This window comes from Streptomyces sp. BV286, from assembly GCF_019090165.1.
Lineage (GTDB): Bacteria > Actinomycetota > Actinomycetes > Streptomycetales > Streptomycetaceae > Streptomyces.
On the sequence record NZ_JAHRIB010000059.1, the window covers coordinates 1 to 57,671 of the forward strand.

The window sequence follows — 57,671 nt, forward strand, 5'->3', positions numbered from 1 at the left end:
GGCCGGGTCGTCCTCGGTGCGCCGCAGCTCCGTGACCGGCGCCCCCGTGACGATCTCGCCGCCCCGGGCGCGCACCGACTCGGCGACGGCGAGCGGCAGCTGCCCGATGCCGCCCTCGATGCCCATGAAGACCGGGCCCGTCTGCTGGCTGCGCGCCGCCTTCGCCTGGATCTCGCGGACCGCCTCCGTGAGCGAGGTGTGCGTGCGGGCCGCCTCGAAGAGCTGGGGGACGGCCGAGCGCATCGAGATGCGGTACGCGTCGCCCGCGTAGACCCCGCCGAGCAGGGGCTCGATGAGGCGGTCGACGACCTCGCGGCCGAGGCGCTCCGCGACGAACTCCCCCACCGCCACGTCGTCACCGACCTCGGTGCGCGGCAGGTCGCGGTCGCGCTCGATCCTGCGCAGGCCCTCGTCGGAGAGGACTCCGGAGAGGGCGGCCGCGTCCCCGGGGACGCCCATGACATGGCCCTTGGGCATGGGCCGCAGGGCCCCGCGCGTCCAGAGGGAGGCGCTCGCCGTCGCCGGTGTCCTGAGCCGGTCCGCGAGGCCCACCTCGCGGGCGAGCGCCACCGCCTCGGGCCGTCGCGCGAGCATCGACTCGGCGCCGAGGTCGACGCGGGCGCCCGCGATCCGGCCCGGCAGCAGCTTTCCGCCGAGCCGGTCCGAGGCTTCCAGGACGGTCACACGCGCCCCGCCTTCCAGCAGCCGGTGGGCGGCGGCCAGACCGGCGATGCCACCCCCGACGACGACGACGTGACCCGTGCCCGTACGTGTGTCTGCGTGCATGTCCCCAACTGTCCCAGACCGCGCCGACAGTCCCGCGGGCCCCGGTGCCGGCCGGGGGTGTCCATGCCGAGTCCGGACCGTGACCGCTTCGGAACCGGATCCGTCCAACGTCTCGCGGGGCTCCGGCGTCGAAGGAACGTAAGTCATCACGACACCCTCGGGGGAGCAGACATGCAGACGCGTGGCAGTGGTACGACCGGGCGCCGGTCGGCACGACCTGTCCGGATCCTTTCGGGGCTGTTGCTCGCCGGCGCCCTCGCGCTCACGGGGTGCACGGGCGCAGCCGACAGCGACGACGGTGGGAAGTCGGCAGCGGGCGCCGACGCCGCCGCGCCGAACGAGGCGCAGGCGGAGGCGGGCGCTGGCGCCGCCGACAGCGCCGCGAGCAGCGGCAAGGGTGACCAGGCTGCCGCGCCGACGCGGCTCACCACCCACGTCATCCACACCGCGACCCTGACCGTGCAGGTCAAGGATGTGCCGAAGTCCCTCGCCGAGGCCCGCACCGTGGTCGAGAACGCGGGAGGCATGGTCGGCAACGAGACCACCGACCGCGACTCCAAGGGCCGCGAGCGCTCCCGGGTCGTCCTGCGGGTCCCGGCGGAGGAGTACGAGGCGGTGCGCAAGGAGCTGGAGGGCTCGGGCAGGCTCGTCGACCTCAAGGCGAAGGCGCAGGACGTCACGGAGCAGGTCGTCGACGTGGAGAGCCGCGTCAAGACGCAGCGTGCCAGCGTGGCGCGGATCCGCGAGCTGATGGACCGGGCGACCAAGCTGAGCGATGTGGTCACCCTCGAGGGCGAGTTGAGCAGCCGTCAGGCCGACCTGGAGTCGCTGCTGGCTCAGCAGGCCTCACTGAAGGACCGTACGAGTCTGGCCACGATCACGCTGTCGTTGTCGGAGACCCCGGTGAAGAAGGCCGCCGAGGACGACGATCCCGGTTTCGCGGACGCGCTCGGGGGCGGCTGGGACGCGTTCGTCACCATGTTCCGCTGGATCGGGCTGGCGCTGGGCGCGGTGCTGCCCTTCCTGGTGGGCGCGGCGCTGCTGCTGTTCCTCTGGGTGCGTTTCCTGCGCGGCCGGACGCCGGGCCGCCCGGTCGCGGCGACCCCGGGTGCGGGCACCGGCACGGGTTCCCTGCCGGTCGCGCCGCCCGTCCGCCCGGAGCACGACGACAAGGACTGAGCGAGCCTCGGCGGGACCGAAATGCGGGGCCGCCGTAGCGTGTTCGCATGAGCATGAGTCGCGCGAGCCGCACGAAGGAACGTCTGGTGGTCGTCGGAGGGGACGCGGCGGGCATGTCCGCCGCGTCCCAGGCACGCCGTCTGAAGGGCCCTGAGGAGCTGGAGATCGTCGCCTTCGAGCGGGGCAACTTCAGCTCCTTCTCGGCGTGCGGCATCCCTTACTGGGTGGGCGGTGACGTCTCGGACCGGGACCAGCTGATCGCCAGGTCGCCGCAGGAGCACCGGGCCCGCGAGATCGACCTTCGGATGCGTACGGAGGTCACGGAACTCGACGTCGAGGGCGGCCGCGTACGCTCCCGGGACCTGGAGTCCGGGGCCGAGGTGTGGACGGCGTACGACAAGCTCGTGATCGCGACGGGCGCCCGCCCGGTGCGGCCGCCGCTGCCCGGCATCGACGCCCCCGGGGTGCACGGGGTGCAGACCCTCGACGACGGGCAGGCCCTCATCGACACGCTGTCCCGTACGGCGGGCCGCCGCGCGGTCGTGATCGGCGCGGGCTACATCGGTGTGGAGATGGCCGAGGCGCTGATCAAGCGCGGATACGGGGTGACGGTCGTCAACCGTGGCCGGGAGCCCATGTCCACGCTCGACCCGGACATGGGGCGTCTGGTGCACGAGGCCATGGAGGGCCTCGGCATCACGATGGTGAACGACGCCGAGGTCACCAAGATCCTGACCGGTGAGGACGGGCGGGTCCGCGCGGTCGCCACGGAGGACGCCGAGTACCCGGCGGACGTGGTGGTCCTCGGCATCGGCGTCCGCCCGGAGACCACGCTCGCCGAGGCCGCGGGGCTGCCGCTCGGCGACCATGACGGGCTGCTGACGGACCTGGCGATGCGGGTGCGCGGCCACGAGAACATCTGGGCGGGCGGGGACTGCGTCGAGGTCCTCGACCTGGTCTCGGGCCGCGAACGCCACATCGCGCTGGGCACCCACGCCAACAAGCACGGCCAGGTCATCGGCTCGAACGCCGGCGGGGGCTATGCCACGTTCCCCGGTGTCGTCGGCACGGCGGTGAGCAAGGTCTGCGAGCTGGAGATCGCCCGTACCGGCCTGCGCGAGAAGGACGCGCACCGGGCGGGCCTGCGGTTCGAGTCGGTCACCATCGAGTCGACGAGCCGCGCGGGCTACTACCCGAACGCCGACCTCATGACGGTGAAGATGCTCGCCGAACTCCGCACCGGCCGCCTCCTCGGCGTCCAGATCGTCGGCGGCGAGGGCGCCGGCAAACGCGTCGACATCGCCGCGGTGGCCCTCACGGCAGGCATGACGGTGGAACGAATGACGTCCCTGGACCTCGGCTACGCCCCACCGTTCTCCCCGGTCTGGGACCCCATCCTGGTAGCGGCCCGCAAGGCAACAGCAGCGGTGAGAAGCACCACGTAACCCACAGATCCCCCGCAACCACCACCCCCCTTCAGGGGCGCGAGGAACTGCGCAACAAGCCCCCACCGGCGGTCAGCCAAATCCCAGCCCGACAGCGCCCCTCCCTCAGGGGCGCGGGGAACTGCGCAACAAGCCCCCACCGGCGGTGAGCCGAACGTCGGCCCGACACCCCGGTCAGCCGGAGGGGGCCACCCCTCAGGCCCCCTGTGCCGCCCCGTTGCCGTTGATCTTCTCTATCGCCTGCCGCGCCTGCTCCCCCGGCGACCGCTGCAGCGAAGAGACCGCCGACACCGCGGGCGGCGGCATCGCCGCGGCGGCGGCCTGCGGGCGCGCGTGCGACCCGGCCTGCCGACTCCGCAGCCGATGGCTCGCGGCCTCGTCCAACGACACGGGCCGCTGCATGCTCGCGGCCAGCCGGCCGGCCTCCTGGCCGAGCGCGGCCACGTCCTCCCACGACAGCCGGAGTACGACGGCGAGCTCCGCCTCGCCGTCCGGCGTGGCGATCAACGGCTGAGTGACTCGGTCGTTCATGACCTGTTCCTCACGTATTGCTGGGATCACGGGCGGTTGCCGAAACATACGCACGCATCCGCGCCCCCGTTCAGAGTCCTCGAACGGGGGCAGGATTTCCCCGTGGTCATCCCTGTTCATGACGTGAACCCGGCACGCCGCACGCCGTATGTGACGTACGCGCTCATCGCCGCCAACTTCGTGGTCTTCCTGGCCACTCCGGGGGTGGCGAGCTCACTCACCGGCGAGAGCGGTCTGGCCCAGCTGTGCCATCTGCAGGCGTTCCTGGACCACTGGGCGGCCGTGCCGCAGGAGCTGATCCACGGCCGGACCCCGCCGACGGTCCCCACCGGCGACGTCGGCGTGGGCCCGGGCGGCCCGGGCTGCGTCGTCGGCCCGCCCGGCTACGACAAGTCGCCCCAGCTGTCGGTCCTCACGGCGATGTTCCTGCACGGCGGCTGGGTGCACCTGCTCGGCAACATGCTCTTCCTGCTGATCTTCGGGAACAACATCGAGGACCGTCTCGGCCACATCCGCTACACGCTGTTCTACGTGGCCTGCGGTTACGCGGCGGCCTACGGCTTCGCCCTCGTGAACGCCGACTCGGCCGACCCGCTGATCGGCGCGTCGGGCGCGATCGCCGGTGTGCTGGGCGCCTATCTGGTGCTCTATCCGAAGGCCAGGGTCTGGGTCCTGGTCCCGTTCCTGATCTTCCTGCCCCTGCGTCTGCCCGCCTGGATCGTGCTGGGCTTCTGGTTCGCCCTCCAGGCGGTGTACTCGTCCGGCGGCGGCGTCTCGGCGGCCGGCACCGTCGCGTACGTCGCCCACGTGGTGGGCTTCCTGGCGGGCATGCTCCTCGCCTGGCCGCTGCGCCGGGGCACGCCGCCCCCACCCGAACCCCGGGGCCTGCTGTGGGGCAGACGGGCCCGCCCCCGCTGGTGAGCCGGTCCCGCCCCGTCACGGGCGCGGGAAGCCGCATGGCAAGCCCTCACCGGCACCAGCCCGCGGCCCGCGGGCCCGAGCAGGCCGCCCGCCGCAGACTGCCCGCCGCGGACGGCATCCGCGAAGCGTCAGCGCCCCGTGCGCGTGTGGACGTACTCCACGAGCCGCGTCAGCGCGTCCGGATCCATCGACGGCAGCACACCGTGCCCGAGGTTGAACACATGCCCTTCCAGCCCCGCGGCGGCGTCGAGAACCTCCTGCGCCTTCTCCTCGACGACCTCGGTCGGGGCGAAGAGGACAGCGGGGTCGAGGTTGCCCTGGAGCGCCCGGCCGGGGCCGACCCGCCGCGTGGCCTCGTCGAGCGGCACCCGCCAGTCGACGCCGACGACATCGGCACCCGCCTCGCCCATGAGCCCGAGCAGCTCGCCCGTGCCGACACCGAAGTGGATGCGCGGGACGCCGTATCCCTCGACGGCCTCGAAGACCTTCGTGGAGGCGGGCATCACGGAACGCCGGTAGTCGGCGGGAGCGAGGGCGCCCACCCACGAGTCGAAGAGCTGGACGGCGGAGGCGCCCGCCTCGATCTGCACCTTCAGGAAGGCAGCCGTGATGTCGGCGAGCCGGTCGAGCAGGTCGGCCCACAGCTGCGGGTCGCCGTACATGAGCGACTTGGTGTGCTCGTGGTTGCGGGACGGGCCGCCCTCCACGAGGTAGCTGGCAAGGGTGAACGGGGCGCCCGCGAAACCGATGAGGGGCGTCGGACCGAGCTCACGGGTGAGCAGCCCGATCGCCTCGGTGACGTACGAGACGTCGTCGGGCGTCAGGTCGCGCAGCTGGGCGAGGTCGGCACGGGTGCGGATCGGCTTCTCGACGACAGGGCCCACGCCGGGCTTGATGTCCAGGTCGATGCCGATGGCCTTCAGGGGCACGACGATGTCGCTGAAGTAGATCGCCGCGTCCACGTCGTGCCGCCGGACCGGCTGGAGGGTGATCTCGGCGACCAGCTCGGGCCGCATGCAGGACTCCAGCATGGGGATGCCCTCGCGCACCTTCAGGTACTCGGGCAGTGAGCGCCCGGCCTGCCGCATGAACCACACGGGCGTGTGCGGCACGGGTTCACGCCTGCACGCCTTGAGGAAGGCGGAGTCGTATGTCGCGGTCGGCTGCTGGCCCTTGGGGCGGTCAATGGCGCTCACGACGAAAAGTCTCGCACGGCCCGGGGGCGCCGGAAGCCCGGGCCGGGCGGGTGGACGTCCCGGCCCGGGTCACCGCGAACCGGCGCGTTCGGGGGCGTTTTCGGCAACACGATCCGGACAGTGGTCCGGCGCACGGGTGTCTCTCCCTGCGCAGAGGCTCCGTTCCCCTTAATCTTCCCCGCATGGCTGCGGCTCAGGGACGACTGTCGGACGGCGCTGGCGGAATGGACGACTCGAAGGAGGGGGAGCGGGATGCGACGGAAGCGGCTCCGCTTCCTTTTCGAGCCGCCGTCGATGCGCTGAGGGCCGCGCGGTTGCGGCCGCAGATCGAGATCGACCCGACGAAGGCCCCGCGGCGTCTCGCGCCGTTCGCGTACGCGCTGGAGGCCACGGTCGTCGACGGTGACGAGGATCTGGCGGACGGCCGCCTCATCCTGCTCCACGACCCGGCGGGGCACGACGCCTGGCAGGGCTCGTTCCGTCTGGTGACGCTGGTCCGTGCGGAACTGGAGCCGGAGATGGCCGCCGACCCGCTGCTTCCCGAGGTCTGCTGGTCCTGGCTGACGGGCGCCCTCCAGTCCCGCGGCCTCTCGTACGGCGAGCCCAGCGGCACGGTCACCCGGGCCGGCTCCCACTACTTCGGCGGTCTCGCGGACCGCCCCTCGGCGTCGCAGATCGAGATCCGCGCCTCCTGGACCCCCCGCGAAGGACTGGGCGGCGTCCCCGACACGGCCTCCCACCTGGCCTCCTGGTGCGACCTCCTCGCCCAGATCGCCGGCCTCCCCCCGGCCTCCCCCGGCGATGCCTCGATCGTCACCCTCCCCCAGCGCCGGGGCCCCCAGCCCCGCTGACCCACCCCACCAGGCCCTCCCACACCGCACAGGACTCCCCGCCGCGGCCCGTCTTCGGGCCGCGGCGGGGTTTCTCTGTCGAGGCCACGGCTTCCACATCCCGGGACCGCCCCGCCAGGGGCGCGGGGAACTGCGCGCCCAGCCACATCCCACCCGCGGGCGCCCTCCGACCCCTGCCCGCACCCCCTGCCCGCGCCTCTCAGGGGCACGGGGAACTGCGCGGCCGGCCACACACGACCCGCGCCCCACACGTCCCGGCCCGCCCCCGGGGCACCGGGCCCTGCCCGAACACGCTCTGACCCTTTATCGATACGACCACTTTCAGCCCCGTAACGAAGCGGAGCGAACTCGTTTCGATCTTCGGATGATCGATCGCCCGTCCGAATTGCACGAGTTATTACTCACCAAATCGTGATCATTCTCTAAAGGCGGACGTGTTTGATGCCGAAGACCTCTGTGACCTTGAAAGCACGGTTCGTCCCGGCTTCATCCCCACAGCCGGTCCCCCGTCCCGCACCCCAGGAGGCCTGGTGTCCGTTCTCCTCGAGCAGCCCGCAAGCCTGGTCGCCTACCGCCCGAACAAGCCCACCGCGATGGTGGTCGTGGCCGACCCCCGCGTGCGCTCCACCGTGACCCGCCACCTGTGGGCGCTCGGTGTTCGCGACGTGATCGAGGCCTCGTCCGTCGCGGAGGCTCGTCCCCGCATCGGCAACCCCCGCGACATCTGTGTCGCAGACGTCCATCTCCCCGACGGCTCCGGCCTCACCCTCCTGTCCGAAACCCGGGCCGCCGGCTGGCCGAACGGCCTGGCCCTGTCCGCCGCCGACGACATCGGCGCCGTACGCAACGCCCTCGCGGGCGGCGTCAAGGGCTACGTCGTCACCGGCACCCGTACGAACGTCGGGCTTCCCACCCGGCCGGGCGTCGCCCCCATCGGCTCGGCCGCCGCCCGTATGCACCGCCGCCCCCCGGGTTCCCCGAACCACCCGGGCGGCTACCGCGAGCTGTCCGGCCGTGAGGTCGAGGTGCTCCGGCTGGTGGCGGAGGGCCAGTCGAACAAGGCCATCGGCGTCTCGATGGGCCTGTCCGCGCTGACCGTCAAGAGCCACCTCGCCCGCATCGCCCGCAAGCTCGGCACGGGCGACCGCGCCGGCATGGTGGCGGTGGCCCTGCGCACGGGAATCATCCACTGACCGCCCACGGAACCCTCCCCTTCACACGAATTCACACGAACCAGGACGCGCCGCTGATTCAGGATTCACTGACCTGACTGGTTTACGACCCTCTGACGCCCGTCGACGGAACGTTCCGTCGACGGGTGTCGTGCATACACAGATACCCTTGACAGGTGACCGACGCCCAAGAGACCGCAGCAGACAGTTCACTGCGAACCACCGGAGGCGCTCCTCCGGACGACGTCGAACCGGCGCCGATCCCCTTGCTGGAGCCCCGCGACGGAATTCCGCCGGTGATCACCGACGAGGACGCGCTCGCCGGGGTGATCGCCGCGTTCGCTGCCGGCAGCGGCCCCGTCGCCGTGGACGCCGAGCGGGCGTCCGGCTACCGCTACGGCCAGCGCGCGTATCTGGTGCAGCTGCGCCGCGAGGGCGCGGGCACCGCGCTGATCGACCCCGTCGCCTGCCCCGACCTGTCGGGCCTCGGCGAGGCCCTCTCCGGTGTGGAGTGGGTGCTGCACGCGGCCACGCAGGATCTGCCGTGTCTGCGCGAGATAGGTATGGTCCCCGGCCGGCTGTTCGACACCGAGCTGGCCGGCCGGCTCGCCGGTTTCCCGCGGGTCGGCCTCGGCGCCATGGTCGAGGGGGTCCTGGGCTTCGTACTGGAGAAGGGGCACTCCGCCGTCGACTGGTCGACCCGGCCGCTGCCCGAGCCGTGGCTGCGCTACGCCGCGCTCGACGTGGAGCTGCTCGTCGACCTGCGGGACGCGCTGGAGAAGGAGCTCGACCGGCAGGGCAAGCTGGAGTGGGCCCGCGAGGAGTTCGACGCGATCGCCTCGGCGCCCCCGCCGGAGCCGCGCAAGGACCCGTGGCGCCGCACCTCGGGCATGCACAAGGTGCGCCGCCGCCGGCAGATGGCGGTGGTGCGGGAGTTGTGGCAGACCCGGGACGGGGTGGCACAGCGCCGGGACATCTCGCCGGGCAAGGTCCTCGGTGACGCCGCGATCGTCGAGGCCGCGCTGGCCGTGCCGGCCAACGTGCACGCGCTCGCCGCGCTGAACGGCTTCGGGCACCGCATGGGCAGGCGTCAGCTGGAGCAGTGGCAGGCGGCCGTGGACCGGGCGAAGGAGCTGCCGGACGTGGAGCTGCCGCAGCCCGGGCAGCCGCTGGCGGGGCCCCCGCCGCCGCGTGCCTGGGCCGAGAAGGACCCGGAGGCGGCGGCCCGGCTGTCGGCGGCGCGCGCCGCCGTGTCCGCGCTGGCGGAGACACTGAACATGCCGCAGGAGAACCTGATCACTCCGGACACGGTGCGACGGGTCTGCTGGGAGCCGCCCGCGACGCCGGACGCCGCGTCCGTGGCGGCCTCGCTCGCCGGTTTCGGGGCCCGGCCCTGGCAGGTCGAGCAGGTCACGCCGGTGTTGGTGGCCGCGCTGGCCGCCAGGGCCAAGGCCCCGACGCAGGACTGAACGAGGGGCGCCGGCCGCCGTGAGTGGTTCGGACTCACGGCGGCCGCTCGTGCGCCGCGGCGGGGCGCCCTACTTCGTGGCTCCCCTCGAAAAACCGTTGTAGATGTAGCGCTGCAGGAACAGGAAGACGATCAGGGTCGGCAGGATCACGAGGATCGCGCCCGCCGCGATCGTCTCCCAGTGCGCTCCGAAGGGGCCCTTGAAGCGGAACAGGGACGTTGAGATCACGCCAAGATCTTCGGACGGCATGTACAGGAACGGGATGTAGAAGTCGTTGTAGACGGTGATCCCCTTCACGATGACCACCGTGGCGATCGCCGGCTTCAGCAGCGGGAAGATGATCTTCCGGTAGATCGTGAAGGCGCCCGCGCCGTCGAGTCGCGCCGCCTCGTCGAGGGAGACCGGGATCGACCGTACGAACTGCAGGAAGATGTAGATCGAGACGATGTCCGTGCCCATGTAGAGCACGATCGGTGCCCAGCGGCTGTCGAACATGCCGAAGCTGTCGACGATCTGGAAGGTCGCGACCTGGGTGGTCACGCCGGGTACGAGCGTGGCCACCAGGAAGAGCGCGACGACCAGCTTCCTGAAGCGGAACGTGTAGCGGTCGATCGCGTACGCCGCCATCGACCCGATGATCACCGTGCCGGTGACGGAGAACAGCAGGATGAAGGCGGTGTTCCCGAAGGCCGAGAGCATCCGGCCGTCCTGGAACGCCGTCACGTAGTTGTCGAAGTTCAGCGGGTCGTCCGGGAGTTGGAGTGCCCCGCTGTCGTTCGCCATCTCCTTCTCGGACTTGAGGGAGGTGAGGAGGACGACGAGCAGGGGGAGCAGGACGACCACGCTCGCGGCGACCAGCGACAGGTGGGTGAGGGTCCGGGCGACACCTCCGCGGGTCACGCCTGTGCGGGTCACGCCTGTGCGGCTCATACGAGATCCACCTTGTCGTCCGGGACGAGGCGCCGCTGCACCCACGTCACCGCCAGGATGATCAGCAGCAGCACGATCGCGGCCGCCGAGGCGAGCCCGGTCTTGTTGAACCGGAAGGCCAGCTTCACCGTCTGGATCACGAAGGTCTCCGTGCCGGTCGCGCCGCCGGTCATGATGAACGGCACCTCGAAGGCCGACAGCGAGCCGGAGACGGAGAGGATGACGGTCAGGCTGAGCACCGGCCTGATGCCGGGCGCGATGATGTACCGGAACTGGTGCCAGCGGGTGGCCCCGTCCAGCTCGGCGGCCTCGTACAACTCCCCCGGGATGGACTGGATCGCGCCGAGGAACAGGACGAAGTTCAGGCCCGTGTAGCGCCAGACGGAGACTCCGGCCAGCGACACGTTCGCGGACTCGGGCGTGCCCAGCCAGGCGCGGTCCGAGTGGACACCGAACAGGCTCAGGACGGAGTCGAGGGTGCCGCCGTCCTGGAAGAAGTAGAGGAAGACGAAGCCGATCGCGACCCCGTTGATCAGGTACGGGAAGAAGAGCACGCCCTTGAAGAAGTTCCGGAAGCGCACGTTGAAGCTCAGGACCGTCGCGAAGTAGAGCGCGAGGGCGATCTGCACCACCGAGGCGGCCAGGTAGTAGCCGCTGACGAAGAAGACCTCGAACAGCTCGGGGCGGGTGAACAGTTCGACGTAGTTCTCGGCGCCCGTGTAGCTGAGCTCGGGGCTGACGCCGTCCCAGTCGGTGAAGCTGTACGCGACCATGTTGGCGACCGGCGCGTACGTGAACGTGATCAGCAGGACCAGCGGGGCGGCGAGGAAGAGCCACGGGGTGAGGCCCCGCCTCAGGCGCAGGCCGCGCGGGGCCCTCGGGCGTGCCGTGGTCGCGGCGGGCACGGCCTCCTTCGGCCGCGCCGCCTTCTCGGTCGTGTCCGTCATCAGGACCCCGAGGACTTCCGTGCCTCTTCCCAGCGCTTGCTCAGGTCGGCCAGGAAGTCGTCGAGGCTGCCCTTCCTGGCGCCGCGGGCGAGGTCCACCAGATCCTGGCGGTAGTCGGGCTTGTAGATGCCGACCTCGGACTGGTTGTCGATCTCCTTGACCTCCGCGCCCTTCGCGTCGTCGAGCTCGATGAGCTTCACGCCCGCGTCCTCGTACGGCTGCAGCACCTCGGGCAGGGGGGCGCCCTTGACCGGCGAGAGGGCCAGGTTGTCGGCCGCGTAACCGGACTTCTCGGTGAACCAGTCGACCCAGGCGCGGGCCGCTTCCTTGTGGTCCGAGTTGATGTTGACGGCCTGGTTGTAGTCGGGCGACATCGTCGCGCAGAACTTCCCGTCCTTCTGGGCCGGGAACGGCATGAAGCCGATGTCGTCCGGGTTCGCGCCTGCCTGCTCCGCCGCCGCCCGGAACTGCGTGACCGCCCAGGAGCCCAGCCACATCGTGGCGATGTCGCCCTTGGCCAGCTTGGGCTTGGAACCCTCCCAGTTGGTGGTCGTCGGGTCCTTCTCGATCAGGCCGCCGCGCACGATGTCGTACAGCAGGGTGTCGCCGACGCGCAGGTCCTCGCCCTCGGCCCACGGGTCGCCCTCGGCGAGCCTGGTCGTCGCCTGCGGGTCGCAGCTGACCGCGCCGTCGGCGCCCGTCCACTGCGACAGCGGCCACATGTCCTTGAAGTTGGTGTAGTACGGGATCGCGTCGGTCCTGGACTTGACGGCCTTCAGACCGTCGAGGAACTCGGCCGGGGAGGTGGGCCAGTCGGTGATCCCGGCCTCCTTCCAGACCCGCTTGTTGTAGAGGAAGCCGGGGAGCGCTCCCATCGGGCTCTGCCCGTAGACCTTGCCGCCGACGGCGGTGAAGTCGGTGAAGTGGTACTTCTTCGAGCGTTCGGCGACGGTGCCGAGGGAGGCGAAGAACCTGGGGTAGTCGTTCTTCTTGACCACCGCGGGGATCATCAGCGCGTCGCCGTAGTTCTCCGTGTTCATACGGATCTTGACCTCGCCCTCGTAGTCCGTGAGGGCGTCGAACTCGACCTTGACCTTCGGATAGGTCTTGTTGAACTCGGCGGCGTACTTCTTCATCGTGCCGTCCTGCACGAGGTCGGTCCGGTGCGTGAGGACCGTGATCGTGCCGGACACCTTGTCCGGATCGACGGGGGCCTTGGCGTCCGCGCCCTTCGACGCGCCTCCGCTTCCGGTACAGCCCGCGGCCAGCAGCGCGGCGGCGAAGAGACTTCCGGCGAGTTTCGTGCGGCGGTTCATCTGCACCAGCTCCGTTCGGGACGGATGAGCACGAGTGGGATGGCTGGTTCCGCACTCTGGCAGCCGTTACTAAACCGGTAAAGTCCTTATTCCGCCAAGGATTCAGAAGCCTTTACCACCCCAGGCCTTCAATGGCCTATACCGGTTTAGGAGTGCGCATGCTGGATGTCACGCCGATCCACCAGGGATGGGTCCTGCGGCACGACGGGGCCACGCTCCCCGCCGCGGTTCCGGGCTGCGTGCACACGGATCTGCTGGCGGCGGGGATCATCCCGGACCCGTTCCTCGGGCGGAACGAGACCGAGGTCGCGTGGGTGGGCCGGCGCGACTGGACGTACGAGACGACACTCACCGCGGTCCCGGGCGGGCACGAGCAGACGGACCTCGTGTTCGACGGTCTCGACACCGCGGCGGAGATCCGGCTCGACGGCCGGCTCCTCGGTTCCGTACGGAACATGCACCGCTCGTACCGCTTCGACGTCACGGGCCTCAGCGGCCTGCTCTCCGTGCACTTCAGGTCGGCCTACGGCGAGGCCGAGGCGGTGCGCGGGCGGCTCGGCGAGCGGCCGAACGCCTATCCCGAGCCGTTCCAGTACATCCGCAAGATGGCCTGCTCCTTCGGCTGGGACTGGGGTCCGACGCTGGTGACGGCCGGTATCTGGAAGCCCGTACGGCTTGAGCACTGGACCACGGCGAGGATCGCCGGGGTGCGCCCGGTCGTGACGGTCGAACAGGGCGTGGGACACGTCGAGTTGCACGTCGACGTCGAGCGGACCAGGGTCGAGGCGGGGCTCGCGCTGGGCGCCCGCGTCGGGGGTGTGGAGGCGCGCGCGGAGATCGACGGCAGCAGTGGGGTCGTACATCTCGAAGTGCCGGACGTCGCACTGTGGTGGCCGCGCGGCTATGGCGAACAGCCGCTGTACGAGGTCGAGTTGTGGCTCAGTCACGAAGGGCTGCTCGACGTCTGGCGGCGCCGGATCGGCTTCAGGACCGTCGAGCTCGACCGCCGCGAGGACGAGCACGGCTCCGGCTTCACCTTCGTCGCCAACGGCGAGCGGCTCTTCGCCCGGGGCGTCAACTGGATCCCGGACGACGTCCTCCCGTCCCGGACGACCCGCGAGCGGTACCGCACCCGGCTGACCCAGGCGGCCGACGCGGGCGTGGATCTCGTACGGGTCTGGGGTGGCGGCATCTACGAGAGCGAGCACTTCTACGACGTCTGCGACGAGCTGGGCCTGCTGGTCTGGCAGGACTTCCCGTTCGCCTGCGCCGCCTACCCCGAGGAACAACCGCTGCGCGGCGAGGTGGAGGCCGAGGCACGGGAGAACGTCGTACGGCTGATGCCGCATCCCTCGCTGGTGCTGTGGAACGGCAACAACGAGAACCTGTGGGGCTTCAGGGACTGGGGCTGGGAGCGGCGGCTGGCCGGGGACTCGTGGGGCGAGGGCTACTACCTGGGGCTGCTGCCGCGGATCGTGGCCGAGCTGGACCCCACCCGGCCGTACACGGCGGGCAGTCCGTGGTCCGGCTCGTGGGACCACCACCCGAACGACCCGGCGCACGGCACCCACCACTCGTGGGAGGTGTGGAACCGGCAGGACTACGCGGACTACCGGCTCGAAGTGCCGCGGTTCGTGGCCGAGTTCGGCTGGCAGGCGCCTCCCGCCCACGCGACTCTGCGACGCGCCCTGCCCGGTGAGGAACTCGCGCCCGACTCGCCCGGCATGCTGCACCACCAGAAGGCCGACGACGGCAACGGAAAGCTGGTTCGCGGGCTCGCCCGTCACTTCGCCGTGCCCGAACAGGGCTTCTCCGGCCGGGACTTCGACCGCTGGCACTACCTCACCCAGGTGAACCAGGCACGAGCGGTCGCCGCCGGGATCGAGCACTGGCGCTCGCACTGGCCGGTGTGCGCGGGCACGATCGTGTGGCAGCTCAACGACTGCTGGCCGGTGACCTCCTGGGCGGCGATCGACGGGGACGGCCGCGAGAAGCCGCTCTACCACGAGCTGAGGAGGCTGTACGCGGACCGGTTGCTGACGCTGCGGCCGCGGCCGGAAGGGCTCGTGCTGGCGGCCGTCAACCAGTCGGCCGAGCCGTGGAACTGCCGCCTGACGCTCCGCCGGATGTCGGTGGAGGGTGAACTCCTGGCCGAATCCCGCCCGGTGGCGGCGGCCGGCGCCCGGTCGGTCGCCGACCTGCGCGTGCCCACGGAGCTGGAACCCGTGGGGCCCAAGGAGTTCCTCGTGGCGGACGCGGACGGACTGCGGGCCGTGCACTTCCCGGCGCCCGACCGTGAAGTCCCCTACCCCCGGCCGCGGTTCGACGTCTCGGTCACCGCGGGCGGCAGGGTGACGGTCACGGCCCACACACTCGTACGGGATCTGCTGCTGCAGGCCGACCGGCTGTCGCCCTCGGCCTCCGCCGACCGGGGACTCGTCACGCTGCTCCCGGGAGAACAGGTGACCATCGGGGTGCGTGGCTGGGAGACTGCCGACGACCTGGACGCGACGAGTGCGCGATCCGCCCTGTACTGCGTGGAGCCCGCACGATGACGACACCACCCCGCGTCACGATCAAGGACGTCGCGGCCCGCGCCGGGGTGTCCAAGGGGGCCGTGTCGCTCGCCTTCAACCACAAACCGGGGCTGTCCGACGCGACCCGCGACCGGATCTTCGAGGCGGCACGCGCCCTGGGCTGGGCACCGAACCTGGCCGCCCGGTCCCTGTCCAGCCGGCGCGTGGACGTCGTCGGCCTCGCGATCTGCCGGCCGGCGAAGCTCCTCGGGCTCGAACCGTTCTACATGGAGTTCATCTCGGGCGTGGAGAGCGTACTGACCGAGCACTCCTGTTCCCTGCTGCTGCGGCTCGTGCGCACGGTGGAGGAGGAGGTCGGGCTCCAGGACACCTGGTGGCGGGGCAGGCAGATCAGCGGGTCGATCCTGGTGGACTTCCGGGCCGACGACCCGCGCACGGCCGCCGTCGAACGGCTCGGCATGCCCGTCGTGGCCGTCGGACACCCCTCCCTCACCGGCGGCCTCACCTCCGTGTGGACCGACGACGCCACCGCCGTCACCGAGGCCGTGCGGTATCTCGCGGCGCTCGGGCACCGGCGAGTCGCCCGGGTCGGCGGTGCCGCGGCTCTCGGGCACACGTCGATCCGTACGGCCGCCTTCGACGAGGCGGCGCGGGTGCTGGGGCTGGCCGGGGCCCGGCAGGTGGCCACCGACTTCTCGGGGGACGCGGGGGCGCGGGCCACACGGTCCCTGCTGACCGCGGCCGCCCCGGACCGGCCGACCGCGATCGTGTACGACAACGACATCATGGCGGTGGCCGGGCTCTCGGTGGCCTCGGAGATGGGGCTGAGCGTGCCCGGGGACGTCTCGCTGCTCGCCTGGGACGACTCCCAGCTGTGCCGGCTGACGCATCCGACGCTGTCCGCGATGAGCCATGACGTGCACGGGTTCGGCGCGGAGGTGGCACGGACGCTGTTCGGAGTGATCACCGGGGAGGAAGGGGCGGGATCCCACCCGGTGCCCACGCCCGTGCTGACCCCCCGGGGGTCCACGGCGCCGCCCAGGGAGTGACACCCGGCGACAGGGGCTGCCCGGCCCCGTGGACGAAAGACAGGGGCGCGGCCCCGTCTTTCAGGGGCGGGGAAACTGCGCGTCCGGCCTCCACCGGGCCCGCACCCGGTCGGCCGGCCCCCGCGTGGACACCGGTACGACCATGTGACCTTCGCCGCTCCCCGCCCTGGGACTGGGCAGGCTGGTTACTCGTAAGTAGCATGGGAGGTGAGCGCGCGCTCAGGGCGTGTGTGTCGCGCAGCAGTGCCATCCCGCATCTGGAGGAGAGCCATCGTGCCTCGTACCGTCAGGGACGTCGTCTTCGTCGACGGCGTCCGCACCCCGTTCGGCAAGGCGGGCCCGAAGGGCATCTACCACGAGACCCGTGCCGACGACCTCGTCGTGAAGGCGATCCGGGAGCTGCTGCGCCGCAACCCCGGGCTCGACCCGAAGAAGATCGACGAGGTCGCCATCGCCGCGACCACGCAGATCGGCGACCAGGGCCTGACGCTGGGCCGCACGGCCGGAATCCTGGCCGGGCTGCCGCAGTCCGTCCCCGGTTACTCGATCGACCGCATGTGCGCCGGTGCGCTGACCGCGGTCACCGCGACCGCCGGCTCCATCGCGTTCGGCGCGTACGACGCCGTCATCGCCGGTGGTGTCGAGCACATGGGCCGCCACCCCATGGGCGAGGGCGTGGACCCGAACCCGCGGTTCGTCAGCGAGAAGCTGGTCGACGAGTCCGCCCTGTTCATGGGCATGACCGCGGAGAACCTGCACGACCGCTACCCGCACATCACCAAGCTGCGCGCCGACGAGTACGCCGTGCGCTCGCAGGAGAAGGCCGCCAAGGCCTACGCGAACGGCAAGATCCAGGCCGACCTGGTCCCGATCTCCGTACGCCGCACGAACGCGGAAGCGGGCGAGACGGGCTGGGGCCTGGTCACCGCCGACGAGCCGATGCGTCCGGGGACCACCCTGGAGAACCTCTCCGGCCTCAAGACCCCGTTCCGCGTGCACGGCCGGGTCACCGCCGGTAACGCGGCCGGTCTGAACGACGGCGCCACCGCCTCGATCATCGCGTCCGAGGACTTCGCCCGCGAGCACGACCTGCCGGTCAAGATGCGCCTGGTCTCGTACGCCTTCGTGGGTGTCGAGCCCGAGGTGATGGGCTACGGCCCGATCCCGGCCACGGAGAAGGCCCTCGCCAAGGCCGGCCTCTCCATCGAGGACATCAACCTCTTCGAGATCAACGAGGCCTTCGCCATCCAGGTCCTCGCGTTCCTCGACCACTACGGCATCGCCGACGACGACGCGCGCGTCAACCAGTACGGCGGCGCCATCGCGTACGGCCACCCGCTGGCCTCCTCCGGCGTCCGCCTGATGACTCAGCTGGCCCGCCAGTTCGAGGAGCAGCCGGAGGTCCGTTACGGCCTCACCACCATGTGCGTCGGCTTCGGCATGGGCGCCACGGTGATCTGGGAGAACCCGCACCACAAGGACGCCGGAGGCGACAAGTGAGCACCACTGAACTCCTGAAGGGTGCGGCCCAGCTGTTCCCCGACGAGGTCGTGACGTCGGCGCACGTGCGCCACCTCGACCTGCCGTTCGCAGCCGGGCGCTTCGCGCTCATCACGCTCGACAACGGCCTCGACCACACCAAGCCGACCACCTTCGGCCCGGCCTCGCTGGCGAACCTCAACGCCGCCGTCGACCAGGTCGAGAAGGAGGCCGCGGCCGACGAGATCGTCGGCGTCGGCGTCACCGGCAAGCCGTTCATCTTCGCCGTCGGCGCGGACCTCAAGGGCGTCGAGCTCCTCAAGGACCACAAGGACGCGCTCGCCATCGGCAAGGGCGGCCACGAGGTCTTCAAGCGTCTCGCCGCGCTGACCGTACCGACCTTCGCGTACTACAACGGCGCGGCCATGGGCGGTGGCGTCGAGGTCGGTCTGCACTGCACCTACCGCACGGTGTCCGCGGCCCTCCCCGCCTTCTCGCTCCCCGAGGTCTTCCTCGGCCTGGTCCCCGGCTGGGGCGGCTGCACCCTGCTGCCGAACCTGATCGGCGCGGACAAGGCCGTCTCGGTGATCATCGAGAACTCGCTCAACCAGAACAAGCAGCTCAAGGGCGCCCAGGTCTACGAGCTGGGCATCGCCGACGCCCTGTTCGAGGGTGCGGACTTCCTGGAGCAGTCGCTGAACTGGACGGCGGCCGTCCTGCGGGGCGAGATCGTCGTCGACCGCCCGGCCGTCGACCGCGGCGAGGCCTGGGACCAGGCCGTCGCCAAGGGCCGCTTCATCGCGGACAGCAAGGTCCACGGGGCGGCCCCGGCCGCGTACCGCGCGCTGGACATCATCGCCGCCGCCAAGAACGGCGACCTCCAGCAGGGCTTCGACGCCGAGGACGTGGCGCTCGCCGACCTGATCATGGGCGGTGAACTGCGCTCCGGCATCTACGCGTTCAACCTCGTCCAGAAGCGCGGCAAGCGTCCGGCCGGCGCGCCCGACAAGTCGCTCGCGCGCCCGGTCACCAAGGTCGGTGTCGTCGGCGCCGGTCTGATGGCCTCGCAGCTCGCCCTGCTCTTCCTGCGCCGCCTGGAGGTGCCGGTCGTGCTGACCGACATCGACCAGGAGCGCGTCGACAAGGGTGTGGGCTACGTCCACGCCGAGATCGACAAGCTGCTCGGCAAGGGCCGCATCAACCAGGACAAGGCCAACCGTCTCAAGGCCCTGGTCACCGGTGTCCTGGACAAGGCTGAGGGCTTCTCCGACGCCGACTTCATCATCGAGGCCGTCTTCGAGGAGATCGGCGTCAAGCAGCAGGTGTTCGCGGAGGTCGAGGCGGTCGCCCCGGCGCACGCCATCCTCGCCACCAACACCTCCTCGCTGTCGGTCACCGAGATGGCGTCGAAGCTCAAGAACCCCGAGCGGGTCGTGGGCTTCCACTTCTTCAACCCGGTCGCGATCCTCCCGCTGCTGGAGATCGTGCGGGGCGAGGCGACGGACGACGCCTCCCTGGCCACGGCCTTCGGCGTCGCCAAGAAGCTGAAGAAGACCGCGGTCCTGGTCAAGGACGCCCCGGCGTTCGTCGTGAACCGCATCCTCACCCGCTTCATGGGCGAGATCCAGAACGTCATCGACGAGGGCACGCCGGTCGCGGTCGCCGAGAAGGCGGTCGAGCCGCTGGGCCTGCCGATGTCGCCGCTGGTCCTCCTGGAGCTGGTCGGTCCCGCGATCGGTCTGCACGTCTCCGAGACCCTCAACCGGGCCTTCCCGGACCGCTTCACGGTCTCCCCGAACCTCGCTGCCGTCGTCAAGGCGGGCAAGCGCGGCTTCTACGTGTACGACAGCGGCAAGCCGGAGCTGGACCCCGAGGTCGCGGCGCTCCTCAAGCAGGGCGATGTCGTCCTGACCGAGGAGCAGGTACGGGTGCGGGTCCTCGACGCCGTCGCCCAGGAGATCGGGATCATGCTCGACGAGGGTGTCGTCGCCGAGGCCCAGGACATCGACCTGTGCCTGATCACCGGTGCCGGCTGGCCCTTCCACCTGGGCGGCATCACGCCGTACCTGGACCGTGAGGGTGTCTCCCAGCGCGTGAACGGCAAGCCGTTCCTGGCGCCGGGCGTGGCTTCCGTCCCCGCGTAGGCGTTTCACCGGGCTGCGCGAGTGCCCCGTACACCGAGTCGGTGTGCGGGGCACTCGGCGTTCGAGGACGAACAGGGGCGGCGGGGGCGGCAGAGGGTTAAACGGTTCGCCAGGCTTCCAGCGCCAGGCCCGGCTCGTCCTTACGGCGGGTCAGCAGGAGCCGGCCGGCGTCCGGCTGGAGGGTGGCCGCCACGACGCGGCCCTCGCTGTCCTCGGCCAGTGCAACCTGGACGTCGGCGGGGAGTTGGGGACCCGAGTCGGTCCACCAGGCGCCCGCGGACTCCTGCTCGGTGGGGTACGCGGCGAAGGCGACCCGGCCACTGGCGGAGCGCTGGGCGAGCAGGGTGCAGTCGATGTCGTCGAGTGTGCAGCGGATCGCGGACACCGGGCCCGGTCCGGCGCAGCCGAGCAGTTCCACGGGCTCCGCACCGGCCCGCCAGGCGCACACGGTGTCGGCCTCGTCCGTGAAGAACAGGGTCACGTGCTCGTCGGAGGTGGCCAGCGCCCGCAGCGTGCCCGGCCGCACGGATGCCTTCAGCGGCTCGTCGTCGAGCGCGGGAACGTGGCCCGGGCCCGCCTGGGTCCAGCGCAGGATGCCGGCCGGCGAGGTCGCGTACAGCTCGACGAGCCCGGACGCCCGGGTCACGGCAGCGAGTTCGCCCTCGACCTCACGGCCCTTGAGGTCCCGCCAGGGCCCCCAGCCGCCGCGCTCCTTCTGGCCGCGCATGCTGACCCCGCCGCCCTTGTTGCGTACGAAGACGTGCGCGCGGCCCTCGGCGTCCACGGCGACGGCCGGTACGCCGGTCTGACCGCCCTTCTCGTTGGGGTGCCCGAGCCGGTTCCAGTCGAGCGCGGCGAGTTGCGGCCGGAAGTGGGTCGAGTGGACGAGCCCCGCCTCGCCCGCGCCGGTGGGCCGCCAGGAGACCAGGTGGGCGTAGTCGTCGGTGCCCTGCCCCACGGCGAGCACCTGGTTCACGCGCTGGTCGCCGCCGACCGTGCGGGGTGCCGTCCAGGAGCCGCCGGGGTGCTGCTCGGCCCAGCACCACACCGCTTCCTCCCGCGGAGCGTAGGCGCTGAGCCTGCCGTCCCGGCCGCGTATGAGCCAGTCGCCGTTCACTGTGCGGACCATTGACACTCCCCCACTCTAATCGGGCCGCGTGAGACCTCTCCGTGCGACCCTGGCCACATGGACGCTCCTCCTCTTGTGATCGTCGACGCCGCCAACGTGGTCGGGTCGGTGCCCGACGGCTGGTGGCGCGACCGCCGGGGCGCCGCGGAGCGGGTACGGGACCGGCTCGTCCCGTACGCCGCCGAAGGGCTCCCGGGCTTCTCGGGTCCCCTGGAGCTGATCCTCGTGGTCGAGGGGAGCGCCCGCGAAGTGGCGTCCGTGCCGGGGGTGCGCGTCGACGCGGCGCCCGGCAGCGGTGACGACCGCATCGTGGAGCTGGTCGCCGAGCACCCGGACCGGGCGCGCCTCGTGGTCACGGCGGACCGTGAACTGCGCCGCCGGGTGGCGGAGCTGGGTGCGGAGGTCACGGGTCCGCGGACCGTCCGTCCGTAGCTCTCCGCCGTGAACGCGCGAGGAGAGAGCCGTCCGGCCCCGCGGTCCCCGGTGGACGGGGACGCACGGGGCCGGGCGATGACGCGGGTCGGCTATCGGGCGTCCGGGCCCGGCTTCGCGACCTGGTCGGCGGCGGCCGCCTGGTCCCGTCCGAGACGGCTGTGCGTGCGGCCGTACACGAAGTAGACGAGGATGCCGAGCGCCATCCAGATGCCGAACCGCAGCCAGGTCTCGGCGGGCAGGTTCAGCATCAGCCACAGCGAGGCGAGGACGGACACGATCGGCAGGAACGGCACCAGCGGCGTGCGGAAGGAGCGGGGCAGCTCCGGGCGGGTGCGACGGAGGATGACCACGCCGATCGCGACGACGACGAAGGCGAACAGCGTGCCGATGTTCACCAGCTCGGCGAGCTCGCTGAGGCTGGTGAAGCCCGCGAGGATCGCGATGATCACGCCGAGCAGGATGGTCGGCCGGTGCGGGGTCTTGTACTTCGGGTGGACGCGCGAGAAGAAGCGCGGCAGCAGTCCGTCGCGGCTCATCGCGAAGAAGACCCGGGTCTGGCCGAGGAGCAGGATCATGCAGACGGTCGTCAGGCCGACGGCGGCGCCGAAGCTGATGAAGCCCGCGAACCAGGGATGCCCGGTGGCCTTGAACGCGTCGGCGAGCGGGGCGTCCACGGACAGCTTGCTGTAGTGCTGCATTCCGGTCACCACGATCGCCACCGCGACGTACAGCGTGGTGCAGATGAGCAGCGAGCCGAGGATGCCCCGGGGCATGTCCCGCTGGGGGTTCTTGGTCTCCTCGGCGGCCGTGGCCACGACGTCGAAGCCGATGAAGGCGAAGAACACGACGGAGGCGGCGGTGAAGATGCCCATCACTCCGAAGTTGGAGGGCGCCCAGCCGAACATCAGCTGGATGAGCGGGGAGTGGATCCCGCCGCCCGCGTCCACCTCCTGCGCCTTCGGGATGAACGGGTCGTAGTTGTCACCCTTGATGAAGAAGGCACCGGCGATGATCACGACCAGGACGACGGTCACCTTGATGGCGACGACGACCGAGGTGACCCGGGCCGAGAGCTTCATGCCGAGTACGAGGATGCCGGTGAGAACCAGCACGAGGGCGGCGGCGAGGATGTCGAACCCGAAGCCGTCGGCCCCTTCTCTCCCGCTGAGGGCCGCCGGCAGCTGCCAGCCCGCGTTGTCCAGCAGCGAGGCGATGTAGCCGGACCAGCCGACCGCGACCACCGCGGTGCCGAGCGCGAACTCCAGCACGAGGTCCCAGCCGATGATCCAGGCGGGCAGCTCACCGAGCGAGGCGTACGAGAAGGTGTACGCGGAACCGGCCACCGGGACCGTCGAGGCGAACTCGGCGTAACAGAGCGCGGCGAGCGCGCAGACGACCCCGGCCACGACGAAGGCCAGGGCGACGGCAGGACCGGCGTTGTTCTTCGCGACCGTGCCGGTGAGGACGAAGATGCCGGTGCCGATGATGACGCCGACGCCGAAGACCGTCAGATCCAGGGCGGACAGGGATTTCTTGAGCGCGTGCTCCGGTTCCTCTGTGTCCTGGATGGACTGCTCGACCTTCTTCGTCCTGAAGAGGGTGCTGCTCACGGGCGTACCTCCCACGCTTGTCGTCCTCGACATGATCGAGAGGGGGCGTAGTCCGTATGCCCCGGCGCGTGGGTCTTCACGCGAATGGGCCGGTCTCACCACCGTAAAGGGTGGGGAAACCGGCCCACTCGGCCGTGTCAGTCGCGGACGGACTCCGCCGGGGCGTGGGCCTGGTCGAAGCGTCCGTCGAGCTTGGAGACGAGGCCGGTGACCTGCCGGGCGATGTCCGGTGCGGTCAGGCCGATCTCGGCCATGACCTCCTTGCGGGAGGCGTGGTCGAGGAACCGCGGCGGGATGCCGAAGTCGCGCAGCGGGATGTCCACACCGGCGTCGCGCAGGGCCTGGGCGACCGCCGAACCGACACCGCCGACGCGGGAGTTGTCCTCGACGGTGACGACCACGCGGTGCTGCTCGGCGAGCGGGGCCATGGCCTCGTCGACGGGCTTGACCCAGCGGGGGTCGACGACGGTGGTGGTGATGCCCTGCTTGTCGAGGAGGCCGGCGATCTCCAGGCACATCGGCGCGAGGGCGCCGACCGAGACGAGGAGCACGTCCGGTGTGCCGGTGCCGGGCTCCCGCAGGACGTCCATGCCGCCGACGCGGCCCACGGCGGGTACGGCGGGGCCGACGGCGCCCTTGGAGAAGCGGACCACGGTCGGCGCGTCTGTTACGTCGACGGCCTCGCGCAGCTGGGCGCGGACCTGGTCGGCGTCACGCGGCGCGGCCAGCCGCAGGCCCGGTACGACCTGGAGGATCGACATGTCCCACATGCCGTTGTGGGAGGCGCCGTCGGTGCCCGTGATGCCGGCCCGGTCGAGTACGAAGGTGACCCCGCACTTGTGCAGGGCCACGTCCATCAGGACCTGGTCGAAGGCGCGGTTGAGGAAGGTCGCGTAGACCGCGAAGACGGGGTGCAGGCCGCCGGTGGCGAGACCCGCCGCCGACACGGCACCGTGCTGCTCGGCGATCCCGACGTCGTACATGCGGTGCGGGAAGGCGTCCGCGAACTTCTTCAGGCCGACCGGCTGCAGCATCGCCGCCGTGATGGCGACGACGTCCTCCCGCTCGTTGCCGAGCTTGACCATCTCCTCGCCGAAGACGGAGGTCCAGTCGGCGCCCGAGGCCTTGATCGGCAGGCCCGTGTCGGGGTGGATGGGGCCGATGCCGTGGAAGCGGTCCGCCTCGTCCTGGAGGGCGGGCTGGTAGCCGCGGCCCTTCTCGGTGAGGCAGTGCACGATGACCGGGCCGCCGAAGCGCTTGGCGCGGGCCAGCGCGGACTCCAGGGCCTCGATGTCGTGGCCGTCGATCGGGCCGACGTACTTCAGGCCGAGGTCCTCGAACATGCCCTGCGGGGCGATGAAGTCCTTGAGGCCCTTCTTCGCGCCGTGCAGGGTCTCGTAGAGGGGCCTGCCGACGACGGGCGTGCGCTCCAGGAGGTCCTTGCCGCGGGCCAGGAAGCGCTCGTAGCCGTCGGTGGTGCGCAGGGTCGCCAGGTGGTTGGCGAGGCCGCCGATGGTGGGGGCGTACGAACGCTCGTTGTCGTTGACGACGATGACGAGCGGGCGGTCCTTGGCGTCGGCGATGTTGTTGAGGGCCTCCCAGGCCATGCCGCCGGTGAGCGCCCCGTCGCCGATGACGGCGACCACGTGGTCGTCCTTGCGCAGGACCTCGTTCGCCTTGGCGAGGCCGTCGGCCCAGCCGAGGACCGTGGAGGCGTGCGAGTTCTCGATGACGTCGTGCTCGGACTCGGCCTGCGAGGGGTAGCCGGACAGGCCGCCCTTCATCTTCAGCTTCGAGAAGTCCTGGCGGCCCGTGAGCAGCTTGTGGACGTAGGACTGGTGTCCGGTGTCCCACAGGATCCGGTCCCTCGGGGACTCGAAGACCCGGTGCAGGGCGATGGTGAGCTCGACGACGCCGAGGTTGGGGCCGAGGTGGCCGCCGGTCTTGGAAACCGCGTCGACGAGGAAGGTCCTGACCTCCTCGGCGAGCTGGTCCAGCTGCTCCAGGCTGAGCCGGTCCAGATCGCGCGGTCCCTTGATGCGGGTCAGCAGCGGCACCCGTGCCTCCTTGCAGTAGAGCTGATCGAGCTTTGCCGGGCCTGTCGAGTCTAATGTTCCGCCTTTCACGGCGGCGCCCGGGCTGCGCGTCATACATCACGCGATCGGCCGTAGGACATCTCGCCCACGGCCCCTGCCGCCAAACGCGTACGAACGCACGAAAGTGCCCGACACCGGCAAGGGTGTCGGGCACTTTCGTCCGAAGGGCCGCGCCCCGTAAGGGGCGCGGGGAACTGCGCGACCAGCCACGACGGCCCGCAGCCCTCCATGACCGGCAAGCCCTCCGGTCCAGCCGCGCAACCGCGAAGCGTTATGCGCGCCCGGCGGTCTTCTGCGTCTTGCGGGTGACCGAGTCGATGACGACCGTGGCGAGAAGCACACCACCGGTGATCATGTACTGGACCGGCGTGGCGATGCCCTCGAGGGCCAGGCCGTACTGGATCGAGGTGATGACCATGACACCGAGCAGCGCGTTCCACGTGCGTCCGCGGCCACCGAAGAGGCTGGTACCGCCGATGACCGCCGCCGCGATGACGTTCATGAGAAGGTCGCCCGCGCCGGCGCTCTGGTTGGCCGCGGCGATCTTCGAGGCCCAGAACAGACCACCGACGGCGGCGAAGAAGCCCGCCAGGGCGAAGACCGAGACCCGGACCGCGGTGACGTTGATGCCGGCACGACGGGACGCCTCGACGCTGCCGCCGAGCGCGAAGATCTTGCGGCCGTAACCCGTGCGGCGCAGCACGAAGTCGGTCACGACCAGGACCAGGACGAACAGCAGCAGCGCCAGCGGGAGGCCCTTGTACTGGTTGAACATGATCGCCGCGGCGAACGCGACGATCGCGAGCAGGGCCGTGCGCAGTACGAGGTCGCCCAGCGGCCGGGACGGGATGCCCGCGGCCTCGCGGCGGCGGCTGTCCAGGAAGCTGGTGACGAAGAAGAGCACCACGGCGACGGTCGCGAGACCGTAGGCGGCGGCGACGTCCGAGAAGTAGTACGTGGTCAGCTTGCCGACCAGGCCGTCGCCGTCGATGTTGATGGTGCCGTTCTCGCCCAGGATCTGGAGCATGAAGCCGAGCCAGAACAGCAGGCCGGCCAGGGTGACCGCGAACGCGGGCGCACCGATCCTGGCGAAGAAGAAGCCGTGCAGCGCACCGATGAACGCGCCGCTCGCGAGGGCGACAAGGATGGCCAGCCACTCGTTCACGCCGTGGGTGACGCTGAGCACGGCGGTGATGGCACCCGCCACACCGCTGACCGAGCCGACCGACAGGTCGATCTCGCCGAGCAGCAGCACGAAGATGATGCCGACGGACATCATGCCGGTGGCGACCATCGCGACGGCGATGTTGTTGAGGTTCTCGGCGGAGAGGAAGGCCGAGTTCAGGCTCTGGAAGATGATGCAGATGATGATCAGGCCGATGACGACCGGGACGGAGCCCAGGTCGCCGGCCCGCATCTTGCGCTTGAACTCGCCGACGTAGCCGGCCAGCCCCTCTTCGCGCACGAGCAGCCGGGGGTCGACCACGGTCACCGCGGCGGCGGCGGCCTCGGGGTTCGCGACGACGTGCTCGTCCTTCGTGACGGAGGTCTTGTCGGTGCTCACTTCTGAGCCTCCCCGTTGCTGCGCGCCGCACGACGGGTCACGGCGTTGTCCGTGGCGCCGGTGATGGCGGAGATGATCTCTTCCTGTGAGGTGGCCTTGACCTCGAAGACGCCGTTGTTGCGGCCGAGCCGGAGCACGGCCACCTTGTCGGCGACGGCCTTCACGTCGGCCATGTTGTGGCTGATGAGGAGGACGGCGTGGCCGCGCTCGCGCAGCCGCTCGACCAGGTCGAGGACCTGGGCGGTCTGCTCGACACCGAGGGCCGCGGTGGGCTCGTCGAGGATGACCAGCTTGGGCTCACCGAGCATGGAGCGGGCGATGGCCACGGTCTGGCGCTGACCGCCGGACAGCGAGGCGATCGGGATGCGCACGCTGGGGATGCGGATCGACAGCGTCTGGAGCAGTTCGCGCGAGCGTCGCTCCATCTCGACCTCGTCCAGGATGCCGCGCTTCTTCAGCTCGCGTCCCAGGTAGAGGTTGCCGACGACGTCGATGTTGTCGCACAGCGCGAGGTCCTGGTAGACGGTCGCGACTCCCAGGCTCTGGGCGTCGTGCGGCCTGTTGATCTGGACGGCCTTGCCGTCCCATTCGATGACACCCTCATCGATGGGGTGCACGCCGGCGATCGTTTTGACCAGCGTGGACTTTCCGGCGCCGTTGTCGCCGACCAGGGCGACCACCTCACCGGCGTGGACCTCGAGCTCTACGTCGGTGAGCGCCTGAACGGCACCGAACCGCTTCGAGACCCCGCGCAACGCCAGAACAGGCGTAGCGGACACGTGAACCATCTCCTTCGCCGCCTGACCCGGCGGGAGGTTGTGCAGAAGAGTTTGGGGGATGAAGCGTTCCGTCCGGCGCCCCGCCCTAGCTTGCGGGGCTGGTGGTTGCGGGGCGCCGGATGGGCTTCGAGTACGACCGTCCCTCGTGGGCATCTCGCCCGTACGGGAATCCAGTGGCGCGGATTCCCGTACGCGGTGAGGGACTTGCCGGTACCTACTTCAGGCCGGCCTTGTCACAGGCGGCCTTGAACTTGGGGGTGCAGATCTCGTTGACGGTGTAGATGCCGTCCTTGATGACGGTGTCGTTGATGTTGTCCTTGGTCAGCGAGATGACCGGGACGAGCACCGACGCGATGCCCTTGGTGGTGGGGCTGTCGACCGAGTCCTTGGCGATGGAGTCGAGCTTCTCGCCCTTGGCGAGGGCGACGGCCATCTCCGCGGCGACGTCCGCCTCCTGCGGGTAGGGCTTGTAGACGCTCATGAACTGCTCGCCCGAGACGATGCGCTGCACGCCCGCGAGCTCGGCGTCCTGGCCGGTGACCGGCGGGAGCGGGGAGACACCCGCGGCCTTGAGGGCGGTGATGATGCCGCCCGCCATGCCGTCGTTGGCGGAGTAGACGCCGACGATCTTGTTCTTGCCGATCGCCGAGATCGCGGCTTCCATGTTGGCGTTGGCGTTCTCCGCCTTCCACTCCTTGGTGTCGTACGACTTGGCGATGTCGACCTTGCCCTCGAGCTCGGACAGCGCGCCCTTCTTGAAGAGGGCGGCGTTCGGGTCGGTGACCGCGCCGTTCATCATGACGATCTTCGCGGAGGGCTTGGCCTTGTCGCCCAGGGCCTCCAGGAGCGCCTTGCCCTGGACGCGGCCGACCTCTTCGTTGTCGAAGGAGGTGTAGGCGTCGATCGGGCCTTCGGCGAGGCGGTCGTACGCGACGACGGGGATGCCGGCGTCCTTGGCCTTCTTGACGCCGTTGGCGATGGCCTTGGAGTCCACCGCGTCCACGATCAGGACGTCCACCTTGTTGGTGATCATCGTCTCGACCTGCTGGGACTGCGTGGTCGCGTCCTGCTTGGCGTTGGCGTAGACGACCTCGCCCTTGCCGTTCGTGAGCTCCTTGACCTTCTTCTCGATCAAGGGCTTGTCGAACTTCTCGTACCGCGCGGTCTGGTTCTCCGGAAGAAGGAGGCCGACCTTGATGTCGTCACCCTTGGCGGCCGACTTGGTGGAGTCGCTCTTGTCGCCGGACTCCTCGGCGCTGCCACAGGCAGCAAGCGAGACGGCCATCGCACCAGCGGCAACGGCAAAGGCGGCGCGACGCATACGCGTGTTCACTTCAGAAACCTCCCTGACGAGGCCGCGACGTTGCGGCCGAGGTGGCTGGAAGTCAACTCGGCCACAAGTGCGACGTCAAGAAGTAAATCCTTAACGAGATGGCAACGGTGCCATCCGTTCTCTAAGTGAAGGCAGGCGTGGCAGCAGTGAGCGATCCGTCCAAAAGGGTTGAATCGCCCATCTCGCTGAGCGCGAGGGCGAGTGCCCCGAGGACCTCCGCCCGACCGCCAAGTGCCCCTGGCAGAACGGATAGTTGACGCGCCGCACTGGGGATCGCATAGCGGCCGACGGACTCCCTTATGGGTCCTAGTACGAGCTCTCCGGCCTCGGCGAGATCACCGCCGAGCACCACACGGCTCGGGTTGAGCAAGTTGCAGAGATTGGCCACTCCACTGCCGATGTGTCGGCCGACGTCGGCGATCACCCGACGGCAGCCAGGGTCTCCGTCCCGCGCCAGCCGTACGACACCTTCCATGGTCAGGTCCGTACCGTGGCTGGACTGGAGGAGCGGCAGCACATAGCGCGCCGCCGCGAAGGTCTCCAGGCAGCCCCGGTTGCCGCAGCGACAGACGGGGCCGGACTCGTCAAGAGTAATATGCCCGATTTCTCCCGCTGTGCCACCCGGGCCGCGATAGATCTTGCCGCTGATCACGAGTCCGGCGCCGACACCGCTCGCGACCTTGATGTACGCCAGGTCGCGCACGCCACGGCCGCTCCCCCAGACGAGCTCGCCGAGGGCTCCCAGGTTGGCGTCGTTGTCCACGTGCACCGGCACGCCCAGCCGTCCGCCCAGCTCCTCGGCGGGCTTGGTGCCGGTCCAGCCCGGCAGGATCGCGGTGGAGCCGAGCGTCCCGGACTCCACGTCGATCGGCCCGGGCACGCCGAGGCCCACTCCCGCGATCTTCGTGCGGTCCACGCCGGTGGCCGCGATCAGGCGGCTGACCAGCTGTTCCGCCCGGTCGAAGCCCTGTGCGGCGGACGCGTCCACGTCGAGCGGCTCGGATTCCTCGGCGAGCACCTGGTGCGCCAGGTTCCCGACCGCGACCCGTAGATGCGTATGGCCGAAGTCGACCCCGATCACGATGCCGGCGTCGCCGCTGAGGCTGACGCTGCGGGCCCTTCGGCCGCCTGCCGAGGTGGGTGTGACCTCGACCGTTCCGCCGTCCTTCAGCTCGCGCACGATGTTGGAGACCGTGGCCGCGGACAGCCCCGTCGTCCTCGCGATCTCCGCCTGCGTGAGCGATCCGGCCAGGCGCACCGCGCGTACGACCCGTTCGAGATTGGCTCGGTGCAGCGACGACTGCGACCCCGGAGTCTCCACGACGACCTCCTGCGTACGGGGTCGCCTCGGTGAGACCCCGTCTATGTCCAACTAGTGAACTCTAAGCTGAGCCGTTTGGGTTGCCTCCCGTCAAGAGGTTGAGCAAGAGAGGGGCCTGCCGGCGCCCCTACACACCAGGGTGGCCCCGGCTCCAATCCGGGACCACCCTCGCAAACCGAACCGACGGCCGAACCGTTATTTCAGCGCGCCCGCTGTCAGTCCCTGCACGACCTGGCGCTGGAAGACGATGTACGCGGCGAGCACCGGCAGCATGGCCATCACGAGGCCCGCGAAGAGGCCGGACCAGTCACCCTTGTAGCCCTGGCTGACGGCCAGCTGGACGAGTCCCTGGGTGAGGACCTTGTTGTCCGGTTCGGTGTTGAGCACCGTCGGCAGCATGTACTGGTTCCACTGCCCCAGGAAGTTGAAGATCGTGATGCTGATCAGGCCGGGCTTGGCCATCGGCAGCATGACCTGGAAGAACGTCCGGGTGTGCGACGCGCCGTCCACGAAGGCCGCCTCGGCCACCGAGGTCGGCAGCGTGCGGAAGAAGGACGTCATGAAGAACACGGTGAACGGCAACGAGTAGCCGATGTAGACCAGGATCAGTCCGGGCAGCGTGTTCAGCAGCGCGAGGTTCTGCATGACGTAGAAGAGCGGGACCAGCGCCAGGATGATCGGGAAGCTCATCCCTCCGATGAACAGGAAGTAGATGAAGCGGTTCCCGGGGAACTCGAAGCGCGCGAGGACGTACGCGGCCATGGAGCCCAGCAGCATGGTGCCGAGGAGCGAGAACCCCACCACGATGATCGTGTTGAGGAAGTAGTCGCTCATGTTCGCCTCGGTCCAGGCGCGCGACCAGTTGTCGAAGTGGAGCGAGTCGGGCAGCGCCCACGGCGAACTGAAGATGTCCTTGTCCGTCTTGAACGAGGTCATCACCGCCCAGAGCAGCGGCAGCACGACCATGAACGCCCAGAGGATGAGGAAGCCGTGCGAGAAGATGTTGAGGGTCCTGCCGGTGGCCTTCTCGCGCGGCGCGGGCACGGGCACCGACTTGGTGACGGGCGCCGTCCTTCCGGTGGTCTCGGCGGGGGGAGGCGTGTCGGTCGTCTTCACTCGTGGCCTCCTCGCGGCTCGGTGAGCTCGGTCTGCATCAGTACTCCAGCCGCTCGCGCCGGCCCAGCTTCATCACGACCGCCACGAACAGCAGCGTCACGACGAGCAGGGCGACACCGATCGTCGTCGCGTAGGCGGCCTGGCCGTCGCGGAACGCCTTCTGGTAGACGTACAGCGGCAGGACGGTCGTCGAGTAGTCGGGACCGCCGCCGTTCGGGCCCACGGTCATGATCTGCACGACCGCGAAGGACTCGGCGCCGAGCGCCAGGATGCCCACGTAGGCCCAGCCGGACTGCACGGTGTCCCACAACAGCGGCAGCGTGATCTTGAAGAACGTCGTGACGCGGTTCGCGCCGTCCAGCAGCGCGGCCTCGTAGTAGTCCTTGGGAATGGAGGCCATTCCCGCGGAGAAGAGCACCACGAAGAATCCGACGGTGCACCAGACGAGGACCGCGAAGACGCACCACAGGGCGAGGTCGGGGTCGCCGAGCCAGTCCGGCTGGACGCTGTCCAGACCCACCGCCTTCAAAGCGGAGTTGATCGCGCCGCTGTTGGGGTTGTAGGCGAACTGGAACAGCAGGGCGACGATCGCGATCGACAGCACCTGGGGAAAGAAGTAGACCACCTTGTAGAAGGACGAGCCGCGGACTCCGGAGATGGCGGCGTTCTTCCGGCGCATTCCGCCGACATTGAGCATGAAGGCGAAGAAGAGCGCCATGGTGAGTGTCACCAACGGCAGCAGCAGGACGAACAGCACACTGTGCTGCAACGACTTCCAGAAGACCTCGTCGTCCAGCATGCGCGTGTAGTTCTTGAAGCCCACCATCTTGAACTCGGGGCTCAGACCGCTCCAGTCCGTGAACGAATAGTAGATGGACTGGACGAAGGGCCAGATCACGAAGAGGCCGTAAATGGCCAGGGGCGCCGTCAGGAACCCCACGATGAAACGGTATTTGCCGTGTTGCATTCCTACCGACCCGATCTTCCCGCGAGGGCTGCCGTCGACGCCGCACAACGAGACCCGGGGCCCCGGACACCGCCCGGGGCCCCGGCCGCGCTCACTGGTGCTTGTAGTGCTGGATGTTGTCGTCCTTGGCCGCCTCGTCGGCGTATCCCTGGATCTTCTTGATGGCCTCGACCGGCGTGAGCCGCCCCGCCATCATCTCGCCGAGGCCGCCGACGCCGATCTTCTCCTTCTGCAACGCCACGTACCAGTCCTGGATACGCGGGTTGACCACGTTGTCGCCGGCCTTTTCCAGGGCCGCGACACCGGACTTCAGACCCGGCGTCAGCTCGATGCCGTCGGTGCCGCCGTTGAACGCGGTCAGCGACTTGACGGACGCGGTGAAGTTCTTCGACGAGGCCTCACTGAGCATGATGCGCAGCTGCTCCATGCCGCCGTCGGTGTTCTTGGCCTTGGCGGGCACGATGAAGGGCTCGCCGCCCGACGCCCAGATGGTGCCGAAGGGCATCTTGTCCGAGCCGTCGATGCCGCTGGGCGCGTTCACCGCGAGGTCGAAGTCCTTCGGCATCGTCTTCGCCGCCTCGTTCTCCACCCAGGAGCCGTTCGGGATGAAGAGCGCCTTGCCCTCGGTCCAGGCCGTCTGGGACTGGATGTGGTCCAGACCCGGGGTGCCCTTGAGGATGTAGCCCTTCTTGTAGAGCTCGTAGTAGGCCTCGAAGCAGGTCTTGACGGCAGGGTGCTTCCAGGCGTTCGGCTCCAGGTTGTCGATGGCGTCGAGGACCTCGCGGCCGCCGACCTTGGCGATCATCGGGTAGAGCGAGAAGGGGATGTAGTACGGGTGCTTGCCCGCGTACGTCCAGCCCGCGATGCCCTTCTTCTTCGCCTTCGCGCAGACCGCGAGCATGTCGTCCCAGGTCTCCGGGTACGTCGCGTCGAGGGACTCCAGCGCCTTCTGCGAGTACCAGACGCCGTAGACGGTGTACGCGTAGTACATGATCCAGACCGGGTCGCCGTCGAACTGGCCCATCTCGACGATGCCGGGGCGCAGGGTGTCCCGGACCTTCTTGCTCGGGTCGTCGACGGACGGCGCGTCGAGGAGCGGGGTGAGGTCCGAGAGCTGCTTCTTGCCGACGAGGACGCCCATGTCCATCTGCTCGGCACCCGAGTTGTCGATCAGGTCCGGCGGGGTCCCCTGGTTGAAGCGCGGCTGCAGGACCGACTGGATCTTCTGGGTGGAGGAGAACTTGACCTTGGCCTTGGGGAAGTTCTTCTCGTAGACCGCCTTGGCGTCCTCGGCGTACTTCGTGCCGAAACCGCCGTCGAAGATGACGATCTCGAGCGGAGCGCTCTCGTTGACCGCGAGCGGGTTCTCCTTGGACTTCTTTCCCTTCTCGACCTTGTCCTCGCTGCCGCTGTCGCCGCTTGCGCACGCCGACAGGAAACTCATCGTGGGTACGGAAATCAGACCGAGCGCGGCGGACCGCTTGATCAGGTCTCGGCGGCCGACACCCTCGCGGTTGTTGTGGGCGGAAGTGGATCCCATGCTCAAGTCCTCGCCTTCATCAGGACTCAGGCGGTGAACCGGACCCTCCCCGGCACCGCGATTGGTACTGCATTACCCGGGGGAAACCCCCGGCCCCCCGGTGGGAAATCAGGTCGGACAGGTTGCCCGGCGCTTCCGCGAGGGGACGTCAGTAGAGCTGGATCGTGCGTGGAATACAGGGTTCCGCGGGAATGCGCGGCTGTCGCTCATCGCCGCGCCCCCTCGTCTCCCCGGGCCGTGTCTGTCCACGACCGGTCGAACGACTGGGCGGACGCCGACAGGTATAGTCCACTTCCCGCCAGCGGAGCAAGATCGAATGCACAGTTGGCCGACACTCTTTCCCGAAGTGAGACCTCGCGGAAATATGAGCTGCCCGCAGGCCCGCCGCACAGCGAGCACCCAGGGAACGATCAGCGCCCGAACAGGAAGCCGACAGGTGGACCCCGGGGCGGACCATTCGGGCAGCTGTCGCGATTACCCCCGTACGCCACGTCCAACACCCTTGACATCGCTGGACACTTGACTCCCTACTGGACCTTGCGCAGCGAAGCTGACAACGTTGTCCAGGCGCACGTGACAGGGAGGGTGCTGGCGCATGCACCACAGATCTCGGCAAGGGTCTCTGCACAGATCTCGGCTCAGACGGCACGGATGGGGTTCCACGGCGGTCCTCGGAGCGGCCGCCTTCGCACTGGTGGTGGCCTCGCAGGGCGCCGCCGTAGCCCGTCCAGGTGAAGCGGCGGCCGCGGAGCGGGAGTTCGGTTCCTCCTTCGAGGCGGGTGATCCAGCACCCGACTGGCTCAACACGGTCGACACCGCGCCCGACGGCACGAAGCGGTCGTCGGGTGTCGACGGCGGCTACAGCACCGGCATCCCGGGCAACGTGACCGACCACGTCACCGACGTCCGCGCGAGCGGCGAGAACCCCGGCGGGGGCGAGGTGAAGGAGAACCTCGTCGACGTGGAGCCCAGCACGAAGTGGCTGACCTTCGCGCCCACCGGCTGGGTGGAGTTCGAGCTGGACGCCCCGGTCGAGCTGGTCACGTACGCGCTCACGTCCGCCAACGACCACGACGAGCGCGACCCCGCCGACTGGACCCTCAAGGGCTCCACGGACGGCAAGGACTGGAAGACCCTCGACAGCCGCACCGGCCAGAGCTTCGGCGAGCGGTTCCAGACGAAGTCGTACCAGCTCACGGAGCCGGCGCGGTACCAACACTTCCGGCTCGACATCACCCGGAACAACGGCGGGGCCGGCGCCACGCAGCTCGGCGACGTCCAGTTCTCCACGGGCGGCGACGAGGCCCCCACGCCCAAGGACATGATCTCCCTCGTGGACCGCGGCCCGAGCGGCTCCCCGACCGCGAAGGCGGGCGCGGGCTTCACCGGCAAGCGGGCCCTGCGGTACGCGGGCACGCACAAGAGCGACGGCCGCGCCTACTCGTACAACAAGGTCTTCGACGTGAACGTGGCCGTGGGCCGCGACACCGAGCTGGCGTACCGGATCTTCCCGTCGATGGCCGACGGCGACCGGGACTACGACGCCACGAACGTGTCGGTGGACCTCGCCTTCACGGACGGCACCCACCTGAGCGACCTGCGCGCCCAGGACCAGCACGGGTTCGCGCTGACGCCCCAGGGGCAGGGCGCGTCGAAGGTGCTGTACGTCAACCAGTGGAACAACGTCGTCTCGCGGATCGGCTCGGTCGCGGCCGGCCGGACGGTCGACCGGATCCTGGTCGCGTACGACTCGCCGAAGGGCCCGGCGAAGTTCCGCGGCTGGCTGGACGACGTGAACCTGAGGGTCGAGAAGCCCGAGAAGCCCAAGGCGCACCTCTCGGACTACGCGTCGACGACACGCGGCACCAACTCCAGCGGTGGCTTCTCCCGCGGGAACAACTTCCCGGCGACGGCCGTGCCGCACGGCTTCAACTTCTGGACGCCGGTGACGAACGCGGGTTCGCTCAGCTGGCTGTACGACTACGCGCGCGCCAACAACGCGGACAACCTGCCCACCATCCAGGCGTTCAGCGCCAGCCACGAGCCCAGCCCCTGGATGGGTGACCGGCAGACCTTCCAGGTGATGCCGTCGGCCGCCGCCGGCACACCGGCGACGGGCCGCACCGCCCGCGCGCTGCCCTTCCGGCACGAGAACGAGACGGCGCGCCCGTACTACTACGGGGTGCGGTTCGAGAACGGGCTGAAGACGGAGATGACGCCGACGGACCACGCGGCGGCCCTGCGGTTCACCTACCCCGGTGACGACGCGAGCGTCCTCTTCGACAACGTCACGGACCAGGCGGGTCTCACCCTCGACAAGGAGAGCGGGACGTTCACCGGCTACTCGGACGTGAAGTCCGGCCTGTCGACGGGCGCGACCCGGCTCTTCGTGTACGGGGTGTTCGACGCGCCGGTCGTCGAGGGGGACTCCTCCGGTGTGAAGGGGCATCTGCGGTTCGACGCGGGCGAGGACCGCACGGTCACGCTCCGCATCGCCACGTCCCTGATCAGCATCGACCAGGCCAAGGACAACCTCCGTCAGGAGATCCCGGACGGCACGTCCTTCGACACGGTCAAGTCGCGCGCCCAGAAGCAGTGGGACAAGATCCTCGGCAAGGTCGAGGTCGAGGGCGCGACGCCGGACCAGCTCACGACCCTGTACTCCAGCCTGTACCGGCTGTACCTGTACCCCAACTCCGGTTTCGAGAAGGTCGGTTCGAAGTACCAGTACGCCTCGCCGTTCTCGCCGATGCCCGGCCCGGACACGCCGACGCACACCGGCGCGAAGATCGTCGACGGCAAGGTGTACGTCAACAACGGCTTCTGGGACACCTACCGGACGACCTGGCCCGCCTACTCACTGCTGACGCCCGGTCAGGCGGGTGAGATGGCCGACGGGTTCGTGCAGCAGTACAAGGACGGCGGCTGGACGTCGCGCTGGTCCTCGCCCGGCTACGCGGACCTGATGACCGGCACCTCGTCGGACGTGGCGTTCGCCGACGCGTACGTGAAGGGCGTCGACTTCGACGCGAAGTCGGCGTACGACGCGGCGGTCAAGAACGCGACCGTGGTGCCACCCTCGGCCGGCGTCGGCCGCAAGGGGATGGCGACCTCGCCCTTCATCGGCTACACGAGCACCGAGACGCACGAGGGCCTGTCGTGGGCGCTGGAGGGCTACCTCAACGACTTCGGCATCTCGAAGATGGGACGGGCCCTCTACGAGAAGACGGGAGACAAGCGCTACAAGGAGGAGTCGGAGTACTTCCTCAACCGCGCCCAGGACTACGTGAAGCTGTTCGACGACAAGGCGGGCTTCTTCCAGGGCCGTGACCTCAAGGGCGACTGGCGCGTCGAGTCGTCCAAGTACGACCCGCGGGTGTGGGGCTACGACTACACCGAGACGAACGGCTGGGGCTACGCCTTCACCGCACCGCAGGACTCGCGTGGCCTCGCCAACCTGTACGGCGGGCGCTCCGGGCTCGCGAAGAAGCTCGACACGTACTTCGCGACCCCCGAGACCGCCTCGCCCGACTTCGTCGGCTCGTACGGGAGCGTCATCCACGAGATGACCGAGGCGCGTGACGTGCGGATGGGCATGTACGGGCACTCCAACCAGGTGGCCCACCACGTGAACTACATGTACGACGCGGCCGGTCAGCCCTGGAAGACGCAGAAGAACGTGCGTGAGGTCCTCTCCCGCCTCTACACGGGCAGCGAGATCGGACAGGGCTACCACGGCGACGAGGACAACGGCGAGCAGTCGGCCTGGTACCTCTTCTCCTCGCTGGGCTTCTACCCGCTGGTGATGGGAAGCGGCGAATACGCCGTCGGCTCACCGCTGTTCACCAAGGCGACCGTGCACCTGGAGAACGGCCGGGAGCTGGTGGTGAAGGCTCCGAAGAACAGCGCGAAGAACGTGTACGTGCAGGGGCTCAGGGTCAACGGCAAGGCGTGGAAGTCGACTTCGCTCCCCCACTCGATCGTCTCCCGCGGTGGCGTGCTGGAGTTCGACATGGGGCCGAAGCCGTCCTCGTGGGGCACCGGGAAGAACGCGGCGCCCCCGTCGATCACGCAGGACGACAAGGTGCCGTCGCCGCGCGCCGACGTCGTCGTGGGCGAGGGGGCGCTGTTCGACGACACCTCGGCGACGAACGCGACCGTCGCGTCCGCGGATCTGCCGACCGCCGGCCGGGTGGAGGCCGTCCAGTACACGCTGACGTCGTCCGACCGCGCCAAGGCTCCCAAGGGCTGGGTGCTGCAGGGCTCGTCCGACGGCTCCACGTGGAAGGACCTCGACAAGCGGTCCGGCGAGTCGTTCACCTGGGACCGGCAGACGCGGGCGTTCTCGGTGGCGGCGCCCGGCGCGTACACGAAGTACCGCCTGGTGCTCGACGGTGAGGCGACGCTGGCGGAGGTGGAACTGCTGAGCTGACGCACGGCTCGGCACCCGCACGGCGCACACGGCACCGGTTACGGCAGGACGGTAACCGGTGCCGTGTCGTTGGCGGGGTCGGGATCCCGGCGGTCGGTCCCGGCTGCGTCCGCGACCCTCACGCTGCCCTCGCCCGGCCCGCCGAGGCGGAGCGTGAACACGAAGGTGCGCGCTTCGCCGGCTTCGAGCCCGCTGCCCACGGAGCAGGAGTACGTGCCCCGGTCCAGGTCGCAGGAGGGTTCGTACACGTCCTCGTCGATGGCCTCCATGGGCTGTTTCGCCACGGTGGCGCTCTGCGGCGGGGTGAACAGCAGTGTCGTGCTCCCCGGGGTGGCGGGCCCGTTGTTGCGGACCTTCAGGCGCACCTCGTGCTCGCTGCCGCGTGCGCCGCTCACCTCGACGGGGAAGACCTCGAAGTCGGCGTGCGTGTCCACCCGCACCTCGCTCCACACCTCGCCGCCGGCGAACGTCCCCCTCAGGTCGGGGCCCTTCGCGGCCCCGGTCGTCAGCCGGGGGCCGTCGCCGCGGTCGCCGCCCTCGGGCACGGCGCTGTTCTTGGCGGGGCCCATGTCCAGAGCCCATGCCTCCTGAAGGAACGAGGAGTACATCTCCGTCCTGGCGACGTTCAGCGCCAGGGCCGGGCGGAGGACGACCGCCTGCCCGGGCGGTATGCGCACGCCGGGAAACTCGCACACCGTGACGGAGTCCTTCTGGAGCTCCGGGTAGCGGCAGTTGCCGTACCGGTGCTCGAAGCGCAGACCCGTGCCGACGGCGAGCTTCAGGCCGACGCCCCGGACGGGCACCTCCCCGGTGTTGCGGACCACGACGGGCGTGCTGAGCACGGAGCCGGGGCCGACGTCCTCGAACACCTTCGTCGTCCGCACCTTCACCACGGGCTCGCCGACGACGACCCGGGTGCGGGCGCTGAGCGTCTTCCCGTTCCGGGTCGTGAAGCTGAAACGCACCGACCCGCTGTCGCCGGGCCTGCTGCCGGGGGCCGCGTAGGGATACACACGGTCGATGTCGGACCAGCTGTCGTAGGTGCCGCTCACCCGGCAGACGACCCGGGTGCCTGTCCCGGCGCACCTGGGGTTCTTCTTGCGGATCTCCGAGATCTTGAGCCGTACGGCCCGCTCCGACCCGGTGACGTCCACCGTGAGCCGATGGTCCTGTGTCCCGACGTGGCTCCTCGCCTTCACGTCCTCGGCCCGGACGTGGAAAGGCACCTTGTCCGTCGGACCGGACCCGTCCCCGGGCGGCCGGAGATAGAACAGGTCCGGCACCGCGATCCCCGACTTCTTCGCTGCGCCGGCACCCGTGCCGCAGCCGGCGAGTCCGCCCAGCGGCATCACCAGTGCCAGGCAGACGGCCGCGGGCCGCAGCACAGTCCCTCGCGCGCGCATGGCTCCTCCCGGGGAGACCGTCGTGGAAGATCGCCGGATCGCACACGCTACCGCTTGCGAGGAACGGGAGTCCGGTCCAGCCGGTGCAGCGGACACTCGGACGGACTGGGAGGCCAACTGGTTTGACAGCGTTGTCCGTTGGAGGAGTAGAGTCGGCTTCAGATCATGAGACAACGTTGTCTTCCACGTCCACTGGTCGACACAAGCCACGCTCCACCCGTACCGGCCTCCCCCGACCGGTCCGGCTCGCGGACCCGGTGGACTACGGTCACCGGGTCCGCCCCGAGCAGTGGGCCGGCTCAGCCCGGACGGCACGCGAGGGCCGTCGCCGGATCACCTCCGGACCCCTCGACGACGTATCCGAACGTGGTGCTCTTGCCCGGAGCGAGCGATCCGTTCCAGTTGGCGTTGTGGACCATCACGTTCTGGCCCGTGTAGGTGGCGCTGCCGCTCCACAGGCTGGCGACCGACTGACCACCCGGCAGTGCCCAGTCGACCATCCAGCCGAGCAGCGGGACGTCACCGGAGTTGGTGACCGTCACCTCGGACTGGTAGCCGCCGGACCAACTGCCCGTCGTACGGCGGGTGGCGGAGCAGGCGCCGGGCGGGGGCTCGGTCGGGTTGCCCGGGTCGTGGATGCCTGTCACCTCTCCGTTGCCGCCGTCGAAGACGATGTCGGAGCAGGAGTAGAAGGTCTCCGCGCTGTCCGAGCGCTGCCAGACCATGTAGATGAGGTGGCGGCCCGACTTGCCGGCGGGGAGCTTGCCGGACCAGGAGTAGTTGGCCTCGACATTGCCCGGCGATCCGTTGAGCGGCGGATGGTCGACGCTCAGGAACGGCCGCTCCTCCAGGTCGTTCCAGGTGAGCGCCCTGGTCGGGTCGAAGCCGTCCTTGGTGACGTAGACGTAGAACCAACCCGGGTGCGCGGCCCAGGCGTTGTAGGAGAAGTCGACGGTCGCGCCCGAGGTCAGATGGGTCAACGGCCAGTCGGCGCTCGGGGTGTTGAAGCCGGTGAAGTTGGTGTTGCCGCCGCTGCACAGTTCGCCGTCGGGCACGAATCCGCGGGTGCGGCCGGCGCCGTCGGAGCGGAGCACCGAGAACCAGTTGTAGAACGGGGTCGTGCCGCTGACCTGTTGCGCCTTCTTGCAGGCGGGGTTGACCGGTTTGATCTCACCGGTGTCGGTGAGCCCGTCCTGCCAGCACAGGAAGGTGCGGCTGCCGGGCTTCATGGGGGTGCCGTGGGCCTTCGCCTCGCCGCCGGCCGAGACGACCAGACCGAGCGCGGGGATGGTGACGACCAGGGCCAGCAGGATGAGGAGGAAGGCTCTGAACCGGGCGGGGACGGGTAGCGGTAATCGCCGGGGCGAGCGGGGAGTCGATGTTGTCAGGGTCATGACAGGCTGAACCGTCCCTTCGTTCACAGGGCGTGGGGAGCCCGTGTGCGGGTGGGGGTGTCGGCACGTCCGGGGTATGCATACGCGAGGCGGGAGCGGGCCCGGGGTGGGTTCCGGTCCACCGGAGTTGGGAGCGCTCCCACCCCACGTGCCTTCGAAGCTAGCGCGGACCGCAACCGCTGTAAACGCCTGGCGCAAGGGGCCCGTGCCCGGCCGACCTGCGCATGGCAACCGCCAACCACCCTGGCCGAAAGAGGCATTGGCACCCCCCGGCCACGGGAATCGCTTGAGTCGTTCTCCGCGCGGCACCCACTCTGATCACTGGCTTCCGCCCACCAGGCCGGAAGCGTTGTCAGTGTTCTGGGGAGGACGTCCACCCATGCGAAGACTCCACGCCCTCTGGGCCGTGGCCGGAACGGCCGGACTGCTCGCGGCCGCGGTCACGCCCGCGACGGCCGGTCCCGGGGGCCCGGCCACCACGTCCGACGCGACCACGAGGGCCGGTGCGGGGACCGGTGCGGAAGCCCGCGCCGGGACCACGAAGACCGTCACCCTTCTCACCGGTGACACGGTGTCGCTCACCGCCGGACCGGACGGCAAGCAGGCCGTCGACGTCCGGCGCGGCAAGGGCCGTGAGGCCGCCACCTTCCTGTCCACCGAACGCGACGGCGAGGTGAGCGTCCTCCCCTCGGACGCGATCCCGCTGGTGCAGGCGGGCCGTCTCGACCCGGCCCTGTTCAATGTCACCCAGCTGGTGAAGCAGGGATACACGGACGCGAAGACCGGCACCACGCCGGTGATCGCGACGTACACGAAGGGCAGTGCGACGCCCGACGGAGCGCGCCGCACGCTCGCGCTCCCCGGCATCGACGGCGCCGCGCTGAGCGCGAAGAAGTCCACCGCGTTCTGGGCGGACATCGCCCCGGCGCTCGGCACCGAACCCACCACCAAGACCGCGAAGCGACTCGGCGAGGGCATCGACAAGATCTGGCTCGACGCCCAGGTGAAGGTGTCCCTCGATGTGAGCGTGCCGCAGATCGGCGCGCCCGAGGTGTGGCAGTCGGGCTACGACGGAAAGGGCGTCAAGGTCGCCGTCCTGGACACCGGCGTGGACACCGACCACCCGGATCTCGTGGAGAAGCTCGGTGAGACGAAGAGCTTCGTACCGACCGAGCCGGTGCGGGACGGCCACGGCCACGGCACCCACGTGGCCTCCACGATCGCCGGCTCGGGCGCGGCCTCGGACGGCAGGCTGGGGGGCGTGGCACCCGGTGCGGAGCTGCTCGTCGGCAAGGTGTTGGGCAACAACGGCCGCGGCCAGACCTCCTGGATCCTCGACGGCATGGACTGGGCCGCGCGCTCCGGTGCGAAGATCGTCTCGATGTCGCTGGGCGGTGACGCGACCGGCCCCTCCGACGTACTGAGTGAGACCGTGGACGAGCTGTCCGCGTCCACCGGCGCCCTCTTCGTGATCGCGGCAGGTAACGCCGGCCCGTCCGCGCAGACCCTCGGCACCCCGGGCATCGCGGACTCCGCGCTGACCGTGGGCGCGGTCGACAAGTCCGACCAGCTGGCCTCGTTCTCCAGCCGCGGCCCACGGCTCGGTGACTCGGCCGTCAAGCCGGAGATCACCGCGCCGGGCGTGGGGATCGCGGCGGCCCGTGCCGCGGGAACCAACATGCCGGGCAGCACGCCTGTCGGTGACAGGTACACGAGGGTGAGCGGCACGTCGATGGCGACCCCGCATGTCTCGGGCACCGCGGCACTGGTCGCGCAGGCCCATCCGGACTGGACGGGACAGCAGATCAAGCAGGCCCTGGCCACCACCGCCAGGACCAGCCCCGACGCCTCCGTGTTCGAACAGGGCGACGGCCGCGTCGATGCCGTACGGGCCGTCGGCCAGGGCGTCTTCGCCACTGCGGCACTCAGCTTCGGCACGTACGAGGCGGACGACGGCGCCGAGGCCGCGGGCAAGGAGATCACCTACACCAACACCACTGACGAGCCGGTGGAGTTGAAGCTGGCGTCGTCGCTCACCGAGGCCGCCCTGGGCGCGGACGTCGTGACCGTCCCGGCGAGGGGCACCGCCACCGTCGCGGTCACGGTCGACCCGGCCGGGGAGGCCGAGGGCCGCTACACGGGTCACGTCACCGCGAGCGCCGCGGACGTCCGGGTCACCACGGCCGTCGGCTTCGAGATACTGCCGAAGACCTACGACCTGAAGGTCTCTCTGCTGAACCGGAGCGGCCAGCCGTCGACCTCGGCGTCGATCTTCGTGCTGCAGGAGCTGAACGGCGCGTACCCGGACTCGCACGGGTTCCTCGGCCGCGGTTACACCTTCAAGGTGCCGGCCGGTACGTACTCCATGGCGACCTGGATCCCGGAGCGGGACGCGGCGGGACTGGAGGTCGCCACCTCCGTCGTCGGTGATCCGGAGATCAAGGTCGACAAGGACACCGAGGTCGTCTTCGACGCCCGCAAGGCCGTCGAGATCAAGCCGCGGACGAAGGAGAACTCCGAGTTCCAGAGCTTCAGCACCAACTGGCACCGGGAAGGACCCGGGACCGCCTTCGGGGCGACCTACGCCCAGAACTGGTGGACCGACCGCATCTATGTCGCTCCGACCGAGAAGGTCACCGAGGGCCTCTTCGAGTTCACCCCCAAGTTCCGTCTGTACGAGAAGGAGCTGACGGCGAGCGTCAGCAGCCCCGAGAAGTACGCGCTGCCTCTCGACTACTCACAGAGCGACACCCCTCAGACGAAGTTCAGCGGTAAACGCACGGTGCGGGCGGTGGACGCCGGCAGCGGCACCGCGGCCGACTTCCAGGGGCTCGACGTCAAGGGCAAGGTGGCGGTGGTCCGGCTGGCAGCCGGGATGACGGCCGACGAGGCGGTGGCCAACGCGACGAAGGCCGGGGCCGGTTACGTCATCGCGTACCAGGAGAAGCCGGGGTACTGGATCTCCTGGGTGGACAGCACGACGATCCCGCTGATGGTCGCCACCGGCGAGGACGGCGCGAAGCTCGGCGCGCTGCTGAAGAGCGGGAAGAAGGTCACGCTGAAACTGGACGGCACCGCGGTCAGCCCGTACGTCTACAACGTGATGTTCCCGCAGACCGATGCCGTCTCGAAGAACCAGACGTACTCGCTGAACAGCTCCAACACCGTGAAGCAGAAGGTCCGTTACCACGGAAGCCGGGCAGGTGACGTCGGCAAGGACGCCGTCTACCGGTACCGCCCGTGGCAGGGTGCCGCCATCGAGACCAGCCAGTACGTCCCCCTCGGTACGACGCGCACCGAGTACTACAACGTGGATCCCGACACCCGCATCTGGAACACCGTCACCCCGAACTGGCAGACGAACAGGGGCCAGTGGAACGACCTGCGGACCTTCGGCAAGGCGGGCAAGGCGCCCACCGAGGAGTGGCTGCGGCAGGTCGTCCGCCCGGCGGCCAGTGAGCGGTACGGGCTGTCCCAGCGCACCGGCGACAAACTCGCGCTGCGGATGCCGGAGTTGAGTGACGGGACACCGGGCCACTACGCGAGTGTGGACGGCGTTCAGGACACCGCGAAGGGCACGCTGTACGCCGACGGGAAGCTGGTCGGCAGCAGTGCGCTCGGCGGGTACGGCACCTTCGACGTCCCGGCGGCGAAGTCCTCGTACCGCTTCGTTCTCGACGCGCAGCGCAAGGCCGACTGGGTCAGGTACTCCACCAGCACCCACACCGAATGGTCCTTCGCGTCGGCGCACACGACCCAGCAGACCGCGCTGCCGCTGCTCTCCGTCGACTACGGCCTGGACGGGCTCGACCTGCTCAACCAGGCGGAGTCCAAGCGGAAGTCGAAGCTCGAACTCTCCGTCCGGGACCAGAAGTCGAGCGTCACGGCCCGTGAGCTGAGGACCTGGGTGTCGTACGACGACGGCGCGTCCTGGAAGGAGGTGAAGGTCCGAAGCGGCAAGGCGGAACTCAAGCACCCGAAGGGCGCCGATTTCGTGTCCCTGCGCGTACGGGCCGCCGACCGGGACGGCAACGCGGTCGACCAGACCGTGGTGCGGGCCTTCGGCCTGAAGTAGACGGCGGACCACGCCGGTACGACACCGGCCTTAACAAAGATCGCCTACCGTGCCGAGCCATGGTGAACACGGCATACGGCACGGCAGGAGAAAAGAACCCGGCAGGACCGACCCCTGCCGCGAGCCCCTGGGCCGCGGTGGGGGTGTCCGCCTTGGAGGAGCGGGTGTACCAGGCGATCCTCCACCAACCCGACGCCGGCGCGGCCGGCTGGGCCCTGCTGACCGGCGCCTCCCCGGCCCGGGTGCGCGAGACCTGCAACCAGCTGCTCGGACTCGGACTGCTCCAACCCCCGGACTCCATGGGCGGGTTACGGGCGGTCGACCCACGGGTGGCGGTCCGCGCGCTGATCCGCAGGCGCGAGACGGAGTCCGAGCTTCTCGCCGCCACCGCCGAGGAGATGGGCACCGCGTACGAGGCCGGGCTGCTGCGGGAGGAACCGTCCCGGCTGATCGAGGTCGCCTCGGGCGAGGGCGCCATCGCGGCACGTCTGGAGGAGATGTACGCACGCGCCGAGCGGGAGGTGTGCCTCTTCGACACGCCGCCGTATCTCGCCCCGCCCGCCCCGCAGGTGGATCTCCAGGCCGATCTGCTGCGCCGCGGGATCGTCTCCCGCGGGGTGTACGCGGCGGCGGCCCTGGAGGACCCGAAGGTGCTGTCCCGCACCTGGAGGATGATGGAACTCGGGGAGCAGGCCCGGGTGTTGCCGTCCGTGCCCCTCAAACTGCTGGTGGTCGACGGGTGCCGGGCGATGCTTCCGCTGACCGCCTCGGCGGCGGGCGGTTACTGCGCCGTCGTGGTGTGGCACTCGGCGGTGACGGAGGCCCTGCAGAAGCTCTTCGAGATGGCCTGGCAGCAGGCGACCCCGCTCGGCCAGCCGACCGTGAAGGGCGAACTCCTCGAAAGCGAACGGACGTTGATCGGGCTGCTGGCGGCCGGGATGAAGGACGAGGCGGTGGCCCGCCATCTGGGCGTGAGCCTTCGGACCCTGCGACGCCGGGTGAGCGAACTGCAGGAACGGCTGGGGGCCGCGAGCCGGTTCCAGCTGGGGGTGCGGGCCGCTCAGCGAGGCTGGCTGTAGCCAATCAGCTCGGGAGCGTCAGGGCGAGCGGCCTGACGTGAGTCGTCCAGGACGGTCGGGCCGCGCTCCCCATGGGAGCGCGGCCCTTCGCCGTTCGGCGTGCTTGCGGAGCAGGCTGCCTACTTGCGGATCAGGCTGCGCAGGACGTACTGCATGATGCCGCCGTTGCGGTAGTAGTCCGCCTCGCCGGGGGTGTCGATGCGGACGACGGCGTCGAACTCGACGCCGGTGTCGGTGGTGACCTTCACCGTGCGCGGGGTGGTGCCGTTGTTCAGCTCCTCGACGCCGGTGAAGGAGAAGGTCTCCTCGCCGGTGAGGCCGAGGGACTCGGCGCTGGCGCCCTCCGGGTACTGGAGCGGGAGCACGCCCATGCCGATGAGGTTCGAGCGGTGGATGCGCTCGTACGACTCGGCGATGACGGCCTTGACGCCGAGGAGCGCGGTGCCCTTGGCGGCCCAGTCACGGGACGAGCCGGAGCCGTACTCCTTGCCGGCCAGGATGGCCAGCGGGGTGCCCTGCTCGATGTAGTTGCGCGAGGCGTCGTAGATGAACGACACCGGCGCGTCCGGCTGGGTGAAGTCCCGGGTGTAGCCGCCCTCGGTGCCCGGCGCGATCTGGTTGCGCAGGCGGATGTTGGCGAACGTGCCGCGGATCATGACCTCGTGGTTGCCTCGGCGCGAGCCGTAGCTGTTGAAGTCACGACGCTCCACACCGTGCTCGGTGAGGTACTTGCCGGCCGGGGTGTCGGCCTTGATCGCGCCGGCCGGGGAGATGTGGTCGGTGGTGACCGAGTCGCCCAGCTTGGCCAGGACGCGCGCGCCGGTGATGTCGGAGACCGGGGTGGTCTCCATCGTCATGCCCTCGAAGTACGGGGGCTTGCGCACGTAGGTCGACTGGGCGTCCCACTCGAAGGTGTTGCCGGTCGGGATCGGCAGCGCCTGCCACTGCGCGTCGCCCGCGAAGACGTCCTGGTAGGACTTGTTGAACATGTCCTCGCCGATGGCGTTCGCCACGACGTCGTTGACCTCGGCCTCGGTCGGCCAGATGTCTTCCAGGAAGACGGGCTTGCCGTCCTGGTCGACGCCGAGCGCGTCCTTGGTGATGTCCACCTTCATGGAGCCCGCGAGGGCGTACGCGACGACCAGCGGCGGGGAGGCCAGGTAGTTCATCTTGACGTCGGGGTTGATCCGGCCCTCGAAGTTCCGGTTGCCGGAGAGGACCGAGGTGACCGCGAGGTCGTGGTCGTTGACGGCCTTGGAGACCTCCTCCGGCAGCGGGCCGGAGTTGCCGATGCAGGTGGTGCAGCCGTAGCCGACGAGGTTGAAGCCGACCTTGTCGAGGTAGGGGGTGAGCCCCGCCTTGTCGAAGTAGTCGGTGACGACCTTGGAGCCCGGGGCGAGCGTGGTCTTGACCCACGGCTTGCGGGTCAGGCCCTTCTCGACGGCCTTCTTCGCGACGAGCGCGGCGGCCACCATGACGTACGGGTTCGAGGTGTTGGTGCAGGAGGTGATGGCCGCGACCGTCACCGCGCCGTGGTCGATCTCGTACGTCGAGCCGTCGGGGGCGGTCACCGTGACCGGGTTGGACGGGGCGCCGTTCGGGGCGACGGCCGGGGAGTCGGAGGCCGGGAAGGACTCCTTGCCGGCCTCGTCCACGTCGTCGACGTAGTTGCGGACGTCCGTCTTGAACTGCTCGGCGGCGTTCGCGAGGACGATGCGGTCCTGCGGGCGCTTCGGGCCGGCGATGGAGGGGACGACCGTCGAGAGGTCGAGCTCCAGCTTCTCGGAGAAGTCGGGCTCGGCGGCCGGGTCGAGCCAGAGGCCCTGCTCCTTGGCGTACGCCTCGACGAGCGCGACCTGCTGGGCGTCACGGCCGGTCAGGCGCAGGTACTTCAGGGTCTCGTCGTCGATCGGGAAGATCGCGGCGGTGGAGCCGAACTCCGGCGACATGTTGCCGATGGTGGCGCGGTTGGCGAGCGAGGTCGCGGCCACACCCTCGCCGTAGAACTCGACGAACTTGCCGACGACGCCGTGCTTGCGGAGCATCTCGGTGATGGTGAGCACGAGGTCGGTGGCGGTGGTGCCGGCCGGCAGCTCACCGGTCAGCTTGAAGCCGACGACGCGCGGGATGAGCATCGAGACCGGCTGGCCGAGCATCGCGGCCTCGGCCTCGATGCCGCCGACGCCCCAGCCGAGCACGCCGAGGCCGTTGACCATGGTGGTGTGCGAGTCGGTGCCGACGAGGGTGTCCGGGTACGCCTGGCCGTTGCGGACCATCACCGTGCGGGCCAGGTGCTCGATGTTCACCTGGTGGACGATGCCGGTGCCCGGCGGGACGACCTTGAAGTCGTCGAACGCGGTCTGGCCCCAGCGCAGGAACTGGTAGCGCTCCTTGTTGCGGCCGTACTCCAGCTCGACGTTCTGGGCGAACGCCTCGTTGGTGCCGAACTTGTCGGCGATGACGGAGTGGTCGATGACCAGCTCGGCCGGGGAGAGCGGGTTGACCTTCGCCGGGTCGCCGCCGAGCTCCTTGACGGCCTCACGCATGGTGGCGAGGTCCACGACACAGGGCACACCCGTGAAGTCCTGCATGATCACGCGGGCGGGCGTGAACTGGATCTCCTGGCTGGGCTGGGCCTGGGAGTCCCAGTTGCCGATGGACCGGATGTGGTCGGCGGTGATGTTCGCGCCGTCCTCGGTCCGGAGCAGGTTCTCCAGCAGCACCTTCAGGCTGTACGGAAGGCGGGCCGAGCCTTCCACCTTGTCCAGCCGGAAGATCTCGTACGACTCGTCGCCCACGCTGAGCGTGCTACGGGCGTCGAAGCTGTTCGCCGACACGACAGTCTCCTTCATTCATGTGCGCGTACCACCGCATCCTGCCGCCACGCCCTCTTGGCCGATCCGCTAAGGTGAGGCTAAGTTAGGTAACCCTTACCGGTCCCGGGCGGCTGCGGCACGCCTCGGCAGATATCTCGATGTCGAGATAACTCTAGTACATGACCGCTGGGCGGTCATGCCCGGAGGGTGTGTCCTGTCACGCATCGGGGCCGGGCGGACCCGTTCCCTCCAGGACGAATGCCACCCCGGCGGACACTCCGCACGGACTCCCGCCGGCGACTCCGGAGCCGAACCCGCCCCGGACTCAAGGCCGTTCGGCGTACCGACCGGCATTCGGGGTACCTGGGTCCGGACGAAAGGAGGCACTCATGGCCCTCACGTTCCGCAAGAGCTTCCAGATCCTGCCCGGGGTGCGACTGAACATCAACAGGAAGTCCTGGTCCATCACCACGGGCGGCCGCAACGGGCCCCGGCAGACGCACAGCAGCACGGGGCGGCGGACCACATCGATGGACCTGCCCGGCCCCTTCGGCTGGCGTCGCACCACCACCAGCAAGCGCCCCAAGCGCCGCTGAGGCAGCGTCACTCCAACGGCTCCCCCGAGATGCCGCATCTCATATGTGAGATAGCCTGCCGCCATGGCAGACGACTACCTCGTACGCATCGGCAAGCTCATCCGTGACGCCCGTCAGCATCGGGGCTGGACACAGACGCAGCTGGCCGAGGCGCTCGGCACCAGCCAGAGTGCAGTGAACCGCATCGAGCGAGGCAACCAAAACATCAGCCTTGAGATGATCGCTCGAATCGGTGAAGCGCTGGACAGCGAGATCGTCTCGCTCGGCTACGCGGGCCCGATGCATCTGCGCGTGGTCGGCGGCCGCCGGCTCTCCGGCTCGATCGACGTGAAGACCAGCAAGAACGCGTGCGTGGCGCTGCTCTGTGCGACCCTCCTGAACCGGGGCCGCACGGTGCTGCGCCGCGTCGCGCGCATCGAGGAGGTGTACCGCCTTCTGGAGGTGCTCGGCTCCATCGGCGTACGCACCCGGTGGATCAACAACGGCGTCGATCTGGAGATCGTGCCGCCGGCCGAGCTGGAGATGGCGGCCATCGACGCGGCGGCCGCCCGCCGCACCCGCTCGATCATCATGTTCCTCGGCCCGCTGCTGCACCGCATGGACAACTTCAAGCTGCCGTACGCGGGCGGCTGCGACCTGGGGACGCGGACCATCGAGCCGCACATGATCGCGTTGCGGCGGTTCGGTCTGGACATCGCGGCCACCGAGGGCCTCTACCACGCGCGCGTGGACCGCAAGGTGACCCCGGGCCGCCCCATCGTGCTGACCGAGCGCGGCGACACGGTGACGGAGAACGCGCTGCTGGCCGCCGCCCGCCACGACGGCACGACCGTCATCCGCAACGCCTCCTCCAACTACATGGTCCAGGACCTGTGCTTCTTCCTGGAGGCCCTGGGTGTCCGGGTGGAGGGCATCGGCACCACGACGCTCACCGTGCACGGCGTGCCGAACATCGACGTCGACGTGGACTACTCGCCGTCCGAGGACCCGGTCGAGGCGATGAGCCTGCTGGCCGCCGCGGTCGTCACCGAGTCCGAGCTGACCGTGCGCCGCGTGCCGATCGAGTTCCTGGAGATCGAGCTGGCGGTCCTGGAGGAGATGGGACTCGACCACGACCGTACGCCCGAGTACTTCGCGGACAACGGCCGTACGCGCCTGGTGGACCTGACCGTCCGGCCCTCCAAGCTGGAGGCGCCGATCGACAAGATCCACCCGATGCCGTTCCCGGGTCTGAACATCGACAACGTTCCGTTCTTCGCGGCCATCGCGGCCTCCGCGCAGGGCAAGACGCTGATCCACGACTGGGTCTACGACAACCGCGCGATCTACCTCACGGACCTCAACCGCCTCGGCGGGCGACTCCAGCTCCTCGACCCGCACCGCGTGCTGGTCGAGGGCCCGACCCGCTGGCGCGCCGCCGAGATGATGTGCCCGCCCGCCCTGCGCCCCGCGGTCGTCGTCCTGCTGGCGATGATGGCGGCCGAGGGCACGTCCGTACTGCGGAACGTGTACGTCATCAACCGCGGCTACGAGGAACTCGCCGAGAGGCTCAACTCGGTCGGGGCGCAGATCGAGATCTTCCGGGACATCTGACACGCGGGTGCCGCCGCCCTCTCGCCGATCGCCCCTTCTCGGACGGGGGCGGTCGCGTGACGGCGGCCGACCTGCGTCAGGCGCTCAGAGCCGTGCGCAGGGTGGTGGCCATCAGGTCGATCGCTTCCTTCCCTTCCGGCACCGGGCCGGTGTGGGTGAAGTAGTGGTCGACGCCCTCGAAGACGCGGTGGGTGACCGGCACGCCGGCGGCCTCCAGGGCCTTCGCGTAGGTGGCGCCCTCCTCGTACAGGCGGTCGTTCCGCGCGGTGACGACCAGGGCGGGCGGCAGTCCGGCGAGGTCGTCCGCGAGTCCGGGCGAGACCAGAGGATGCGTGAGGTCCGCGGGGTCCGGGACGTAGGCGGCGGTGAAGATCCGCATGAGCTGCGGCGTGAGCAGCGGCTTGGCGAGGGGTGACGGCTTGGTGGCCGGGTCGGCGAGCTGGTCGAACGGCGCCGAGTCGAGGATCTGGAGCCGGGGCGTGAAGGTGCCGCGGTCGCGGGCCGTGCGGCAGACCGCGGCGGTCAGGTTGCCGCCGGCGCTGTGTCCGCCCACGGCGAGTCGCGAGCCGTCCCAGCCGCCCGTGGCACCGTTCCCGGCGATCCACTCGGTGACGTCGTAGGCCTGGGTGACGGGAGCGGGGAACGGCCGCTGCGGGGCCACGGCGTAGTCCACGTTGATCACGACGCAGCCGGCCGTGGCGGCTATGTAGCGGCAGATGTGGTCGTCCTGCTGGGGTCGGGCGACCACGAAACCGCCGCCGTGGAAGTTGACGTACACGGGGGCGGGAGCCGCCGCGCCGGCCGGCGGACGGTAGATGGTACAGGTCACCGGCCCTGCACCGGTCTCCACGCGGAGGACCTCGGTCCGCTTCGGGACGTCGGTGAACCGCAGGTCCTTGTGTACGCGGGACATCACGCGGCCGAGCAGCAGCTGGACCGCTCTGGCCTGGATTCCGGGGCTGAAGGGCATGGCTCGGCCACCAATCACTGCAACGTTAAATTAACAGGATTCCTGATAATGAACCGCCCGCACCGCATCGCGCAACGGTGGGACGGGAACGAAAAGAGTGCCCGCGGCGGTGGGCCATTCCCGGAGCCTCGGACCGCAGACACAGACGCTGCCGCTGCCGCTGCCGCTGCCGCAGACGGGAACGGGCAGTCGGGCAGTCGGGCAGTTGGCCGGGCGGGCGGCATCCGACGGGCATCAGGACGGGGCAGCGCATGCGGTCCGCCCGACGCGGCAGGCGACGGGGCTCGCGGGTCTCTTCCGAGGCATCCGGGGGGCGGCGCCCGCGGAGCGTGACGGCCGGTGGCGGCGGGTCGTTGCACCGGTCGCCGGACCGCCTGCCTCCCGTCCGTCCCCGTCCTCCCCCCCCGTCCGCCCCCGCCCTGCCTCAGGAACCGCCTCCATGTCCGTTCAGCCGTTGTCCGTGCCGGTCCCCGCTCCGCCCGGGCCGGACCGCGTCCGTGAGGCCCGCCGGACATCCGGGTACCGGCCGCTGCCGCCGCGGCCGTGGTGGCGGCGGGCCGCGGCGCTCGCGGTGCTCGCCGTTCTTCCGCTGTACGGGGTGTGGGCGGTCTTCCTCGCGACGGGCGGCGGCGACCTCGCCGCCCAGTACGCCTGGGCGGGCTTCGTCGCCCGCAACCCCGACACGGCGTACGGGCTCTTCTGGTACGGCGGCACGCACACCGCCAACTACAGCGTGCTGTCACCTCCGTTGATGGCGGTGCTGGGCGTGCGCACCGTCTCCGTCCTCGCCGGGGTGACGGCCACCTGGCTGCTGGGCGCGCTGCTGGAGCGGACCGTGGACAGGGCGCCGCTGTGGCCCGCGCTGCTCGGCGCGTTCGGGCTGTGGGCGAACGTCGCCTCGGGCCGCACCACGTTCGCCCTCGGGCTGGCCTTCGGGCTCGGAGGTCTGCTGGCGCTGGCCGGGCGGCCGGACCGGGCGGGCCGGCTGACCGCGGGCGCGCTGGGCGCACTGCTCGCGACCCTGGCGAGCCCGGTGGCCGGGCTCTTCCTGCTGGTGGCCGGCGCCGGGTATCTGCTCGACCGGCGCTACGCCAGGTGCCTCGTGCTCTGCGTGCCGCCCGTCGCCGTCGTCGCGCTGACGGCCGCTCTGTTCCCCTTCCAGGGTGAGCAGCCGATGGCCGCGGGCCGCATGGTGATGCCGGTGGTCCTGTCCGCCGCCGTGGTGTGGGCGGCTCCCCGGGCGTGGCGGGTGGTGCGGGCCGGGGCGGCCGTCTACGCCGTCGGGGTGGTGCTGACCTGTCTCGTCCCCTCGCCGATCGGCACCAACGTGGAACGGCTCGCGGCGCTCTTCGCCCCGGCGCTGCTGTTCGTGTGCCTGAGGTCCGCCGTGCGGCCCGGCGGGCTCCGGGCCGTCACGGCCCGGGCGCGCCCGCTCGCCCTCGCGCTCGCCGCGTCGGTCGTCTGGACCGGCGTGACGACCGTCAGCGACCTGCGGGTCGCCACGTCCGTACCGGCCTGGGCCGTCCACACCGACGGGGTGCTCAGGGAACTCGACCGGCTGGGCGCGGATCGCGACCGGGTCGAGGTGGTGCCCGCGCGCAACCACCGAGAAGCCGCCCTCTTCGCCCCGCACGCACAGCTGATGCGGGGCTGGAACCGGCAGTTGGACGTCGAGCGGGGGCGCCTGTTCTACGAGGAGGCCCTCGACGCGCCGCGCTATCACGCCTGGCTGCGCCACTGGGCCGTCGGTCACGTCGTCGTGCCGAACGGGACACCCGACGGGCCCGCCGAGCACGAGGCGGCCCTGGTCACCTCCGGGCAGGACTGGCTGAAGCCCGTCTGGCGCGACGCTCATTGGAGGATCTACCGCGTCCTGGACGCGGAGCCGCTCGTCTCGGCACCGGCCAGGGTGGTGCGGGCGGGCGAGGCCGCCGTGGTGCTGAAGGTGCCGCGCGCCGGCACGGTGACCGTACGGGTGCGGTACTCGCCGTGGCTGCGGGCCGACGGGGCCTGCGTACGCCCTGACGGGCCCTGGACGCGGCTGACCGTGCGGCGGGCGGGGGTCTACCGGCTCGACTCCAGCTATGCGGACGGGCCCTTGGAGGACGGCGGCTGCCTGCCGGAACGCGGCGGAAAACGGAGGGACGGCTGACGGCCCGGCCCGCCCTCCTGCCCTCTCGGGGCTCCAGGGGGCGGGCCGGATCGTGGCGCGCTCGGCGGTGTCAGCCGACGAGCGTGACGTCCTGCTTCTGTGCCGCGTGGAAGTACGGCAGCGGAAGGCCCCCGCCGGAGCGCAGTTCCATCAGCGAGGCCTCGACCCGTGCCGCGCCGGGCTTGAACCGGCCCGGCTCCGTGCGGTCGGTGTTCGTCCAGCGGTGCTCGGCCCCGTCGCAGACCGCGCTGGTGCCGCCGACACCCTTGCGGACGCCGCTCTCGCCCTGGCCCAGGGAGGAGCTCACGAAGACCGGACCGGTACCGCCCGTGCACCGGTAGGTGCCGGACAGCGTGACCGTGCCGTCCGCCGTGACGCTGCCCGTCGGGTCGACGGTCACCGTCTCGAACGGCGCGGCGGACGCGGGTGGTTGGGACAGGGCGTGCGCGGAAGGGGCGGCGAGCAGCAGCAGGGCCGAACCGGCGGCTGTGCCCATGACCTGGCGCAATGTCATCGGAGTACCTCCTGGAAGTGGGGCCTCCACAGGTACCGGCCCGGCGCGCCCGCGAGCGTGATCATCACCCCTTTGGTGGCGAGTCCGCACCGTCCGTCCTGGGCTCGTCCGAGTGTTGTCCGCGTGTTGTCACGTTTCCCTTCCGGCTGTTCCGATGAGTTCTCGGCAGGCGCATGGTCTATCCATACGAGCGGCGACGACGCCGACCAACTCCTCGCAGGCGGAGGCCCATCATGTGTTCTCACCAGACTTCGTGCCCCTCCGCCGGCCGCCCGGACCGCGACGACGCGCACATCGTCGCCGCCCACCCCGAGCAGGGCTGGTACCTGCTGTGCGACGGCGCGATCGTCTTCGACGACACCGGCGCGCTGCTGCCCGACGGACGGGTCGTCGGCCCGCACCGGGTGCCGGCCGCGCAGTTGGCCATCGCCGCCTGACCACTCCCGGACTGTGTCGACGACACGAGGCCGGGCGCCGGCACGGGGCCGGGCGCCGACAGGGGCACGCGAGCCACCGGCCATGACAGCCACCGGACGTCAGAACCGCTGGGCCATGAGAGCCACCGGACGGCGAAAGCCGGTTATCGCGCCCCGTTGACTGTCGTCAGGACATCGATACGCTCCTGGTGCCGTCCCACCACGACAGGGAGCGGATGACCTTGGAGCTCAGGCACCCCCGGGGCGTCAACCCGGGACGCGCGGAGGGTCGTTCCGTACGAACGGAAAGTGATCCCCTGCCCCCGGTTGGTGATCTCCGGTGACGGTGACGATCTAGAGTGATCAACGTGTCCGAGCAGCACGCCCCCCGGTCCCTCATCGTCACCTTCTACGGCGCGTACGGCCGCTTCGCCCCAGGTCCCGTACCCGTGGCCGAACTGATCCGGCTGCTGGCCGCGGTCGGCGTGGACGCGCCCTCCGTGCGTTCGTCGGTGTCCCGGCTCAAACGCCGCGGGCTGCTCCTGCCGGCCCGCACCGCGACCGGCGCCGCCGGGTACGCCCTGTCGCCGGACGCGCGGCAGCTGCTCGACGACGGCGACCGGCGGGTCTACGCGGCCTCGCCCCCCGCGGACGACACCTGGGTCCTCGCCGTGTTCTCCGTGCCGGAGTCCGAGCGGCAGAAACGTCACGTGCTGCGCTCCCGCCTGTCCGGTCTCGGCTTCGGGACGGCCGCACCGGGGGTGTGGCTCGCCCCCTCCCGTCTCTACGAGGAGACCCGTCACACGCTGGAGCGGCTGCGGCTCGACGCGTACGTGGAGCTGTTCCGCGGGGAGCACCTGGGGTATGCGCCGACGGCCGAGGCGGTCGCGCGCTGGTGGGACCTGGCCGCGATCGCCAAGCAGCACGAGGCGTTCCTCGACCGCCACGCGCGCGTGCTGCACGACTGGGAGGCACGGTCGGACACCCCCGACGAGGAGGCGTACCGCGACTATCTGTTCGCTCTCGACTCCTGGCGCCACCTCCCGTACGCCGATCCGGGGCTGCCTCCCGCGCTGCTCCCCCAGGACTGGCCCGGCGCCCGCTCGGCGGCGGTGTTCCGGGCCCTGCACGAGCGGCTGCGGGACGCCGGGGCGGCCTTCGCGGGCGTACCGGCGCGGCCGCCCCGGGCCTGAAGCGGCGCGGGGCGGCCGCGCTGAGGGCCGGCCGACCTGGGCGTCGCGGCCGTGCCGACGGCCGCTTCGTACGGCCCGGACGCCGTGCGCCCGCGCTGGGAGGCGCGCTACACCAGGGGCCTGTCAGCCCTCCAGGACTTCCGTCATGGACACGCGACAGAACGGGTCACGGAGTCACGACTCCGTTCGCCGGGTCACGACTCGTCGATAGCACGGTAACGACGGGAGCAGACCGCGGGAGACAGACCGTTCATCTGGGTAAGCAGCCCGACAGCAGGCCGAACGTCCCGAAAAGTGCCCGCCGAGCGCCTCTGTCCGGTTGCGTCGTACCATTCCTAAAGTTGAAAGCAGGACATCCTGCTCCATGAACGGACCCGCCTTGCACGAGCCACACGCCCCAGCCTCCTGGCGCATCGCCCTGCCGCACACCGCAGCGGCCGTGCCCGTCGCCCGCGCCCTGGTCCGTACCGCACTCGCCGAGATCGAGTACACCGCCGACAGCGACACCGCGGAACTGCTCACCGCGGAGCTGGTGGCCAACGCCGTGGAGCACACCAGGGGCGACGCCCCCATAGAGCTGGTCGTGGAGCTCCTGCCCACCGGGTGTCAGGTGGAGGTGCACGACCCCGATCCGGCCCCGCCGGGCGATCTCACGGTCCCCGATCCGTCGGACGAGCCGGACCCCTGGCAGGAGCACGGCCGCGGGCTGCTGCTGATCCGCACCCTCAGCTCGTCGTGCGGCCATCGCCCGACGGAGTCCGGGAAGGCGGTCTGGTTCCGGCTGCCGGTGGTACCGCACCAGCGGAAGCCGGCATAGCGACGCCCGAGCGATTCCGCAGGTCACACCCCCGCGTGAGCCGGTAACGGCGCCGGGCGCTCAGGCCAGCGTCGCCACCAGGACCGCCTTGATCGTGTGCAGCCGGTTCTCCGCCTCGTCGAAGACGACCGAGTGGGCCGACTCGAAGACCTCGTCGGTGACCTCCAGGGAGTCCAGGCCGTGCCGCTCGTGGATCTCGCGGCCGACCTTGGTGCCCAGGTCGTGGAAGGCGGGCAGGCAGTGCAGGAACTTGACGTCCGCGTTGCCGGTGGCGCGCAGGACGTCCATCGTCACGGCGTACGGGCCGAGGGCGACGATGCGCTCGTCCCAGACCTCCTTGGGCTCCCCCATCGAGACCCACACGTCCGTGGCGACGAAG

General features: G+C 70.1%; 42 protein-coding genes (1 of these 42 running past the window's edge). 20 read left to right on the top strand and 22 right to left on the bottom strand.

What is annotated here, in order from left to right; genetic code table 11:
* A partial coding sequence (gene hemG, locus KUF83_RS08140; protein ID WP_217453908.1) for a protoporphyrinogen oxidase occupies positions 1 to 786 on the bottom strand: 786 nt, incomplete at its 3' end.
* Positions 787 to 957: 171 nt separating this feature from the next.
* Here hemG and KUF83_RS08145 point away from each other — a divergent pair.
* On the top strand, positions 958 to 1,965 hold the full coding sequence (locus KUF83_RS08145; protein ID WP_217453909.1) for a DUF4349 domain-containing protein: 1,008 nt from the start codon (positions 958 to 960) through the stop codon (positions 1,963 to 1,965).
* 47 nt (positions 1,966 to 2,012) lie between these two features.
* Entirely contained in the window at positions 2,013 to 3,410 is a 1,398-nt protein-coding gene (locus KUF83_RS08150; protein ID WP_217453910.1) for an FAD-dependent oxidoreductase, read from the top strand.
* 195 nt (positions 3,411 to 3,605) lie between these two features.
* On the opposite strand, the gene KUF83_RS08155 is transcribed toward KUF83_RS08150, so the two are convergent.
* The gene (locus KUF83_RS08155) at positions 3,606 to 3,941 is read right to left on the bottom strand and encodes a hypothetical protein (RefSeq protein WP_217453911.1); all 336 of its coding nucleotides are present in this window, start codon (positions 3,939 to 3,941) and stop codon (positions 3,606 to 3,608) included.
* Positions 3,942 to 4,043: 102 nt separating this feature from the next.
* Between KUF83_RS08155 and KUF83_RS08160 the strand changes: the two genes are divergently transcribed.
* Positions 4,044 to 4,862, top strand: a complete 819-nt coding sequence (locus KUF83_RS08160; RefSeq protein ID WP_217453912.1) for a rhomboid family intramembrane serine protease — start codon at positions 4,044 to 4,046, stop codon at positions 4,860 to 4,862.
* 128 nt (positions 4,863 to 4,990) lie between these two features.
* Here the strand turns inward: KUF83_RS08160 and hemE are convergent, their stop codons facing one another.
* On the bottom strand, positions 4,991 to 6,058 hold the full coding sequence (gene hemE, locus KUF83_RS08165; protein ID WP_217453913.1) for a uroporphyrinogen decarboxylase: 1,068 nt from the start codon (positions 6,056 to 6,058) through the stop codon (positions 4,991 to 4,993).
* A gap of 224 nt (positions 6,059 to 6,282) precedes the next feature.
* On the opposite strand from hemE, the gene KUF83_RS08170 reads away from it, so the two are divergent.
* From KUF83_RS08170 to KUF83_RS08180, 3 genes are all read left to right on the top strand, one after another.
* Positions 6,283 to 6,909 carry a DUF3000 domain-containing protein gene (locus KUF83_RS08170; RefSeq protein ID WP_217453972.1) on the top strand — a complete coding sequence of 209 codons (627 nt, stop codon included), beginning with the start codon at positions 6,283 to 6,285 and terminating at the stop codon, positions 6,907 to 6,909.
* Between the two features lie 530 nt (positions 6,910 to 7,439).
* Complete coding sequence (locus KUF83_RS08175) at positions 7,440 to 8,102, top strand: response regulator transcription factor (protein WP_217453914.1); 663 nt, start codon at positions 7,440 to 7,442, stop codon at positions 8,100 to 8,102.
* A 155-nt stretch (positions 8,103 to 8,257) separates the two neighbouring features.
* Entirely contained in the window at positions 8,258 to 9,550 is a 1,293-nt protein-coding gene (locus KUF83_RS08180; protein ID WP_217453915.1) for a ribonuclease D, read from the top strand.
* Between the two features lie 69 nt (positions 9,551 to 9,619).
* Here the strand turns inward: KUF83_RS08180 and KUF83_RS08185 are convergent, their stop codons facing one another.
* The 3 genes from KUF83_RS08185 to KUF83_RS08195 are packed head-to-tail and all read right to left on the bottom strand — an operon-like array spanning position 9,620 to position 12,743.
* Positions 9,620 to 10,480: a carbohydrate ABC transporter permease gene (locus KUF83_RS08185; protein ID WP_217453916.1), complete on the bottom strand. Its 861-nt coding sequence runs from the start codon at positions 10,478 to 10,480 to the stop codon at positions 9,620 to 9,622.
* A complete protein-coding gene (locus KUF83_RS08190) occupies positions 10,477 to 11,427 on the bottom strand; it encodes a carbohydrate ABC transporter permease (RefSeq protein WP_217453917.1) in 951 nt (316 codons plus the stop codon). Before KUF83_RS08190 ends, KUF83_RS08185 begins: the two co-directional genes overlap by 4 nt.
* Positions 11,427 to 12,743 (bottom strand): ABC transporter substrate-binding protein, encoded by a 1,317-nt coding sequence (locus KUF83_RS08195; protein ID WP_217453918.1) that lies wholly within the window; start codon positions 12,741 to 12,743, stop codon positions 11,427 to 11,429. The genes KUF83_RS08190 and KUF83_RS08195 overlap by 1 nt, the downstream gene beginning before the upstream one ends.
* Before the next feature lie 158 nt (positions 12,744 to 12,901).
* On the opposite strand from KUF83_RS08195, the gene KUF83_RS08200 reads away from it, so the two are divergent.
* From KUF83_RS08200 to KUF83_RS08215, 4 genes are all read left to right on the top strand, one after another.
* The gene (locus tag KUF83_RS08200) at positions 12,902 to 15,298 is read left to right on the top strand and encodes a glycoside hydrolase family 2 protein (RefSeq protein WP_217453919.1); all 2,397 of its coding nucleotides are present in this window, start codon (positions 12,902 to 12,904) and stop codon (positions 15,296 to 15,298) included.
* The gene (locus tag KUF83_RS08205) at positions 15,295 to 16,329 is read left to right on the top strand and encodes a LacI family DNA-binding transcriptional regulator (RefSeq protein WP_217453920.1); all 1,035 of its coding nucleotides are present in this window, start codon (positions 15,295 to 15,297) and stop codon (positions 16,327 to 16,329) included. The genes KUF83_RS08200 and KUF83_RS08205 overlap by 4 nt, the downstream gene beginning before the upstream one ends.
* Positions 16,330 to 16,602: 273 nt before the next feature.
* Positions 16,603 to 17,829 carry an acetyl-CoA C-acyltransferase gene (locus KUF83_RS08210; RefSeq protein ID WP_217453921.1) on the top strand — a complete coding sequence of 409 codons (1,227 nt, stop codon included), beginning with the start codon at positions 16,603 to 16,605 and terminating at the stop codon, positions 17,827 to 17,829.
* Positions 17,826 to 19,952, top strand: coding sequence for a 3-hydroxyacyl-CoA dehydrogenase NAD-binding domain-containing protein (locus tag KUF83_RS08215; protein ID WP_217453922.1), 2,127 nt, complete (start codon positions 17,826 to 17,828; stop codon positions 19,950 to 19,952). The genes KUF83_RS08210 and KUF83_RS08215 overlap by 4 nt, the downstream gene beginning before the upstream one ends.
* 97 nt (positions 19,953 to 20,049) lie before the next feature.
* Here KUF83_RS08215 and KUF83_RS08220 read toward each other — a convergent pair whose 3' ends face one another.
* Positions 20,050 to 21,069, bottom strand: a complete 1,020-nt coding sequence (locus tag KUF83_RS08220) for a hypothetical protein (RefSeq protein ID WP_217453973.1) — start codon at positions 21,067 to 21,069, stop codon at positions 20,050 to 20,052.
* A 69-nt stretch (positions 21,070 to 21,138) separates the two neighbouring features.
* On the opposite strand from KUF83_RS08220, the gene KUF83_RS08225 reads away from it, so the two are divergent.
* On the top strand, positions 21,139 to 21,513 hold the full coding sequence (locus tag KUF83_RS08225; RefSeq protein ID WP_217453923.1) for an NTP pyrophosphohydrolase: 375 nt from the start codon (positions 21,139 to 21,141) through the stop codon (positions 21,511 to 21,513).
* A gap of 92 nt (positions 21,514 to 21,605) precedes the next feature.
* On the opposite strand, the gene KUF83_RS08230 is transcribed toward KUF83_RS08225, so the two are convergent.
* From KUF83_RS08230 to ngcE, 9 genes are all read right to left on the bottom strand, one after another.
* Positions 21,606 to 23,126, bottom strand: coding sequence for an amino acid permease (locus tag KUF83_RS08230; RefSeq protein WP_217453924.1), 1,521 nt, complete (start codon positions 23,124 to 23,126; stop codon positions 21,606 to 21,608).
* 137 nt (positions 23,127 to 23,263) lie between these two features.
* Positions 23,264 to 25,183, bottom strand: coding sequence for a 1-deoxy-D-xylulose-5-phosphate synthase (dxs, locus tag KUF83_RS08235; protein WP_217453925.1), 1,920 nt, complete (start codon positions 25,181 to 25,183; stop codon positions 23,264 to 23,266).
* A 310-nt stretch (positions 25,184 to 25,493) separates the two neighbouring features.
* Positions 25,494 to 26,786, bottom strand: coding sequence for a sugar ABC transporter permease (locus KUF83_RS08240; protein WP_217453926.1), 1,293 nt, complete (start codon positions 26,784 to 26,786; stop codon positions 25,494 to 25,496).
* Positions 26,783 to 27,574, bottom strand: coding sequence for an ATP-binding cassette domain-containing protein (locus tag KUF83_RS08245; protein ID WP_217453927.1), 792 nt, complete (start codon positions 27,572 to 27,574; stop codon positions 26,783 to 26,785). Before KUF83_RS08245 ends, KUF83_RS08240 begins: the two co-directional genes overlap by 4 nt.
* A 205-nt stretch (positions 27,575 to 27,779) precedes the next feature.
* The gene (locus KUF83_RS08250; RefSeq protein WP_217453974.1) at positions 27,780 to 28,886 is read right to left on the bottom strand and encodes a sugar ABC transporter substrate-binding protein; all 1,107 of its coding nucleotides are present in this window, start codon (positions 28,884 to 28,886) and stop codon (positions 27,780 to 27,782) included.
* Between the two features lie 133 nt (positions 28,887 to 29,019).
* Positions 29,020 to 30,219 carry an ROK family transcriptional regulator gene (locus KUF83_RS08255; RefSeq protein WP_217453928.1) on the bottom strand — a complete coding sequence of 400 codons (1,200 nt, stop codon included), beginning with the start codon at positions 30,217 to 30,219 and terminating at the stop codon, positions 29,020 to 29,022.
* A 195-nt stretch (positions 30,220 to 30,414) separates the two neighbouring features.
* Positions 30,415 to 31,335 (bottom strand): carbohydrate ABC transporter permease, encoded by a 921-nt coding sequence (locus tag KUF83_RS08260; RefSeq protein ID WP_217453929.1) that lies wholly within the window; start codon positions 31,333 to 31,335, stop codon positions 30,415 to 30,417.
* Positions 31,336 to 31,372: 37 nt separating this feature from the next.
* Positions 31,373 to 32,302 (bottom strand): carbohydrate ABC transporter permease, encoded by a 930-nt coding sequence (locus KUF83_RS08265; RefSeq protein ID WP_217453930.1) that lies wholly within the window; start codon positions 32,300 to 32,302, stop codon positions 31,373 to 31,375.
* Positions 32,303 to 32,393: 91 nt separating this feature from the next.
* Positions 32,394 to 33,842, bottom strand: coding sequence for an N-acetylglucosamine/diacetylchitobiose ABC transporter substrate-binding protein (gene ngcE, locus KUF83_RS08270; RefSeq protein ID WP_217453931.1), 1,449 nt, complete (start codon positions 33,840 to 33,842; stop codon positions 32,394 to 32,396).
* 595 nt (positions 33,843 to 34,437) lie between these two features.
* Here ngcE and KUF83_RS08275 point away from each other — a divergent pair.
* Complete coding sequence (locus KUF83_RS08275; RefSeq protein ID WP_217453932.1) at positions 34,438 to 38,274, top strand: GH92 family glycosyl hydrolase; 3,837 nt, start codon at positions 34,438 to 34,440, stop codon at positions 38,272 to 38,274.
* 38 nt (positions 38,275 to 38,312) lie between these two features.
* Here the strand turns inward: KUF83_RS08275 and KUF83_RS08280 are convergent, their stop codons facing one another.
* Both KUF83_RS08280 and KUF83_RS08285 read right to left on the bottom strand, forming a co-directional pair.
* On the bottom strand, positions 38,313 to 39,677 hold the full coding sequence (locus tag KUF83_RS08280; RefSeq protein WP_254643544.1) for a DUF11 domain-containing protein: 1,365 nt from the start codon (positions 39,675 to 39,677) through the stop codon (positions 38,313 to 38,315).
* Between the two features lie 299 nt (positions 39,678 to 39,976).
* Positions 39,977 to 41,071: a lytic polysaccharide monooxygenase gene (locus KUF83_RS08285; RefSeq protein WP_217453933.1), complete on the bottom strand. Its 1,095-nt coding sequence runs from the start codon at positions 41,069 to 41,071 to the stop codon at positions 39,977 to 39,979.
* A 379-nt stretch (positions 41,072 to 41,450) separates the two neighbouring features.
* Here KUF83_RS08285 and KUF83_RS08290 point away from each other — a divergent pair, with 379 nt between their 5' ends.
* Complete coding sequence (locus KUF83_RS08290) at positions 41,451 to 45,146, top strand: S8 family serine peptidase (protein WP_217453934.1); 3,696 nt, start codon at positions 41,451 to 41,453, stop codon at positions 45,144 to 45,146.
* A 59-nt stretch (positions 45,147 to 45,205) separates the two neighbouring features.
* On the top strand, positions 45,206 to 46,225 hold the full coding sequence (locus tag KUF83_RS08295; RefSeq protein WP_217453935.1) for a helix-turn-helix transcriptional regulator: 1,020 nt from the start codon (positions 45,206 to 45,208) through the stop codon (positions 46,223 to 46,225).
* Between the two features lie 119 nt (positions 46,226 to 46,344).
* Here KUF83_RS08295 and acnA read toward each other — a convergent pair whose 3' ends face one another.
* Entirely contained in the window at positions 46,345 to 49,062 is a 2,718-nt protein-coding gene (acnA, locus tag KUF83_RS08300; protein WP_308402945.1) for an aconitate hydratase AcnA, read from the bottom strand.
* A 368-nt stretch (positions 49,063 to 49,430) separates the two neighbouring features.
* On the opposite strand from acnA, the gene KUF83_RS08305 reads away from it, so the two are divergent.
* Both KUF83_RS08305 and KUF83_RS08310 read left to right on the top strand, forming a co-directional pair.
* Positions 49,431 to 49,637: a DUF4236 domain-containing protein gene (locus KUF83_RS08305; RefSeq protein ID WP_217453937.1), complete on the top strand. Its 207-nt coding sequence runs from the start codon at positions 49,431 to 49,433 to the stop codon at positions 49,635 to 49,637.
* A gap of 63 nt (positions 49,638 to 49,700) precedes the next feature.
* Positions 49,701 to 51,230, top strand: a complete 1,530-nt coding sequence (locus KUF83_RS08310) for a UDP-N-acetylglucosamine 1-carboxyvinyltransferase (protein ID WP_217453938.1) — start codon at positions 49,701 to 49,703, stop codon at positions 51,228 to 51,230.
* A 76-nt stretch (positions 51,231 to 51,306) separates the two neighbouring features.
* On the opposite strand, the gene KUF83_RS08315 is transcribed toward KUF83_RS08310, so the two are convergent.
* The gene (locus KUF83_RS08315; RefSeq protein ID WP_217453939.1) at positions 51,307 to 52,200 is read right to left on the bottom strand and encodes an alpha/beta hydrolase; all 894 of its coding nucleotides are present in this window, start codon (positions 52,198 to 52,200) and stop codon (positions 51,307 to 51,309) included.
* A 439-nt stretch (positions 52,201 to 52,639) separates the two neighbouring features.
* On the opposite strand from KUF83_RS08315, the gene KUF83_RS08320 reads away from it, so the two are divergent.
* The gene (locus KUF83_RS08320) at positions 52,640 to 54,352 is read left to right on the top strand and encodes a hypothetical protein (RefSeq protein WP_254643545.1); all 1,713 of its coding nucleotides are present in this window, start codon (positions 52,640 to 52,642) and stop codon (positions 54,350 to 54,352) included.
* A gap of 70 nt (positions 54,353 to 54,422) precedes the next feature.
* Here the strand turns inward: KUF83_RS08320 and KUF83_RS08325 are convergent, their stop codons facing one another.
* Complete coding sequence (locus KUF83_RS08325; protein ID WP_217453940.1) at positions 54,423 to 54,866, bottom strand: DUF6299 family protein; 444 nt, start codon at positions 54,864 to 54,866, stop codon at positions 54,423 to 54,425.
* Positions 54,867 to 55,099: 233 nt separating this feature from the next.
* Between KUF83_RS08325 and KUF83_RS08330 the strand changes: the two genes are divergently transcribed.
* From KUF83_RS08330 to KUF83_RS08340, 3 genes are all read left to right on the top strand, one after another.
* On the top strand, positions 55,100 to 55,303 hold the full coding sequence (locus tag KUF83_RS08330) for a DUF5999 family protein (RefSeq protein WP_217453941.1): 204 nt from the start codon (positions 55,100 to 55,102) through the stop codon (positions 55,301 to 55,303).
* Positions 55,304 to 55,641: 338 nt separating this feature from the next.
* Positions 55,642 to 56,475 (top strand): PaaX family transcriptional regulator C-terminal domain-containing protein, encoded by an 834-nt coding sequence (locus KUF83_RS08335; protein WP_217453942.1) that lies wholly within the window; start codon positions 55,642 to 55,644, stop codon positions 56,473 to 56,475.
* 364 nt (positions 56,476 to 56,839) lie between these two features.
* Positions 56,840 to 57,292, top strand: coding sequence for an ATP-binding protein (locus tag KUF83_RS08340; protein ID WP_217453943.1), 453 nt, complete (start codon positions 56,840 to 56,842; stop codon positions 57,290 to 57,292).
* Positions 57,293 to 57,352: 60 nt separating this feature from the next.
* On the opposite strand, the gene argF is transcribed toward KUF83_RS08340, so the two are convergent.
* Positions 57,353 to 57,671, bottom strand: the 3' end of a protein-coding gene (argF, locus tag KUF83_RS08345; protein ID WP_217453944.1) for an ornithine carbamoyltransferase. 689 nt of this gene lie beyond the right edge of the window; only the last 319 of its 1,008 coding nucleotides appear in the window; its start codon lies beyond the right edge, outside the window — the gene reads right to left on this strand; it ends in the stop codon at positions 57,353 to 57,355.

What these genes read in the sequence shown, in the direction of transcription:
- KUF83_RS08145 (WP_217453909.1), top strand. Translation starts at nt 958, where the DNA reads ATGCAGACGCGTGGCAGTGGTACGACCGGGCGCCGGTCGGCACGACCT.
- KUF83_RS08150 (WP_217453910.1), top strand. Translation starts at nt 2,013, where the DNA reads ATGAGCATGAGTCGCGCGAGCCGCACGAAGGAACGTCTGGTGGTCGTC.
- KUF83_RS08155 (WP_217453911.1), bottom strand. Translation starts at nt 3,941, where the DNA reads ATGAACGACCGAGTCACTCAGCCGTTGATCGCCACGCCGGACGGCGAG.
- KUF83_RS08170 (WP_217453972.1), top strand. Translation starts at nt 6,283, where the DNA reads ATGGACGACTCGAAGGAGGGGGAGCGGGATGCGACGGAAGCGGCTCCG.
- KUF83_RS08185 (WP_217453916.1), bottom strand. Translation starts at nt 10,480, where the DNA reads ATGAGCCGCACAGGCGTGACCCGCACAGGCGTGACCCGCGGAGGTGTC.
- KUF83_RS08190 (WP_217453917.1), bottom strand. Translation starts at nt 11,427, where the DNA reads ATGACGGACACGACCGAGAAGGCGGCGCGGCCGAAGGAGGCCGTGCCC.
- KUF83_RS08195 (WP_217453918.1), bottom strand. Translation starts at nt 12,743, where the DNA reads ATGAACCGCCGCACGAAACTCGCCGGAAGTCTCTTCGCCGCCGCGCTG.
- KUF83_RS08200 (WP_217453919.1), top strand. Translation starts at nt 12,902, where the DNA reads ATGCTGGATGTCACGCCGATCCACCAGGGATGGGTCCTGCGGCACGAC.
- KUF83_RS08205 (WP_217453920.1), top strand. Translation starts at nt 15,295, where the DNA reads ATGACGACACCACCCCGCGTCACGATCAAGGACGTCGCGGCCCGCGCC.
- KUF83_RS08225 (WP_217453923.1), top strand. Translation starts at nt 21,139, where the DNA reads ATGGACGCTCCTCCTCTTGTGATCGTCGACGCCGCCAACGTGGTCGGG.
- KUF83_RS08245 (WP_217453927.1), bottom strand. Translation starts at nt 27,574, where the DNA reads ATGGTTCACGTGTCCGCTACGCCTGTTCTGGCGTTGCGCGGGGTCTCG.
- KUF83_RS08250 (WP_217453974.1), bottom strand. Translation starts at nt 28,886, where the DNA reads ATGCGTCGCGCCGCCTTTGCCGTTGCCGCTGGTGCGATGGCCGTCTCG.
- KUF83_RS08265 (WP_217453930.1), bottom strand. Translation starts at nt 32,302, where the DNA reads ATGCAACACGGCAAATACCGTTTCATCGTGGGGTTCCTGACGGCGCCC.
- ngcE (WP_217453931.1), bottom strand. Translation starts at nt 33,842, where the DNA reads ATGGGATCCACTTCCGCCCACAACAACCGCGAGGGTGTCGGCCGCCGA.
- KUF83_RS08275 (WP_217453932.1), top strand. Translation starts at nt 34,438, where the DNA reads ATGCACCACAGATCTCGGCAAGGGTCTCTGCACAGATCTCGGCTCAGA.
- KUF83_RS08280 (WP_254643544.1), bottom strand. Translation starts at nt 39,677, where the DNA reads ATGCGCGCGCGAGGGACTGTGCTGCGGCCCGCGGCCGTCTGCCTGGCA.
- KUF83_RS08285 (WP_217453933.1), bottom strand. Translation starts at nt 41,071, where the DNA reads ATGACCCTGACAACATCGACTCCCCGCTCGCCCCGGCGATTACCGCTA.
- KUF83_RS08290 (WP_217453934.1), top strand. Translation starts at nt 41,451, where the DNA reads ATGCGAAGACTCCACGCCCTCTGGGCCGTGGCCGGAACGGCCGGACTG.
- KUF83_RS08295 (WP_217453935.1), top strand. Translation starts at nt 45,206, where the DNA reads ATGGTGAACACGGCATACGGCACGGCAGGAGAAAAGAACCCGGCAGGA.
- KUF83_RS08305 (WP_217453937.1), top strand. Translation starts at nt 49,431, where the DNA reads ATGGCCCTCACGTTCCGCAAGAGCTTCCAGATCCTGCCCGGGGTGCGA.
- KUF83_RS08310 (WP_217453938.1), top strand. Translation starts at nt 49,701, where the DNA reads ATGGCAGACGACTACCTCGTACGCATCGGCAAGCTCATCCGTGACGCC.
- KUF83_RS08315 (WP_217453939.1), bottom strand. Translation starts at nt 52,200, where the DNA reads ATGCCCTTCAGCCCCGGAATCCAGGCCAGAGCGGTCCAGCTGCTGCTC.
- KUF83_RS08320 (WP_254643545.1), top strand. Translation starts at nt 52,640, where the DNA reads ATGTCCGTTCAGCCGTTGTCCGTGCCGGTCCCCGCTCCGCCCGGGCCG.
- KUF83_RS08325 (WP_217453940.1), bottom strand. Translation starts at nt 54,866, where the DNA reads ATGACATTGCGCCAGGTCATGGGCACAGCCGCCGGTTCGGCCCTGCTG.
- KUF83_RS08330 (WP_217453941.1), top strand. Translation starts at nt 55,100, where the DNA reads ATGTGTTCTCACCAGACTTCGTGCCCCTCCGCCGGCCGCCCGGACCGC.
- KUF83_RS08340 (WP_217453943.1), top strand. Translation starts at nt 56,840, where the DNA reads ATGAACGGACCCGCCTTGCACGAGCCACACGCCCCAGCCTCCTGGCGC.